The organism is Mycolicibacterium xanthum, from assembly GCF_019710635.1.
Classification (GTDB): domain Bacteria; phylum Actinomycetota; class Actinomycetes; order Mycobacteriales; family Mycobacteriaceae; genus Mycobacterium; species Mycobacterium xanthum.
On the sequence record NZ_JAIFZS010000047.1, the window covers coordinates 57,672 to 105,456 of the forward strand.

The following is a 47,785-nucleotide window of genomic DNA, read 5'->3' on the forward strand; positions in this document are numbered from 1 at the left end:
GGCGGCCATCACGGCTTTGACGAATCGCGGGAACCTGGGCGTGCTGCTGGTCGAACAGCACATCGGCTTCGCCCTGGAGTCCTCGCAGCGCTACTACATCCTGGAGTCCGGTCGCGTCACGTCCAGCGGGACCGGCGGCTCGTCCTCGGAGGCCGACGTCCGCGCCGCGATGGCGATCTAGTCTTCTGCGCGAGCGCGCGGGTCTGTGCGCCGACACGCCGGAAGTGCCGTACGCACACGCGCGCCGGCGACGAGCGCACGCTCGTGCTACGGGCCGCGCCGGCGGCATGCCAATCCGACTAGGAGAGCCGCGGTGGAAGTTTCTTCGGGAACGGCGGGAATGGCGTCAGGTCCGGCTTGGGTAACCACATCGGCGACATCGACTGGGCCGGGCCCCGCAGCTCATAGATGTGTTCTTGCTGCTCCTCGAAGCTTGCCGTACGGGTGCAGATGATGTGCTGGGTGTCCGCGGTCTCTGAGACGTAACCGGCGCTCGGCCACATCCCGCTCGGCGCGCCGGTGGCCGTGGTGAGGTCGCGGTGCTGCCAGCGGGTGTTGTCCCGCCACAGCTGGTGGATGTGGTCGTCGTTGCCCGCTCCGCGATAAACGACGTACCGGATTCCGTGGGCGTTGGCCGCGTAGCCAACCGGGGTGCCGTTTGCGGCCGCATCGGGCGCATTGGCCAGGGCCGTCAGGTCGTCGTGTCGCCAGCCATTGGTGTCCCACCGCAGCTCGTGAAGCTGATGGCCGGCAACGAAGAGGACATGCTGGGTGGCTTTCGCGTCGAATGGATACGCCCGCACGAAGGGCCACGTCGAGACCGGCGCTCCGGTCGCAGCGGTGAGGTCGCTGTGCTGCCAGCCGCCGGCGTCCCACCACAATTCGTGGATGTGGTTGTCTGTGCTGCTCGAATAGAAGATGTGTTGGGTGTAGCTGCCCTCGAACGCATAGCCGACGGCGTTGCCGGTCGGGGCTCCGGTGGCGGCGGTCAGATCATTGTGATGCCAGCCGTTCGTATCCCACCACAGCTCGTGGATGTGGCGGGTCGGGGCGTCATCGATGTAGATGACATGCCCAGTGCGCTGGGCTTCGAACGCGTACCCCGTCATCGGTACGCCGACCGGGGCGCCGGTATCGACGGTCAGGTCACTGTGATACCAACCGCCGGGGTCGCCGCGCAGTTCGTGGATATGAGAGTTCATGTCGAAGCACACGAGGTGCCTGGTGCCATAGAAGTCGAACGCGTAGCCTGCCGCCGGAGTCACCAGCGGGAGTCCCAACGCCGCGGTCAGGTCGGTGTGATGCCAGCCGTGGCTACCCCGCCACAATTCGTGCACTGAAGCGTCGATATCGACCACGGCGCCTTGAACTTTGACCAACTGGCCGGCGAGGTAGTAGACGTGCTGGGAACCTTGGACGCCGAGCGAATATGCGACCGGAGGCCAGCCGACGCTCAGTAGACTCGGCGCGCCGGTGCCCGCGGTGATGTTGACGAATTGCCAGGGAATCATGGCCCGGCCTTTCTCGCGCTGCGACCCAATGCGTTTCGCCCCGCGATGAGACCTCCCGACCCGCGCGGCGTCACACCCGCGATCGGCCCCGGCTGGCGAGGATCACGATCGACCATACCGGACAGTACGGCAGCCGCGGATACATCGCCACGATCGACGACGACGCCATGACGGTTGGCGTCATGCCGGCCCGCAGTCCGCCGAAGGAGCAATCGGGAACCCACCATCCCGCCGGCGCCGACGGTGCCCATTCGTTACCGAATCGACGACGGACTTGCCGCCAGCCCGGCAAACCCTCAGCGCGGGACGCGCGCTTACTGGAGGCGAGCGCGCGCTGTTGCACGCGACACGCGGAGCGCGCGCGTGCAAACACGCGCGCCCGCGGAGCAGTCAGAGGCGGGAAAGCACTTCGGCGACAACGTCATCCACGGCCACATCGACCTGCTCACCGGTGGCCAGGCTCTTCATCCCGACCGTGCCGGCCTCCAGGTCGCGGTCCCCGGCCACCAGTGCGATGACCGCGCCGGACCGGTCGGCGGCCCGCATCGCACCCTTGAGCCCGCGATCGCCGTAGGCCATGTCCACCCGCACCCCGGCGGCGCGCAGCGCGGCGGCCAGCACCGCCAACCGCACCTTCGCGTCCGAGCCCAGCGGCACCGCGTAGACATCGACCCGTGCAGCCTCGCCGGCCGTCCTGCCCTCGGCGCGCAGCGCCAGCAGGGTGCGGTCCACCCCGAGGCCGAACCCGATTCCGGACAGGTCCCGCCCGCCGAGCTGGTGCATCAACCCGTCGTAGCGGCCACCGCCACCGATCCCGGACTGGGCGCCGAGGCCGTCGTGGACGAACTCGAACGTCGTCTTGGTGTAGTAGTCCAGCCCGCGCACCATCCGCGGGTTGAGGACGTACGGCACCGCCAGCGCGTCCAAGTGCGCCAGCACGGTGTCGAAGTGCTGCTTGGCCGCATCAGAGAGGTGGTCGAGCATCAACGGCGCCTGAGCGGTCATCTCCCGCACGTGCGGCCGCTTGTCGTCGAGCACCCGCAGCGGGTTCAGCTGCGCGCGTCGCCGCGTTTCGTCGTCGAGGTCGAGCTTGAACAGGAACTCCTGCAGCAGCTCCCGATACTGCGGGCGGCAGCTGTCGTCGCCCAGCGAGGTGATCTCCAGCCGGAAGCCGGTCAGGCCCAGTGCGCGGAAACCGGCGTCGGCCACCGCGATGACCTCGGCGTCCAACGCCGGGTCGTCGACCCCGATCGCTTCCACGCCCACCTGCTGCAGCTGGCGGTAGCGGCCGGCCTGCGGCCGCTCGTACCGGAAGAACGGGCCCGAGTAGCACAGTTTGACCGGCAGCTGCCCGCGGTCCAGGCCGTGCTCGATCACCGCCCGCATCACCCCGGCGGTGCCCTCCGGGCGCAGCGTGACCGATCGCTCACCCCGGTCGGCGAAGGTGTACATCTCCTTGGACACCACGTCGGTGGACTCCCCCACGCCGCGGGCGAACAGCGCGGTCTCCTCGAAGATGGGCAGCTCGATGTCGCCGTAGCCGGCGCGACGGGCGGCCTCGAGCAGCCCCGATCGCACCGCGACGAACTCTGCGGAGTCCGGCGGGAAATAGTCGGGAACGCCCTTGGGGGCGTGAAACTCAGTCACGGGGTCAGACCTTCGAGAAACGGGTTGGTGTGGCGTTCGAGACCAATGGTGGTGCGCTCGCCGTGCCCCGGTAGCACCAGGGTGTCGTCGTCGAGCACCAGCAGTTTAGTGACGATCGATTCCAGCAAGTCGCGGCCGCTGGCGCCGAGCAGATCGGTGCGGCCCACCGACTGGCGGAAAAGCGTGTCACCGGTGAACACCACCGAGTCGGGGTTGCCGCGATCGGCGTCGGCGCGGAACACCACCGAGCCGGGCGTGTGTCCCGGTGTGTGGTCCACCGCGACCGTGATGCCGCCGAGCTCAATCTTGTCGCCGTCGCGGTCGAGTTCGACGACCTGGCGGGGTTCGCGGAACATCGCACCGACCGCGACCTGCGCCAGTCTCGGCCCGAAGCCCTTGATCGGATCGGTGAGCATGGGCCGGTCCGCCGGGTGGATGTACACCGCGCAACCGTAGGTGTCGGCGACCTTCTGCGCCGACCACATGTGGTCGAGGTGGCCGTGGGTGAGCAGCACGGCCGCCGGGGTGAGCCGGTTCTCGTCCAGGATCCGCCGCAGCGGACCCATGGCCCGCTGCCCGGGGTCGACGACGATGGCGTCGGCCCCCTGCCGCGGGGCCAGTACGTAGCAGTTGCACGCCAACATGCCGGCCGGGAATCCGGTGATCAACACGCCTTCCAGCTTCCCATGCCCCGGCGGCGGCGCTGTTCACGAGGGTCGCGCCCGGTGCGCTCAGCAACAGCTGGCACACTCGTTGCCGACCTTATCGACTGCGAGGAGGGCCCGGCGGTGCCGACCAACGAACAACGGCGTGCGACAGCCAAGCGCAAGCTGGAGCGTCAGCTCGAGCGCCGCGCCGAGAAGGAGCGCAAGCGCCGCCTGTACACGATCATCGGGTCGGCGGTGGCCGCGATCGTCGTGATCGGGGCCGTGGTGGCGACGATCGTCATCACCAACCGCGGCTCGGACACCCCGACCGCCTCGTCGGAGACCACGTCGACGCCCGAGGACTCGCCGTCGGACGTCCCGGCTCCGACCGACGGGACGCCGCTGCCCGACTTCGCCGCCCCCGCCGGGCTCGGCGAGAACTGCCAGTACGACAAGACCGCCGAGGCCGCCAGCAAGGACAACACCCCGCCGCGCACCGGCAAGGTGCCGACCGACCCGGCCGAGGTCAGCGCCAGCATGGAGACCAACCAGGGCAACATCGGGCTGCAGCTGGACAACGGCAAGTCGCCGTGCACGGTCAACAGCTTCGCCAGCCTGGCCCAGCAGGGCTACTTCAACAACACCCCGTGCCACCGGCTGACCACCAGCGACTCGCTGTCCGTGCTGCAGTGCGGTGACCCGACCGGCGAGGGCACCGGCGGCCCGGGCTACCAGTTCGCCGACGAGTACCCGGCCGACCAGTACCAGCCCGACGATCCCGCGCTGATGCAGCCGGTCGTCTACCCGCGCGGCACGCTGGCCATGGCCAATGCCGGGCCGGGCACCAACGGCAGCCAGTTCTTCCTCGTCTACCGGGACTCGCAGCTGCCCCCGAACTACACGGTGTTCGGCACGATCGACGAGACCGGCCTGGCCACCCTCGACAAGATCGCCGAGGCCGGGACCGCCGACGGCGGTCCGGACGGGCCCCCCAAGCTCGACGTGACGGTGAAGTCGATCCTGCTCGACTAGATTCCGCGGCCATGACCTACCCGCCCCCGTACGGCCATCCCGGCTACCCGGCGGTCGGTCGGCGGCCCACCAACTCGCTGGCGATCGCGTCGCTGGTGTGCGCGTTCCTGTTCGCCCCGCTGGGTGTGGTGTTCGGGCACATGTCGCTGTCGCAGATCCGCAAGACCGGCGAGGAAGGCCGGGGGCTGGCGATCGCCGGGCTGGTGATCGGCTACGTGATCATGGTGGCGACGGTCGTCGTGGTGATCGTCAGCATCGTGGCCGTCGTGCTGCTGGCACGCAGCCTGGAGAGTTTCGACGCCGAGAACTTCGGTGGCGGCGGTGTGGACCGGATTCCGCACTCCGCCCCGCCGTTGCCGCCGTTCGATCCGCCGGCCACATTGGGCGCCAACTGCCAGTACCTGGCCACCACCGAGCCGCCGAGCAGGCCGGTCACGCCGCCCGAGGTGGGACGGGCATCGACCACCCCGGCAGCGATACCGGCCGTCCTGGTCACCGACGTCGGCGACATCGGACTGACGCTGGACAACGCCAAGGCCCCGTGCGCGGTGCGCAACTTCACCAGCCTGGCCGGCCAGCACTTCTTCGACGACACCCGCTGCCACCGGCTCAGCCTCGATGCCGACCTGCGGGCCCTGCAGTGCGGCGACCCGTCCGGCACCGGCACCGGCGGACCCGGCTACCGCTTCCCCGGCGAGTACCCGGGCAACCAGTTCCGGTTGTCCGACCCGGCGCTGAGGACACCCATGGTCTACCCGCGCGGCACGTTGGCGATGGCGAACATAGGACCCGGCACCAACGGCAGCCAGTTCTTCCTGATCTACGACGACTCGCTGCTACCGCCGACGTATCCGGTGTTCGGCAGGATCGACGCCGCGGGCCTGGCCGTGCTGGACACCATCGCCGCCGCCGGCGTTTCCGGCGGCGGTCAAAGCGGCCGGCCGGCGCATGGGGTGACGATCGAGTCGGTCCGGATCGGCTGACCTACCCCGTGACGAGCACCATCGGTTTCTCGCAGCAGATCTCCTTGTGCTCCATCTCGGGTGGGCACGGACATTCCTTCTCGTAGACCAGCCGGGCTCCGCACTGCTTGCATTCGTACCGATCGCCGGCGTTGCGTGCCATCGCTGTTCTCCTGTCGAGACTCGGGACGCCGGAATCGACCGGCGCCATTGCCGGTACCCAGCCTAGTGGCATCGGCAAAGGGCGCGGTACGGCCGAAAGTCCTCTCACGCAGCAGAAGTCGGATCGCGGCTCACGCAGCAGAAGTCGGATCGCGGCTCACGCAGCTTCCGCCTCATCGCGGCTCACGCCGCTTCCGCCTCATCGCGGCTCACGCCGCAGAGGTCACCCGGTAGACGTCGTACACGCCCTCCACGCTGCGCACCACGTTGAGAACGTGGCCGAGGTGCTTGGGGTCGCCCATCTCGAAGGTGAACCGGCTGATCGCCACCCGGTCGTTGGAGGTCGTCACCGACGCCGAGAGGATGTTGACCTTCTCGTCGGCCAGCACCCGCGTCACGTCCGAGAGCAACCGGTGCCGGTCCAGCGCCTCGACCTGGATGGCCACCAGGAACACCGACGACGGCGACGGGGCCCACTGCACGTCGATGATGCGTTCCGCCTGTTCCTGCAGTGACGCCGCGTTCGTGCAGTCCGTGCGGTGCACGCTGACCCCGCCGCCGCGGGTCACGAATCCCATGATGTTGTCGCCGGGCACCGGTGTGCAGCACTTGGCGAGCTTGGTCAGCACTCCCGGCGCGCCGGGCACCGCGACACCGACGTCGTCGCTGGTGCGCTGCCGCACCGGCATCTGCATCGTCGCCGGCGTGGAGCGTTCCGCGAGCTCGTCGGCGGCGTCGTCGTCGCCGCCGATCTGGGCCACCAGACGCTGCACGACATGCCGCGCGGACACATGGCCCTCACCGACGGCGGTGTAGAGCGCCGAAACGTCCTGATACCGCAGGTCGCGGGCCAGCGCCGCAATCGACTCGGCATTCATCAAGCGCTGCAACGGAAGTCCGCCGCGGCGCACCTCGCGCGCAATGGCGTCCTTGCCGGATTCCAGCGCCTCCTCGCGACGCTCCTTGGCGAACCACTGCCGGATCTTGGCCTTCGCCCGCGGCGACACCACGAACGACTGCCAGTCGCGCGACGGCCCGGCGTTCGGCGCCTTAGACGTGAAGACCTCGACCACTTCGCCGTTCTCCAGCTTGCGCTCGAGGGCGACCAGGCGCCCGTTGACCCGGGCGCCGATGCAGCGGTGGCCGACCTCGGTGTGCACGGCGTAGGCGAAGTCCACCGGTGTCGAACCGGTCGGCAGCGTGATCACGTCCCCCTTGGGGGTGAACACGAAGATCTCCTGAACGGCCAGGTCGTAACGCAACGACTCGAGGAACTCCCCGGGGTCGGCCGCCTCCCGCTGCCAGTCGAGCAGCTGACGCATCCACGCCATGTCGTCGATCTCGCCGGCGGCATGGCTGGGTGGGGCACCGTTACGACCCTTGGCCTCCTTGTAGCGCCAGTGTGCGGCGATGCCGTATTCGGCGGTCTTGTGCATGTCGAAGGTGCGGATCTGCACCTCCAACGGCTTGCCCTCCGGCCCCACGACCGTGGTGTGCAGGGATTGGTACACACCGAAGCGCGGCTGGGCGATGTAGTCCTTGAAGCGCCCGGCGATCGGCTGCCACAGCGAGTGCACCACACCCACCGCGGCGTAACAGTCACGCACCTCGTCGCAGAGGATCCGCACGCCGACCAGATCGTGGATGTCGTCGAAGTCGCGGCCCTTGACGATCATCTTCTGGTAGATCGACCAATAATGTTTGGGCCTGCCCTCGACGAGGGCGCTGATCTTCGACGACCCCAGTGTCGCGTTGATCTCGGCGCGAACCTTGGCCAGGTAGGTGTCCCTCGACGGCGCCCGGTCGGCGACCAACCGGACGATCTCCTCGTACTTCTTGGGATGCAGGATCGCGAACGACAAGTCCTCGAGTTCCCACTTCACGGTCGCCATTCCAAGCCGATGCGCAAGCGGCGCAATGACTTCCAGCGTCTCGCGAGCTTTGCGGGCCTGCTTCTCGGGCGGCAGGAAGCGCATGGTGCGCATGTTGTGCAGCCGGTCGGCGACCTTGATCACCAGGACCCGGGGATCGCGGGCCATCGCGATGATCATCTTGCGGATCGTCTCGCCCTCGGCCGCGGTGCCCAGCGCCACCTTGTCCAGCTTGGTCACCCCGTCGACCAGGTGTCCCACCTCTGGACCGAACTCGTCGGTCAGTTCCTCCAACGTGTAGCCGGTGTCCTCGACGGTGTCGTGCAGCAGCGCGGCGACCAGGGTGGTGGTGTCCATCCCCAACTCGGCGAGGATGTTGGCGACCGCCAGCGGGTGGGTGATGTACGGGTCGCCGGAGCGGCGCAGCTGGTCGGCATGGCGCTGTTCGGCGACGTCGTAGGCGCGCTGCAACAGCGCCAGGTCCGCCTTGGGATAGATCTCCCGGTGCACCGCGACCAGCGGCTCGAGCACCGGGTTGACGGCGCTGCGCTGCGCGGTCATCCGCCGGGCGAGCCGGGCCCGGACCCGCCGCGACGCGCTGGTCGGCACTTTCGGTGTATCGACCCGTGGAATCTCCATCGGCTGGGTCGGCGGACCGGGTGACACCGGCGGGGGCGGTGTGGGCACGGTTCGGCTCGCGCGGGGATCCGTGTTGACCTCGCCGGCCATGCCCACCTCCCGTGACTGTGCTCTAAGGATATCCGGTCATACGGTGTACAAACTGGTGACCTCGAGCGGAGCCAGCGCCGCACGCCCTCCGAGCGCGCCGAGCTCGAGCATCACCACCGCGCCGGTCACCGTCGCACCGGCCGCGGTCAACAACTGGTTCGTGGCGGCCAGCGTGCCCCCGGTGGCCAGCACGTCGTCGATCACCACGATCGAGCGGCCGGCCAGCTCGACGCCCTCGGCCGGCACCTCCAGCGTGGCGGTGCCGTACTCGAGACTGTAGGTCTCGCTGAGCACCGGGGGCGGAAGCTTTCCGCCCTTGCGGACCGCCAGCACGCCGACGCCGAGCATCGTGGCAACGGCTCCGCCGAGCAGAAAACCGCGGGCATCCACCCCGGCCACCAGATCGGCGCCCCGGGCCACCTCGGCGATGGCCGCGCTGACCACGGCCAGGCCGTGGGCATCGGCCAGCACCGGGGTCAGGTCCTTGAACTGGATGCCCGGCTCGGGAAAGTCGGGAACTTCCCGCAACAGCGAGGCGATGACGTCGGCCACCTGCGGTGTCGCCGACCCGTCGGCCCCGGTGCCCTGCCCGCTCACTCGCTCAGCTTCCAACGGTCCATGTTCCACCCCGCACCCCACCGCGTCGGATTGCCGCTCACCGCATACATCTTCGTCGACGCGAGCAGGGTGCGCTGTTGACGATACAGCGGCAGCGTCGGCATGTCGGCCCACAGGATCGGCCCCGCCTCGCCGAGCAAGCGTGCCAGCTCCTTGGGGTCGGCGGTCACCGCGATGGTCGAGATGATCCCGTCGATGCGCCCGTTGGAGTAGCGCGACAGATTGTTTCCGTTGCCGCTGTGCAGCGTGTAGGCGTCGACGGCCGAGGAGCCCGAGGACCCGGCGCCGGCCGCTCCCCCGGTGCTCGCGATCAGCACGTCGATCCGGTTGTCGCGCAACGCCTGCGGGCCGGTATCCGGGCCCGCCGCGTCCTGCACCGTGATGCCCGCGGGGGCGCACGACTTCGCCATCGCACCCACCGTCGCGGCCAGCCGGGCGTTGGGGCTCTGGTATCCGACCCGCACCGTCAGCGGCCGGTTGCCGAGGGCCGCACGGGCCGCGTCGGGGTTGGCGACGGCGAACTCACCGGCCTCCGGGGTCGCCTCGGCCGACCCGTAGGCGTCCTCGGTCGCGGTGTTGAGCCGCAGATCCACCACCGGCAGCTCGGCGTTGCGGGCGATCACGTCGCGCGGAGTGCACAGTGCCAGCGCCCGTCGGGCCGGCACCTCCGCCAGCAGCCCGGCCGGGGCGAAGATCAGCTGCTCGACGCCCGCGGAGGCGAAATCGGTGCGCACGTAGTCGTCGGGCAGGTTGAGGATGCCCGACGATCCGGCGGCGATGTCGACGACGTCGTAGGCGCCTTCGTTGACACGGTCCTGCAACTCCGCACTGCGGGGGTAGACGGTCACCCTGCCGGTGACCGGCGGAGTGCCCCACCACTTGTCGTTGGCCACCAGGACCACCGCGCCGTCGTCGGAGACCGAGTCCAGTTTGTAGGGCCCCGAGGACGGGAACCGCTTGAGGTCCAGATCCGGGGTCAGGTTCCAGGTGGTGTTCCACACCCGCGCGATGCCCTCGAGGGCCGGGCCGTCGTTGTCCAGCACCGCCCTGGTCACCCCGCCCTCGCCGAGGCCCAGTTCGTCGGCGATCACATGCGACGGCATCATCGAGGTCGCGTCGAACAGCTGCCCGTAGTCGATGAACGCCCGGTCCTGGGCGAAGGACACCCGGGCCCGCTTCTGCCCCGGCGTGCAGTCGACGGTGGCGATGTCGGTGTAGCCGGCGCGGCTGGCGGCGTCGAACAACGGGAATCGACCGGACTGCGCCGCCCACGTCAGCACCATGTCATCGCAGGTCACAGGTTTGCCGTCGGAGTACACCGCCTCGGGTTTGATCTCGTAGTCCACCACCAGCGGGGTGCGGCCCACCACCGAGACCATGCCGAAGTCATGGTCGCTGACCACCTGGCCGTCCGGGCCGTGGTAGTTGAAGCCGGTCAGGACGCGGGCGAACGCCTGCGGTCCGCCGGATGCGGCACCGACCACGGTGTTGGTGTTGTAGGTGACCAGCACGCCGTCGATGGCGAAGGCCACCGAATCGGCCGCCTCGTCCGCACACGACGTGAGACCAAGCGCCCCGATCAGGCCCAGCGTCGCCGCGACCGCGGTCATGCGTCGCGTGTTGCGGTGGGTGCGGGGCTTCGCAGAACCTCGCAGGGTCCGACGGTCAGCCATCGGACCTACCGCTTCCGGGGGCTTCGCTTACCCGACGGTCGCCCGGTCCTGCTGCTGGTCGGCCGCACCGGACGCGCACCGGGTGCCGGCTTGTCCGGCGGCAGGGCGGCGGTGCCGCTGGAGGACGCCGCGGGGGCCGAGACCGGTTCGGGCTCGATTTCGTCTTCGACGTCGTCCGAGACGGCGGTGCCGGCGGCCTTGGCCGCCGCGGTGGAGCGACGGTTGAGCACCCTGCGGGTGTGCTTGCTCACCAGTTCGGTGCGCTCCCGCATGCTGACGACCAGCGGCGTGGCGAAGAAGATCGACGAGTACGTCCCGACGATGACGCCGACGAGCTGCACGAGCGCCAGATCCATCAGGGTGCCGACGCCGAGCAGCCAGACCGCGATGACCATCAGCGAGAGGATGGGCAGCACGGAGATGAGGCTGGTGTTGATCGAACGCATGAAGGTCTGGTTCACCGCGAGGTTGGCCTGCTCGGCGAACGTGCGCCGGGTGGTGTGCTCGAAGCCTTCGGTGTTCTCCTCGACCTTGTCGAACACGATGACCGTGTCGTAGAGCGAGAAGCCCAGGATGGTGAGCAGGCCGATCACCGTGGCCGGGGTGACCTCGAAGCCGACCACCGCGTACACCCCCGCGGTGACCACCAGGTCGAACGCCAGCGCCGCCAGCGCGGCGATCGCCATGTAGCGCTCGTAGCGCACGGTGATGTAGATCGCGGCCAGCACCAGGAACACCACCAGCGCGATGAGCGCCTTCTTGGTGATCTGGCCGCCCCAGGTCTCCGACACCGCGGAGTCACTGATCGCCTGCTTGCTCGGCTCGCCGTCCGACCCCACCGGGTGGAACGCCTCGAACAGTGCCGTGCGCAGCTGCTCGGTCTGCTCGTTGGTCAGCGTCTCCGACCGGACCTGGAAGGTCGCCGAGTCGCCGCTGCCGACGATGACCACCGATTCCGGCGGCTTGCCGATCGTGTCCCCGAAGACCGTCTCGACCTGCTGGGTGGTGACCTCTCCGCCACCACGCGGGAACGACACCTTGGTGCCGCCCTCGAAGTCGATGCCGAAGGTGAAGCCGCGCAGCACGATCGCGCCCACCGCAATGGCGACGATGACGCCGCTGATCGTGTACCACAGCTTGCGCTTGCCGACGACCTCGAAGGCTCCGGTGCCGGTGTAGAGCCGGACGAAGAAGTTGTGCCGCGGCGTCTCGGCGGCGGATTCCAGGTCCGGCGCCTCCACGGCGGTCGATTCGGTGTCGTCCGTGCGGTTCCGTGCCGCCATGGTCTATCCCCGTCCCGCCGCGTGTGCGGCCGCTCGGCGTTCCCGTGCGATCTGCTGGACGGACCCCAGCCCGTTGAGCGACGGTTTGGCCATGGTCGGCGACTTCGACGCCAGGTACAGCAGCGGCCAGGTCACCAGGAACACCACGACGATGTCGAGGATCGTGGTCAGGCCCAGGGTGAAGGCGAATCCCTTGACCTGGCCGACGGCCAGGAAGTACAGCACGGCCGCGGCCAGGAACGTGACGGCGTTGCCGGACAGGATGGTCTTGCGGGCCCGGGACCAGCCTCGTGGCACCGCCGACCGGAACGACCGGCCCTCGCGTATCTCGTCCTTGATGCGTTCGAAGAACACCACGAAGGAGTCGGCCGTGGTGCCGATACCGATGATCAGACCCGCGATGCCCGCGAGGTCCAGCGTGTAGTTGATGTACCGGCCCAGCAGCACCAGGATGGCGAACACCATGGCACCGGAGGCGACCAGGGACAGCGCGACCAGCAGGCCCAGCACCCGGTAGTACAGCAACGAGTACAGCAGCACCGCCACCAGGCCGACCGCCCCCGCGATCAGGCCGGCGCGCAGCGACGACAGACCCAGCGTCGCGGAGACGGTCTCGGCCTCGGAGGACTCGAAGGACAGCGGCAGCGAGCCGTACTTGAGCACGTTGGCCAGTTCGCGCGCCGAGTCGGCGGTGAACTGTCCGGTGATCTGGGTGCGCCCGCCCGGGATGGCCTCCTGGATCTGCGGGGCGCTGACCACCTTGGAGTCCAGCACGAACGCGGTCTGGGTGCCGACGTTGGCGGCGGTGAACTCCGCCCAGGTCTTGGCGGCGTCGTCCTTGAACTCGACGTCGACGACGTACTCGCCGCGCTGCTGGTCCAGCCCGGAACTGGCGTTGGCGATCTGCTCACCGCTGATGATCGACTTGTCCAGCAGGTAGACCTCTTTGCCGTCCTGTGAGCACGTCACCAGCGGCAGGTTCGGGTCGTCGTTGCCGGCCAGCACGTCGTCCTGGTCACAGCGGGTGGCCTGGAACTGCAGCGCCAGGATCTGGATCGCCTGCTCGGTGCTCTGCCGCAGCTTCTTCTCGTCCTGAATACGGGTGGCCAGAGGCACATCCTGGTCACCCGGCTGGGGAGCCGCCGAGGTACTCGGTGCCGGCGGCGTGCCGGGCGTCGGGCTGGGGCTCGGCGACGGGCCGGGGCTCGGCGACGGGGTCGGCGCGGGCTGCTGCGGGAACGGGCGCGGCTGCGGGGCCGCCGGCTGCTCGCCCGGCGTCGTGGGCACAGCGCCCGGGGCGCCACCGGGGACGATTGCACCGGGCACCGCCCCAGGCGGCAAACCGGGCACCCCACCGGGCGGCAAACCGGGCACCCCACCGGGCGGCAAACCGGGCACCCCACCGGGCGGCAAACCGGGCACCCCACCGGGCGGCAGGCCGGCCGGCCCTTCCTCCGACCCCGGAGGTGCGGCCTCCTGGGCCGGGATCGCGTGGATCACCGGCCGGATGTACAGCCGGGCGGTCTGGCCGAGATTGCGCGCCTCGCTGCTGTCGTTACCGGGGACGGTGATGACGAGGTTGTTGCCGTCGATGATCACCTCGGAACCGGACACGCCCAGGCCGTTCACGCGGGCGCTGATGATCTGTTGCGCCTGATTCAGCGCATCCCGGGTCGGCGGTGAGCCGTCGGGGGTCCGCGCGGTCAGGGTGACGCGGGTGCCGCCCTGCAGGTCGATGCCGAGCTTGGGGTCGGCCTGTTTGTCTCCGGTGAGGAACACCAGCAGGTAGGCGCCGATGAGCAGCACCAGGAACAGCACCAGGTAGCGGGCAGGGTGCACCGGCGTCGAAGGCGATGCCACGTGTCAGGGTCTCCTCGAGATCAGTTCGTCAGCACGGCAAAGGGTACGTGCTTCTCCTGGGACCTCGGCTGTCAGTCTTTGGAGTTGGGTCGATCGGTGATCTCGGTGGCCGTCGACCGCGGCTCGAAGTCGTCTGTGGAGTCCTCGTGGTCATCGTCGAAATCGTCGTCGACGTCGTCGACGACGCGGTCCCGGATCGCGAGCTTCATCCACGTCGTGACCACCCCGGGTGCGATCTCCAGGTCGACGTTGTCGTCGGTGATGCCGGTGATCGTCGCCTGCAGCCCCGAGGTGGTGTGCACCCGGTCACCGATCTGCAACGAGTTGTGCAGGTCGATGGTGGCCTGCATCGCCTTCTTTTGGCGCCGGGACGCGAAGAACATGAACGCACCCATGATGAGCAGCAGGGGCAGGAAGACGACCAGATCCATGGCGGCAATTGTCTTTCGTATCGGTCTTGTGTCGGGACTCCCGGACCGTGCGGCCGGGGGCTCCTCGTAGAGGAATTCGTTGACCAGTGTGCCATTGACGGTGACCTCGGCCTTCCCCCCGGTCGGCTGTGGCGCGCCGCGCGCCGGCCGCGGGTGTCTCAACGCCCGGCGGCCACGCGGAATCGTCTCCCGCTCGCAACGAATTTCGTAGCTCGGCCACCGGAGCGCCACCGATACCGCCACAAGATGGTCCGGTCTGCGACGGATCAATGCATCGACCGATAGGCTCAGACGGTAACGCGGCAGTCGTCGAAATCTTCGTTCCCGCTCCGGACACGGGGTCATTCAAGGAGGTCATCAGTTGAGCACCGTCGCGCAGAGCCGCCACCTGGTCACCGAGATCCCCGGTCCCCGGTCCGTCGAGCTGATGGCACGCAAGTCCGCCGCGGTTTCGCGTGGTGTCGGCAACACCATGCCGGTCTACGCCGCACAGGCCTCCGGCGGGATCGTCGAGGATGTGGACGGCAACCGGTTGATCGACCTCGGTTCGGGCATCGCGGTCACCACGATCGGCAACTCGTCACCGCGGGTCGTCGACGCGGTGTGCGAGCAGGTCGCCAAGTTCACCCACACCTGCTTCATGGTCACCCCCTACGAGGGCTACGTCGCGGTCGCCGAGCAACTCAACCGGCTCACCCCGGGCACCGGCGACAAACGCTCGGCGCTGTTCAACTCCGGCTCCGAGGCCGTCGAGAACGCCATCAAGATCGCCAGGACCTACACCCACAAACACGCTGTGGTGGCCTTCGACCACGCCTACCACGGCCGGACGAACCTGACGATGGCCCTGACCGCGAAGTCGATGCCCTACAAGCACGGCTTCGGCCCGTTCGCCCCGGAGGTCTACCGCGCGCCGCTGTCCTACCCGTTCCGGGACGCCGAGTTCGGCAAGGAGATGGCCACCGACGGCGAGCTCGCCGCCCGCCGGGCGATCGCCGTGATCGACAAGCAGGTCGGAGCCGACAACCTGGCGGCGGTGATCATCGAGCCGATCCAGGGCGAGGGCGGATTCATCGTGCCCGCCGAAGGCTTCCTGCCGGCGCTGCTGGACTGGTGCCACGACAACAACGTCGTGTTCATCGCCGACGAAGTGCAGACCGGCTTCGCCCGCACCGGCGCGATGTTCGCCTGCGAGCACGAGGGGATCGTCCCGGACCTGATCGTCACCGCCAAGGGCATCGCCGACGGCATGCCGCTGTCGGCGGTCACCGGGCAGGCCGAGATCATGGACGCCCCGCACGTCAGCGGCCTCGGCGGCACCTACGGCGGCAACCCGGTGGCCTGTGCCGCGGCGCTGGCCACCATCGACACCATCGAGGCCGACAAGCTGGTGGCTCGCGCCGGGCACATCGAGGCACTGATGAAGGACAAGCTGGGCCGGATGCAGGCCGAGGACGACCGCATCGGCGACGTGCGCGGCCGCGGCGCGATGATCGCCGTGGAGCTCGTCAAGTCGGGCACGATCGAACCGGACCCCGACCTGACCAAGGCGCTGTGCTCGGCCGCCCACCAGGCCGGGGTCATCGTGCTGTCCTGCGGCACGTTCGGCAACGTGCTGCGGTTCCTGCCCCCGCTGACGATCAGTGACGAGTTGCTGCTCGAGGGACTCGACGTGCTCGATTTGCTCCTCGCCGACCTCTGACGAAGGATCTGCCGGAACCCGCATCAAGCAGGTGAAGGCCCACCCCTGCTAGGCGCGCCGGAATGCCCGCCGTACACGTTTGCAGAAGGATTGGGCACCGGGATCGGATCGCCCTCTGGAAAGTTGCTGTGTCGACGGGCATCCCGGCCGACCGGCGGCGCCGCGCCGCTTGCTGCGGGCCGGATCTCCGGCGCTGGATTCCGGGAATGGGCACGAGTGACAGCAGGTCGGTGTGGCATTCTTCGGGGGTGTCAGCTGATCCGGCGGCACTGCCTTCGGGGGTGCTGACGTTTCTGTTCACCGACGTGGAGGGCTCGACCCGTCGGTGGGAGACCGATGCCGAAGCGATGCGGGCGGCGCTGGCCGCCCATGACGAGGTGCTGCGTTCGGCGATCGAGACGCATGGCGGCTGGTTGTTCAAGCGCACCGGCGACGGGGTGTGCGCGGCGTTCGTTTCGCCGCGGTGCGCGGTGGATGCCGCGGTGGCCGCGCAGCGCGCGCTTCAGTTGCCGGTACGGATGGGAATCGTGACCGGCGAAGCCGAGCTGCGCGACGGTGACTACTTCGGGGCCGTGCTCAATCGGGCTGCGCGGGTGATGGCGGCCGGACACGGCGGCCAGATCCTGCTGACCGAATCGACGGCCGCAGTGCTCAGCGGAGTGGACCTCGCCGATCTGGGACCACGGCGGTTACGCGATCTGCCGAGCGCCGTCGAGGTGTTTCAGGTGCGCGCGCCGGGTCTGCGCACCGAGTTCCCGCCGCTGCGAACACTCGATACCGCGCCGGGCAACCTGCGGCCGGCGGTCACAAGCTTCATCGGCCGCCGGTCTGAGGTCGGCGAGGTGACCGCCGCGCTGCGGACGCATCGGCTCGTGACGCTGACCGGGGTGGGCGGGGTCGGCAAGACCCGCCTGGTACTCGAAGTTGCAGCACGGTTGGCGGACGAGTTCCCGGACGGGGTCTGGTTTTTCGAGTTGGCGGCGGTCACCGATCCGGCGGCGGTACCCGCTGCGGTGGCCGCGGTACTGGGCATCACCCAACAACCCGGCAAGAGCGTGGGTGAGTCGGTGGCCGCAGTGTTGGAGGGCCGGGTGCGGCTACTGGTGTTCGAAAACTGCGAGCACGTCGTCGAGGCCGCGGCTGATCTGATCGCGGCGATCCTCGCCGCCTCGCCGACCGTGACGGTGTTGGCCACCAGCCGGGAGGCGCTGGGGATCGGCGACGAGTTGGTGTGGCCGGTGCCGGCGCTGGACGTCGAACAGGGGGTCGAGTCGGCGGCGGTGAACTTGTTCGTGGCACGCGCCCGCAGCGTGGCCCCGCACTTCTCGCTGACCGAGCCCGAGGATGCGAACGCGGTGGTGGAGATCTGTCGCCGCCTCGACGGGATTCCGTTGGCGATCGAGCTGGCAGCCTCGCGGATGGCCGCCATGAGTCCCAGTGAGGTGCGCGATCGTCTGGATGAGCGGTTTCGGCTGCTGGTCGGCTCCCGACGCGGCCTGGAACGCCACCAGACGCTGCGCCACGCGGTGGCATGGTCCTACGGCCTGCTCGGCGATGCGGAAAAGTCGCTGTTGACCAGGTGTTCGGTATTCGCCGGCGGGTTCGATCTGGAGAGCGCGTGCGCTGTGGCGAAACCCGACGGCGTCGAGGACTTCGCCACGCCGGACCTGCTGGAGGCCCTGGTGTGCACGTCGTTACTGGTGGCCGACGGGTCGGCCGGACGGACGCGGTTTTCGATGTCGGAAACCATCCGCCAGTTCGCCGAGGAGCAACTCGTGGCCGGCGGGGTGGCCACCGGGGTCCGGGCGGCGCATGCCCGCTACTTCGCCAGACGCGAAGCCGACATCCTGTCCCGCTGGGACAGCCCCCGCCAACCCGAGGTGTACGCGTGGTTCACCGCCGAGCTGGCCAACCTGCGCACCGCGTTCCGGTGGGCGGCTGACGACAGCGATCTCGACGTCGCCGCCACCATCGCGACCTTCGCAGCGTTTCTCGGCCTGTGGGTCGATCAGTACGAACCCATTTCCTGGGCCGAAGAACTCATCGAGCCCGCCCGCACCGCCGGCCACCCCCGGCTCGCATTCCTGTATGTGATGGCGTCACAGTGCTACCTCGCCGGACGGCCCGCGACCGCCGTCGGCTACAGCGACGCCGCCCAGGCGGTGTTCGGCGATGACTGCGGCGACGTGCCGTACGGCATCCAGGGCCTGCTGGGCGCTGCCTACCTGGTCGTCGGCCAGCCCGAACGGTCGGTCCAGTGGTGCCGCACCCAACTCGCGCGCGGTCGCGACACCCATACCTTCACCTGGTCGGCCCTGGTCTCCACGTTGGCGATCGCCGGTCGCGCTGACGAGGCAAGGGACGCCGCGACCGGTCTGATAGAGGCTGCCGAGGCCACCGGCAACCCGTGTGCGCTCTCGTTCTCGCTGATGGCCTATGGGCACGCTGTCGGCGACACCGATCCCGGCCGGGCCCGTGCCGCCCTGCGTCGGGGCCTGCTGATCGCCGCCGACAGCGGCAACCGCGACACCGAGACGCACCTGGCGGCCACCCTGGCCCGACTCGAAACGCACTCCGGTGAGCCGCTGGCGGCGCTCGAATACTCCGCTGTAGCCATCGGCAACTACCACGATGCGGGTAACACCGCCAACATGCGTGCCGCGCTGGCCTCCCTCGCCATTTGTCTGGATCAGCTCGGATGTTACGAGCCGGCGGCCACTGTCGCCGGTTTCGCGTTGGATCCCATCACCGCGGCGTGGGTGCCCAAGATCAACACCGCGATCGCTCATCTGCGCGATGTCCTCGGTGACTCGACCTACGAAACGCTCGCCCACAGGGGCGAGGCGATGACCGCCGCCGCGATGGCGACCTACGCCTACGACCAGATCGCCCGGGCCCGAACAGATCTCGAACCCGTGGGCTGACGGACAAACCCGCTCTCGGTCGATGAGAAATCCGACGCGGGGCGGAGCCCGCTTGATCATCGGCACCGGGGCTCACGGCGCTTCGCCGATCATGCCCGAGGCGGCGGCGAAGGCCGCGCACTGCGACCGCGGGACGCCGGGTGGCGGTCGGGGTCATCGTGGCGGTGTGACCTGTTGTTCGAGTTCGAGGATCTGGCCGGTGGTTTTCACCACCGTGTCGGGGTTCAGGCTCATCGAGTCGATCCCCAGCCGCACCAGGAACTCGGCCATGTCGGGGTAGTCCGAAGGCGCCTGCCCGCACAGGCCGGAGTGGATTCCGTTGCGGCGGCAGCCTTCCACCGCCATCCGGATCATCGTCTTGACGCCTTCGTCGCGTTCGTCGAAGTCGAACGCCACGATCTCGCTGTCGCGGTCGACCCCCAGCGTGAGCTGGGTGAGGTCGTTGGAGCCGATGGAGAACCCGTCGAATCGCTTCGCGAACTCGTTGATCATGATCACGTTGTTCGGGATCTCGCACATCGCGTACACCTGAAGCCCGTTCTCGCCCCGCCGCAGACCGTGTTTGGCCATCTCCTCCAGTACGAGGTCGGCTTCGGTCACCCGGCGCACGAACGGGATCATCAGCACCACGTTCGTCAGGCCCATCTCGTCGCGCACGCGTTTCATCGCCTGACACTCCAGCGCGAAACCCTCGGCGTACGCCGGATGTGCGTAGCGTGACGCCCCCCGGAACCCGATCATCGGGTTCTCTTCGTGCGGCTCGAAGGCCGCTCCGCCGACCAGGCTGGCGTATTCGTTGGACTTGAAGTCCGACATCCGCACCACGACCGGCTTGGGCCAGAAGGCGGCTCCGATGGTGCCGACCCCTTCGGACAGCCGCTCCACGAAGAAGGACCCGCCGTCGGAGTAGGCATAGGTCAGCCGGTCGATGGTGCGCCGGGCCTCGAGATCATCGACCTTGTCCGGATGCAGCAGGGCCAGCGGGTGGACCTTGATGTACTCGTTGATGATGAACTCCAGCCGGGCGAGCCCGACGCCGTCGTTCGGCAGGAACGACGTCTTAAAGGCCAGGTCCGGGTTTCCGAGGTTGAGCATGATCTCGGTTCGGGGCCGCGCCATCTCGGTCAGCTCGGTCTGATCGACGTGGAAGGGCACCTCGCCCTCGTACACGCGACCCGTCTCGCCCTCGGCGCACGACACCGTCACCACCGCACCATCGGGCACACTGGTCGTCCCGTCGCCGGTGCCCACCACGGCAGGAATGCCCAGTTCGCGGGCGATGATCGCGGCATGACAGGTCCGCCCGCCGCGATTGGTGACGATCGCCGCCGCCATCTTCATCACCGGCTCCCAGTCCGGTGTGGTGGTGTCGGACACCAGCACCTCACCCGGTTTGAAGTCGGACAGGTGGGTGAGATTGTCGATCCGTCGCACCGTCCCCGAGGCGATCTTCTCGCCCACCGAACGCCCCTCGACCAGGACCTCACCCCCACCGTCGAGGGTGAACGTCTCCAGCGTCGTGCCGCTGCGCTGGGAGGCCACCGTCTCCGGACGCGCCTGGACGATGTACATCTTGCCGTCGATCCCGTCCTTGGCCCATTCCATGTCCATCGGCCGCCCGTAGTGGGCCTCGATCGCACACGCGTACCCGGCCAGTTCCAGCACGTCCTCGTCGGTGAGACAGAACCGGGCACGGTCGGCCTTTGGGGTGGGAATGTTGCGGGTCGTCTCCTTGGTCCCACCCTCGACGTAAACCATCTTGACCGCCTTGTCGCCGATCAGGCGGCGCAACACCGCACGGTGCCCGGCCAGGTATGTCGGCTTGTGAACGTAGAACTCGTCGGGGTCGACAGCGCCCTGAACCACGTTCTCGCCCAGGCCGTAGGCACCGGTGATGAAGACCGCGTCGGGGAAGCCCGATTCGGTCTCGATGGAGAACATCACGCCGGACGAGGCGAGGTCGGAGCGCACCATCTTCATCACACCGATCGACAGCGACACCCCGAAGTGGTCGAAGCCCTGGTCGATGCGGTAGTGGATGGCGCGATCGGTGAACAGGCTGGCGAAACACCGGCGGCACGTGTCGAGGAGACTCTCTTCACCCTTGACGTTGAGATAGGTGTCCTGCTGGCCGGCGAAGCTCGCCGTCGGTAGGTCTTCGGCGGTCGCCGAACTCCGTACCGCCAGGCTGACGTCCTCGCCGTACTCGTCCTGGAGTTTGCGGTAGGCGTCGAGAATTTCTGTGGCCAGGTCGTCCGGGAGCCCGGCCCCGTAGACGAGCTCCCGGGCCCGTTTGCCCTTGCGCGCCAGCGCGGTCACATCGACCGGGTCGATGTCGTCGAGTTCGGCGTGCAGCGGGTCCCAGGCGCCCGCGCTGTCCAGCATGTAGCGGTAGGCATCGGCCGTGATCGCGAACCCGTTGGGGATGCGCACACCCTGTTCCGACAGCTTCTGGAACATCTCACCCAGCGAGGCGTTCTTACCGCCGACCAGCGGGACGTCGTCGATCCCGACCTCGTCGAAGAAACGCACGTACTGACTCATAAATTGTCCTCCCTAATGTGCTTGCCGATGTCGGTCAGTCGCTTGCGGCCTGTCTCGTTGGGCTCTGGCGTCGCCACCCCAGCGCTGCGCGCGTTTCTGCGTCGCATGCACCGCAGCGTAGTGATCAGTCCAACCGCCCATACCCGAAATCCGGCGATGGGGTCCCCGGGGGCAGACCGGCCTCCGCGATCAGGGGTGGGAGAAACTGTCGCAGAGGGTGTTTCGATCTCCCAGCGGCTCGCCCCGACCGGCCGGGGCAGTTTGGGCCGGCTGACAACCGATTCGGCCGCACCTGTTCGACAAACCAGCGGTGAGTGGCCGGCTGACGTAGGGTTCGCTTCGTGAGGCCTCCGATCAAGCGGATCGCGCTGAGCACCGGCGGTGGTGACGCGCCGGGACTCAACGCCGTCATCCGCGCGGCCACCCTGGCGGCCCGGAACCGCGACTGGGACGTTGTCGGGATCCGCGACGGCTACAACGGGTTGCTTTTCCCCGACGAGTATCCCGACGGCGGGTTGATCGAGCTGACGCGGGACAGCGTCCGCGGCATCATCCACCAGGGCGGCACGATCATCGGCACCACCAATCGTGGCAACCCGACCGCCTATCCCATGCGGCAGCCTGACGGCACCTGGAAAGAGGTGGACCGAACCCAGGAACTGCTCGCCCGCTTCGACGAGCACGGTATCGATGCGTTGATCACGATCGGCGGCGACGGATCGCTGACGATAGGCCGCCATCTGCACGAGGCCGGGCTGCGCCTGGTCGGCGTGCCCAAGACGATCGACAACGATCTGGAAAAGACGACCTCGACGTTCGGCTTCGACACCGCCGTCGACTTCGCCTCGGAGTGCATCGACAGGCTGTTCTCCACTGCAACGTCGCACGGCCGGGTCATCGTGGTCGAGGTGATGGGCCGCTACGCCGGGTGGATCGCCCTGAACGCCGGCATGGCGTCGGGGGCGCACGCGATCCTCATCCCCGAGATCCCGTTCGACCTCGAGCACGTGGCGGCCTTGATCACCCACCGCGAGCAGCACGGGGCGAAGTTCTCCATCATCTGCGTCGCCGAGGGAGCCGTGCCGGCCGGTGGAGAGCTGTCGATCGTGGGCAGGGCGGTGGGACAGGCCGAACGGCTCGGGGGTGTCGGCGCCAAAGTCGCCAACCAGCTCGAGGCGATCACCGGACGGGAGACCCGCACGGTCGTGCTCGGTCACCTGCTGCGGGGTGGCTCACCCACGTCGTTCGACCGGCTGCTCGGGCTGCGCTTCGGCGCTGCCGCGGTGCGCGCACTCGACGAGGGACACACCGGCGTCATGGTGGCGCTGAATCCACCGACGGTGGACTACATACCCCTCGAAGAGGCCATCAGCCGACAGAAGACCGTCCCGCTGGACTGCGACTCGATAGCGACCGCCCGCGACCTGGGGATCAACTTCGGCGACGAACCGCCGCGGCACAGCGCGATCGGGCGGTGATCCGGATCTAGCCGGACACGCGCCAGGGCCCACTTAGATCGTTCCCTTTACGATCAATCCGGTCAGGACCTCTCGGATCTCGTCGGCGGTCAGTCCCCGGCCATCCACCTCGTGAGCGATCAGTCCGGAGATCAGGTCGCCGCCTGGACGGTGGCAACGATCGGCGATCAGCACGTCGACGTATGAACCGACGGCATCCCACGTCCGGAAGTCGTCGGCATGGTCGACCCACCGAGATATCTGGTGCCAGTCGCGGACCGGCGCTCCCAGGGCAGCGCAGAGCCCGCCCAGGCGCGGTCCCAGGATGACCCAGGCGACGTCGTCCTCGGATGGCGACGTGCGCCGCGCCGACAGCAGCTCCGACGGGTCGGGTGTCGAGTCCATGCTCAGCTCCCGGTGTTGGTGGACCACGTCGATCCTGACACCCAGCTGACCGGCCAACATCGGCACACACGCGCATTTCGATGGATGCCGAGGCGCAGACCACAAGGCCCGGGGCGCACCAGGAACGGGACCCGGAGCTGTCCTCGCCTCGGCTCTCGGCCGGCCCCGCCAGGGCCGAGACCGCGGGATTTACGCCCTTGAGCGGATGTTCCGCCCCGTGCATCCGCGGACGCTGACTAGCATGAGCGCGACTGCCTGGAGTGACACTGACATGGCCGACCTGCTTCCGTCCGGAACGGTGACGCTGCTGCTCGCCGACGTCGAGGGATCGACGCGGCTGTGGGAGCGACAACCCGGGGCGATGTCCGCGGCCATCGCCCGACTCAACAGCGCGGCCGACCAGTCCGTCGCGGTACACCAGGGTGTTCGGCCGCTCGAGCAGGGTGAGGGCGACAGCTTCGTCGCAGCTTTTGCGCGGGCCAGCGACGCACTCGCCTGCGCGCTCGAATTGCAGCGCATGGACTTGGCGCCGATCCGCCTTCGGATCGGCGTGCACACCGGCGAAGTGCTGCTGCGCGACGAGTCCAACTACGCCGGCACGACTGTCAACAAGACCGCTCGTCTGCGGGACCTGGCCCACGGCGGGCAGACGGTGGTGTCCGGGGCCACCGAGGAAGTCGTCGAGGACCGAATCCCGGACGGCGCGTGGCTGACCGAACTGGGCAACCACGTGTTGCGTGATGTGCCACGCCGGGTACGCGTCCTCCAACTCTGCCATCCCGATCTGCGCGCCGACTTCCCGCCGCTGCGCACGGCCGATAGCGTCGCCAGTCACAACCTTCCCGCTCAGCTGACGACCTTCGTCGGGCGCCGCGACCAGATCGCGGAGGTCCGGGCGACGGTGGCCGGCAACCGGCTGACGACCCTGACCGGCGCGGGCGGCGCCGGCAAGACGCGACTGTCCGTCGAGGTGGCCTCCCGGCTCGCCGACGAATTTCCCGCCGGCATCTGGTACACAGACCTCGCCCCGGTCATGTACGCCGAGGTAGTCCCACTCGCCGTGGCCCGCGCTCTGGGCCTGCCGGATCAACCCGGCCGCTCGATCACCGAGACGGTGATGCGCTACGTAGGCGAACGCCGGATCCTGCTGGTGCTGGACAACTGCGAGCACCTCCTGGAACCGTGCGCTGCCCTCACCAGTGAGTTGCTGGGCAGCTGCGCCAATGCCGCGATCCTGGCGACCAGCCGGGAACCCCTCATGGTGCCCGGTGAGGTCATCTGGCAGGTGCCCTCGCTGTCTGTGACCGACGAGGCCGTCGAATTGTTCGCCGATCGCGCCCGGCGGGCCCGTCCCGACTTCGCGGTGACCGCCGCCAATGCCGCGGCGGTGACCGAGATATGCCGCCGCCTCGACGGCATGCCCTTGGCCATCGAACTCGCGGCGGCGCGCATCCGGGCGCTATCGCTCGACGAGATCGTGGGTGGCCTGCACGACCGCTTCCGGCTCCTCACCGGCGGCGCCCGCACCGCAGTGCGGCGCCAGCAGACCCTACGCGCGTCCGTCGACTGGTCGCACGCACTGCTGACCGAAGCCGAGCGCGTCTTGTTCCGCCGACTGTCGGTGTTCATGGGCGGCTTCGATCTCGGCGCGGCCCACGCGGTGGCGGGCGCCACGGAGATGGAGGCCTATCAGGTGCTGGACCAGCTGGGCTTGCTGGTCGACAAGTCTCTGGTGGTCGCCGACAACTCAAGCGGTTCAACACGTTATCGGCTGCTGGAAACGGTTCGCCAGTATGCGCTGGAGAAACTGGGCGAATCCGGAGAAGCCGACCGGATCCGCGTCCGGCACCGCGATCACTTCGCGTCGCTGGCCCGCAGACTGGATTCGCCGGCCCGCAACGACTACGAGCAGCTCATCGAACAGGCAGAGACCGAGTTGGACAACCTGCGGGCGGCATTCTCCTGGAGCCACGAAAACGGCGACGCCGCTGCGGCACTCGATCTCGCGTCGTCACTGCAATCGCTGTGGCTGGCGCGGGGCAGGCTGGTCGAAGGGCTGGCCTGGCTCACGGCGGCGCTCGACACCGCTGGAGCACAACCCGACGTGCCCCGCGCGCGGGCACTCGCCGATGAGGCGGTCCTGAACTCGTGGGTCGATGTCACCGCCAGTCGCCAGCACGCCATGGAGGCACTCGCCATCGCTCGGGATGCGGACGACGTGCCCCTGCTGACCCGGGCGCTGACCGCTTGCGCGTGTATCACCGCACACGACCCCGAGATCGCGCAACCGTACTTCGACGAGGCGATCGGTATGGCAAGGGAATTGGACGATTCCTGGCGGCTGAGCCTGATTCTCGGCCGACAGGCGTACGGCGCCTTCATGGCAGGCGATTTGGCCGCTGCGGAGCGAATCGGCCGTGAAGGACTGGGCCTGGCCGACGCGATCGGCGACCATTTCAACTCGCGGCAGTGCCGCTGGGTGATCATCGACGTCATGAGCCTGTGCGGTGAGTTGACAGCCGCGTTGGCGCAGACCCCCGAGTTCGTCGCCGAAGCCACCGCCGGGCACGACGCGATGAACAGGACGATCGGCCAGATGATCGAGGCGACCCTGCTGGCCTGGAGCGGCGAAGGCGAGAAGGCCTGCGCCGCTGCTCGATTGTGTATCGAATCGGGCGCAGAGATGGCCGGGCTGTTCGACCAGGGCGCCTATTCGATGCTGGGCATCGCGTGCCTGGCGGCCGGCGATCTCGCCGGAGCACGGCAGGCCTTGCAGGATACGCGGGAAGCCCACATCAATCTTCCCGCCGAACGGACGAACCTGGTCATCATCGGCGAGTTGGCGTTGGCCTGCGGCGATCTCGCCGACGCCAGGCAGTGGCTGGATGAGGCGGTCGTCTCGGTGCAGGGCTGGTGGCAGTGCTCGGCACTGTCGGTGCGTGCCAGGGTCCATCTGGCGGCACACGATCTCGACCGGGCGGCCGCCGACGCCTACCGGGCGTTGTCGCTGGCCGCCGAGAGCGGCGGATACATCACCGTCCCCGAGATCCTGGAATCCATCGCGGAATTGGCGTGCCATCACGACAGCCCCAGCGAAGCCGCCCGGCTCTACGGCGCAGCAGAGGCGGCCCGATCGCGGATCGGCGTGGTCAGGTTCCCGGTCTACGATGGCCGGCACCGGGCTTCGCTGACCGCACTGCATACTTCCCTGGGCGACAAGGATTTCGACGCCGCGTGGGCCGAAGGCAGCGCACTGTCGACCGAAGAAGCAGTTGCCTACGCGATGCGGGGCCGTGGCGAGCGCAAGCGCCCGGCCACCGGGTGGGCATCGCTGACGCCAGCCGAGCTCGACGTCGTCCGCCTGGTCGCCGAGGGCATCCCGAACAAGGACATCGCCGTACGCCTTTTCATCTCGCCACGCACCGTGCAGTCGCACCTGCGGCACGTCTACCACAAACTCGGACTGTCCTCACGGGTGCAGCTCGCCAACGAGGTGGCCACCCAACTCGGGAGTCAGGCAGGCCGGGACCGGCTGGCACCGAACCCGGCGAGCAGCTGAGCGATGCACTCGTGGTCGAGGGTCAGCGGTGCGCCAGCTTGTGCCGCCCACTGCCGCTGAACAGGTCGCGCCAGCCGCGGCGCCGTGACTCGCCGGTCTCGTTCACATCGGTGGCGGAGGCGGCCGACGCGGAGGCGGCCGACTCGGTGTCGCGCTGATCGTCGGTGCGAGTCGGCTCGGCGATCACCGAGCGCTGCGCCCACTGGATGTCGCGCGCCGTGCGCACCGACAGACGGCCCAGCGCGAGCGCGGCCAGGAAGATGATCAGCGCGCCCAGCCCATAGAAGTACGTCAACTCCAACCACACGCGCTTGGCATCGGTGGATGCCACCGGCGTGCCGACCTCACCCAGGCCCAGCGGGCCGGCCAGCGCGCGCCCGATCACGAACCAGGCGCCCGCGACCACCGCGATCCAGCTGCCGAGCAGGGCGGTTGCGCGGTTGCGCGAGGCGAACATCAGCAGCCCGCCGAGCGCCGCGACGGCGCCGGGCAGCACCTCGAGCCAACCGCGCGCCACGGTCCACACCCACGGTTGGTCGGGGGTGAACGCGAAGTCGAAGTACGGACCGATGAACGGCGCCAGCGCGCCCCACAGGCCCAGGAACATCACCAGCAGCCCACTGGCCGCGCCCCGGCTTCGCGGGATCTGCAGCCTGCCGGGCGTCCGCTCAGAAGTGTCAACCATTGTTCTGCCTTCCTCGAGTCTGCCCAGCGGGTACCCGCCGGCAGCAGATGCCAACCCCGCGGCCGACAGCACTCTCAGAAGATCAGACCCACCACCAGCAGCAACACTGCGACCAACGGCAGGGCGCCCTGCGTCACCGCAGCGCGGGCCTTGTCCGGCGCGGCCGCGATCAGCACCACGGCGGCCGCCAGCATCGACCCGATGCCCGCGAACACCAGCGCCGCACCCACGGCGCGCGCACCGAGGAGCACCGCGATGATGCCGCACGCCGTGACGATCGCCAGGAACAGGTTGTAGAACCCCTGGTTGAACGCCAGCAACCGGGTGGTCTCGGCCTCTTCCGCCGTGGTGCCGAAGACGGCCCGGGTCCGCGGTGACGTCCAGGTGAAGGACTCCATCACGAAGATGTAGACGTGCAGCAGCGCCGCCAGCCCAGCAACGATCAACCCCGCGATCACCATCGTGGACACCTCCATCTGTCAATCTAGAATCTATCAAGTTGTCTATAATCGCGATATGGCGTTGAGCATCAAAGATCCCGAGGCCGATCGCCTTGCCAGGGAACTCGCGGCGCGCACCGGGGAGACCCTGACCGAGGTGGTCGTGGTCGCACTGCGGGAGCGACTGGCGCGCGAGACGGGACGCGCCCACGCCATTCCGTTGCGCGACGAGTTGGCGGCGATCAGGCGGCGATGTGCGGCACTGCCCGTGATCGACGATCGCTCCGCCGAGCAGATTCTCGGCTATGACCAGCACGGACTGCCCGCCTGATGGTGATCGACACCTCTGCGCTCGTGGCGATGCTCACCGGTGAACCAGAGGCCGAGCAGTTCGAAGAGGCAGTGGTGGCCAGCCCCGTCCGGCTGATGTCGGCCGCCTCCTACCTCGAGACCGCGATCGTCGTCGAATCACGGTTCGGTGAGCCCGGCGGACGGGAATTGGACCTGTGGCTGCACCGGGCGGCGGTCGACCTGGTCGCGGTCGACGGCAACCAGGCAGACGTCGCCCGCGCGGCCTACCGAGCCTTCGGCAGGGGGCGGCATCGCGCGGGCCTCAACTACGGTGATTGCTTCTCCTATGCACTGGCAAAGGTCAGCGGAGAGCCGCTGCTGTTCAAAGGTGAAGGCTTCACACAGACAGATGTCACTGCTGCGACGGCTGTCTAATCGAACAGTCCGGCCTGACCCAGACCGGTAGCCCCGCCGGCGGGCTCATTCCCAGATGGGTCCACGCCAGCGAGGTGGCCACCCGGCCGCGCGGCGTGCGCGCGATCATGCCCGCCCGGACCAGGAACGGCTCGCACACCTCCTCGACCGTGGCCGCTTCCTCGCCCACCGCCACCGCGAGCGTCGACACGCCGACCGGTCCCCCGCCGAAGCTGCGCGTCAGCGCCGTCAGCACCGCCCGGTCGAGCCGGTCGAGCCCCAGTTCGTCGACGTCGTAGACGGCCAGCGCGTACTTCGCGACGTCGCGGGTGATCACCCCGTCGGCCCGCACCTCGGCGTAGTCGCGAACCCGGCGCAGCAGCCGGTTGGCGATGCGCGGTGTGCCCCGGGAGCGGCGCGCGATCTCGGCGGCCGCCTCGCCACCCAGCTCGATGCCGAGGATGCCCGCCGAGCGGGCCAGCACCCGCTCGAGTTCGGCGGGCTCGTAGAAGTCCATGTGTGCGGTGAAACCGAACCGGTCACGCAACGGTCCCGTCAGGGCTCCCGATCGGGTGGTGGCACCGACCAGCGTGAACGGCGCGACCTCCAGCGGAATCGACGTCGCACCAGGGCCTTTGCCGACCACGACGTCGACCCGGAAGTCCTCCATCGCCAGGTAGAGCATCTCCTCGGCGGGGCGGGCGATGCGGTGGATCTCGTCGATGAACAACACGTCGTGCTCGACCAGGTTGGACAGCATCGCCGCCAGGTCGCCGGCCCGCTCCAGCGCGGGCCCCGAGGTGACGCGCAACGAGGATCCCAGCTCGGCGGCGATGATCATCGCCAGCGACGTCTTGCCCAGCCCGGGAGGCCCGGACAGCAGGATGTGATCCGGGGTGCCGCCGCGGTTCTTGGCCCCCTCGATCACCAACTGCAACTGCTCACGGACCCGGGGCTGGCCGATGAACTCACCGAGCGAGCGGGGCCGCAGGCTGGCGTCGATGTCCCCCTCGCCCACGGTCAGCGCCGGGGAGACCTCCCGCGCGTCGGCGTCGTCGTGCTGCTGATCGTCGAAGCGGCCCATCTACTTCTTCCCCAGCATCGACAACGCGGCCCGCAGGGCGTCCGACTGGCTGGCCTCCGGGTTGTTCGCCAGCACCTTGTCGGTGGCCTCCTCCGCCTGTTTCTGCGCGAAGCCCAGCCCGACCAGCGCCTCCACCACCGGACCGCGCACGGTGAAGCCACCGGTCGACAGGGTGCCACCGGATGCCACCGCACCGACCTTGTCCCGCAGCGTGAGCACGAGCAGTTCGGCGGTCTTCTTGCCCACCTTGGGAATTCGGGTCAGCGCGGTGACGTCGCCCTCGCCGATCGCCTGCCGCAGCGTCGGACCGTCGTACATCGCCAGCGCACCCAGCGCGATGCTCGGCCCGATACCGGACACGCCGAGCAGCGTGAGGAACAGATCGCGCGCGTCGCTGTCGGCGAAGCCGTACAGCGTCATCGCGTCCTCGCGCACGATCATCGCGGTGATCAACCGGGCCTCGGCGCCGCGCCGCAGGCTGGCCAGCGTCGCGGGGGTGGCCATCACCTTGTAGCCGACGCCCGCGGCGTCGATCACGGCGTGATCTAGCGCGATGTCGAGCACCTCGCCACGGACCGCGGCGATCACGGCGCGCTCCGCGCGGTCTTCGGGGTGTGCGCCTTGAGGGTGGCCCGGTACTTGCGGCGTTGTTCGGCCGCCATCGCCTCGGCAGCCGCCATCCGGGCGATCATCGGGGCGCGGAACGAGTGACAGATCGCCAGCGCCAACGCGTCGGCGGCATCGGCCGGTGTCGGTTTCTGTTGCAGCTCCAGGATTCTGGTGACCATCTCGGTGACCTGGGACTTGCTGGCCCGGCCGTTGCCGGTGACGGCGGCCTTCACCTCGCTGGGGGTGTGGAAGTGAACGTCGATGCCCCGCCGGGCGGCTGCCAGCGCGATCACCCCGCTGGCCTGCGCGGTACCCATCGCGGTGTTGGCGTTCTGATTGGAGAACACCCGCTCGATCGCGACCACGTCGGGCACGTGGGTGTCCATCCAGTGGTCGACGGTGTCGCTGATGGCCAGCAGCCGTTCCGAGAGCGGGTGCTCGGCCGGTGTGCGCACCACGTCGACGTCGAGTGCGCTGACGTGGCGGCCGCGGCCACTCTGGACGACCGACAACCCGCACCGGGTGAGCCCGGGGTCAACGCCCATCACCCGCACGGCACACCCCTCGCTGAGAACATTTGTTCGAGAGCTTAGCCCGGGCTACCGACGAGCGGGGGTAGGGACACGCCCGTCGGCCCGGGCGAGTGGGATGCCACGGAACCGCGGGGCCAGCGCGCGCCCGGCGGCGCGCAGCGGTTCGGTGTCGCGCAACGCCCGAGCCAGCAGAAACCCACCCTCCAGGCCACCGATCAGGGCGACCGCCACCTCCCGGGCGGTGGCGTCGTCGACACCACGCGCCGCGAAGTAGGCCGTCCCGCCCTCGATCCAGCCGGTGAAGATGTCCGCGGTCGCCCGCCGGAGTTCGTCGACCGAGTCGGCGATCTCCGCCGAGACGCTGGCGACCGGGCACATGTTGGCGAATCGGGTCTGCGCCATGTCGTCGGCCGCCTGCCGGAAGACCCCCTCGACCGCCGCGCCGAGGTCGTCGTAGTCGTCCACCACGGTCGGGATCAGCATCCCGTAGGCGATGCCGGCGTTGACCAGCGCCTCGCGCGCGATCTGCACCTTTCCGCCGCGGAAGTGGTGATACAGCGATCCGATCGGGGCGCCCGACGCGGCCGCGATCTCCTTCATGCCCACCGCGGCATAACCCTTGCTCCGCATCAGCTCGGCGGTCGCGGTGAGGATCGCCTCCCGGGTTGACCTTGCCATCGTCACCTCCTGGCGTCATGCTAGAGCATACGTTCTAGAACGATCATTCTAATGAGGTGCGCAATGCCGTCCGTTGACATCGATGCCGGAACCCTGGAGTACCGCGAGGAAGGCGACCCGACGGGCCCCGCCGTGGTCCTGCTGCACGGGCTGCTGATGAACCCCGCGCAGTGGGACACCGCGCTGCCGTGGCTGCCGCCGGGCTATCGCTACCTGCTCCCGGTGCTGCCCATCGGCGGTCACCGCATGCCGATGAGCGAGGGCGCCGACCTGACCCTGCCGGGCATGGTCGGGATCGTCGCCGACTTCCTCGACGCGCTCGACCTGGCCGACGTCACGCTCGTCGTGACCGACTGGGGCGGCCCGTTGTTCCTGACCGACCTCGGCCGGGACAAGCGGGTCGGCAAGCTGGTGATCTGCCCGTCGGAGGCGTTCGACAACTTTCCGCCCGGGCTGCCCGGCAAGGTGGCCTGGCTGGCCGCCCGAACGACCGGCACCGTGTGGCTGGCGATGCGCCAGCTGCGGGTCGGCTGGCTGCGCAGGCAGCGCGTGATATTCGGCATGATGGCCAAAAAGCCTGTCCCCCAACAGGTTGTCGACGACTGGACGGCCGCCGGGCTGGCCGGTAAGGCGGTACGCCGGGACCTGGTCAAGTACTGTCGCAGCCGGTTCGACGGCGCCGACCTTATCCGCGCCACCAACCGGCTCGCCGAGTTCGACCGCCCGGCGCTGGTGCTCTGGAGCGACAACCCGGTGATGCCGGCCGAGCACGGGCGCCGGCTGGCCGAACTGCTGCCCCGCGGCCGGCTGCAGATCGTCGACGACGCCTATGTGCTGGTGATGCTCGATCAACCCGAGCGCACCGCGCGTGCGATCGGGGATTTCCTGGCCGCCGACTGAGACCCCGAGCGGTCAGTCGGCGTCGAGCGCGGCGGCGACGTCGTCGGGGATGTCGATGTTGGTGTACACGTCCTGCACGTCGTCGCTGTCCTCGAGCGCGTCGACGAGCTTGAGCACCTTGCGCGCCGCTTCCAGATCCACCGGTACCGTCACCGACGGCTGGAAGCTGGCCTCCGCCGAGTCGTAGTCGATCCCGGCGTCCTGCAGGGCGGTGCGCACGCTGACCAGATCGGTGGGCTCGGAGATGACCTCGAAACTCTCACCCAGGTCGTTGACGTCCTCGGCGCCCGCGTCGAGGACCGCGGCGAGCACGTCGTCCTCGCTGAGGCCGTTCTTCTCCAGCGTCACCACGCCCTTGCGGGAGAACAGGTAGGCCACCGATCCCGGGTCGGCCATGCTGCCGCCGTTGCGGGTCATGGCGACCCGGACCTCACCGGCGGCGCGGTTGCGGTTGTCGGTCAGGCACTCGACGAGCACCGCGACACCATTGGGTCCGTAGCCCTCATAGGTGATGGTCTGCCAATCGGCGCCACCGGCCTCTTCGCCCGCGCCCCGCTTGCGGGCGCGCTCGATGTTGTCGTTGGGCACCGAGCTCTTCTTGGCCTTCTGGATGGCGTCGTACAGGGTCGGGTTGCCGGCCGGATCACCACCACCGGTTCTCGCCGCCACCTCGATGTTCTTGATCAGCTTCGCGAAGTTCTTGCCGCGACGCGCGTCGATCACGGCCTTCTTGTGCTTGGTGGTCGCCCACTTGGAATGGCCGCTCATGCAGGTACTACCTTCTTCTCTTCTGGCTTCTTCTCTTCTGGATCAGCTGAGTTCGAGAGTCCGATCGTCAAGTCTACGTCGGCGCCCGCGCGACTCCGAAACCCGTCGGGCGCCTGTCACCCACCTGGTGTTGCCTCGGCCATACCCCGGGGATGGTTGAACTTACTTCAAAGTAAGAATCAGTGCCCATGACGTTCTCCCTGGAGCTGTCCCCCGACCTGATCCACATCCGGGATTGGGTGCACGAGTTCGCCGCCGACGTGATCCGCCCCGCCGCGGCCGAGTGGGACGAGCGCGAAGAGACGCCCTGGTCGATCATCCAGGAGGCGGCCAAGGTCGGCCTGTACTCGATGGAGATGTTCGCCGAGCAGGCCGCCGAACCCTCCGGGCTGGGCATGACCGTCGTCCTCGAGGAGATGTTCTGGGGCGACGCCGGAATCGCGCTGTCGATCCTGGGCACCGGCCTGGCCGCGGCCTCGCTGGCCGCCAACGGCACCCCCGAACAGTTGGGCGAATGGCTGCCGCAGATGTTCGGCACCGTCAACGAGCCCCGGGTCGCCGCCTTCTGCTCGTCGGAGCCGGGTGCTGGATCCGACGTCGGGGCGATCCTGAGCAGGGCCCGCTACGACGAGTCCACCGACGAATGGGTGCTCAACGGCACCAAGAACTGGGCCACCAACGGCGGAATCGCCAACGTCCACATCGTCGTCGCCTCGGTGCACCCGGAGCTGGGCAGCCGCGGTCAGGCGTCGTTCATCATCCCGCCCGGCGCCAAGGGGCTGCGGCAGGGCCAGAGATTCCGCAAGCACGGCATCCGCGCGTCGCACACCGCCGAGATCGTGCTCGACGACGTCCGCATCCCGAGCGGCCTCATCGTCGGCGGCGAGGAGAAGTTCGACGCCCGCATCGCGAAGGTGCGCGAGGGCAAGAAGGCGGCCGGACAGGCTGCGATGGCCACCTTCGAGCGGACCCGCCCGACCGTCGGCGCGATGGCTGTCGGCGTGGCCCGGGCCGCCTACGAGTACGCCCGCGACTACGCCTGCGAGCGTGAGCAGTTCGGCCGCAAGATCGGCGAGTTCCAGGGGGTCGCCTTCAAGCTGGCCGACATGAAGGCGCGTATCGACGCCGCGCGCCTGCTGGTCTACCGCGCGGCGTGGATGGCCCGCAACGGCAAGACTTTCGAGTCCGCAGAGGGCTCGATGGCCAAGCTGGTGGCCAGCGAGACCGCCGTCTACGTCACCGACGAGGCCATCCAGATCCTCGGCGGCAACGGCTACACCCGCGACTACCCGGTGGAGCGGATGCATCGCGACGCCAAGATCTTCACGATCTTCGAGGGCACCAGCGAGATCCAGCGTCTGGTGATGGCGCGCGCGATCACCGGCCTGCCGATTCCTGAGCGATTTCGGTGTACTTCGTCACGCTGAGGGTGACGAAGTACACCGAAATCACGCGTGGCCGGTGACCATGTCGACGAACAGCGCGTGCACACGGCGGTCCCCGGTCATCTCCGGATGAAAGGCCGTCGCCAGGGTGCGGCCCTGCCGGACCGCGACGATGTGGCCGCCCGCCCGGGCGAGCACCTCCACCGCCGGGCCCACCCGCTCGACCCACGGTGCCCGGATGAACACGGCGTGCACCGCGGAACCCAGCCCGTCGAAGGCGATGTCGTCTTCGAACGAGTCGACCTGTCGACCGAAGGCGTTGCGCCGCACTGTCATATCGATCGCATTCAGCGGCACGGCCGCGCGCCCGGCGGCTCCGGCATCGAGGATCTCGGTGGCCAGCAGGATCATCCCTGCGCACGAACCGTAGGCCGGCATGCCGTCGGCCAGCCGGGCCCGCAACGGCTCGAGCAGCTCGAACTCGCGCAGCAGATGGCTCATCGCGGTGGACTCCCCACCCGGGATCACCAGCGCGTCGATCGAATCCAGCTCAGCGCGGCGGCGAACCGTCAGCGCGTCTGCCCCGGCGGCGCGCAGCGCCTGGAGATGCTCGCGGGTATCGCCCTGCAACGCGAGAACGCCGACGCGGACGCTCACGCGTTTTCGGGGGTGTAGCCGCGGATGTAGCGGGTGAGCCCCTCCTGCATCACCGCGGCGACCATCTCGCCGTATCGGTTGAAGATCTTGCCCTGCGTCAGCGAGCGCCCGCCGCACGAGGAGGGCGACGACTGGTCGTAGAGCAACCACTCGTCGGCGCGGAACGGACGCATGAACCACATCGCGTGGTCCAACGAGGCCACCATCAGATGCGTGCGCTCCTCGATGTGATTGACCTGGGCCGAACCGAGCAGCGTCAGATCGCTCATGTAGGCCAGCGCACAGATGTGCAGCACGTGATCGTCGGGCAGCGGATCGCGGTGACGGAACCAGACCTGCTGCTGGGAAGCCTTGCCGGGCAACAGGGTGAGCTGGTCGCGCGGAACGAGCCGCACATCCCATTCGTCGAACTGCCGGAAGCTGGCGTCGTCGAACACCCTGCTGGCGGCCTTGAAGTCCGGAATGTCGTCCGGCGGTGGCGCCGGCGGCATCGCGTCCTGGTGTTCGATGCCACTCTGGTCGGTCTGGAACGACGCCGCCATCGAGAAGATCGTCTTGCCGTGCTGGATCGCGGTGACGCGGCGCGTGCAGAACGAGCCGCCGTCACGGATCCGCTCGACGGTGTAGACCGACGGAGCGCGGGCGTCGCCGGCCCGCAGGAAGTACCCGTGCAGCGAATGCACCTGGAACTCCGGTTCGACGGTTCGCACCGCAGAGACCAGTGACTGGCCGGCCACGTGGCCACCGAACGTGCGTTGCAGGTAGCCCGACTCCGGGCTGAACACGCCGCCGCGATAGATGTCGACCTCGATCTGTTCGAGATCGAGGATCTCTTCGATCGCCATCAGATGTCGCTCTTCGCGCAAGCGCTCATCCCGATGTCGCTCTTCGCGCACGCGCTCATCCCGATGTCGCTCTTCGCGCACGCGCTCATCCCGATGTCGCTCTTCGCGCACGCGCTCATCCCGATGTCGCTCTTCGCGCACGCGCTCATCCCGATGTCGCTCTTCGCGCAAGCGCTCATCCCGATGTCGCTCTTCGCGCAAGCGCTCATCGGCGGCTTACCAGCCGCGCTCGGCGAGGCGGTGTGGCACCGGGATGTCGTCGACGTTGATGCCGACCATGGCCTCTCCCAGTCCACGCGACACCTTCGCCAGCACATCCGGATCGTCGTAGAAGGTGGTGGCCTTGACGATCGCGGCCGCCCGTTCGGCCGGATTGCCCGATTTGAAGATTCCCGAGCCCACGAACACACCCTCGGCGCCCAGCTGCATCATCATCGCCGCATCGGCCGGGGTGGCGATGCCGCCCGCGGTGAACAGCGTCACCGGCAGCTTGCCGGCCCGGGCCACCTCCACCACCAGTTCGTAGGGGGCCTGCAGTTCCTTTGCGGCGACGAACAACTCGTCCTCGGCCAACGACGTCAGGCGGCGAATCTCACCGCCGATCTTGCGCATGTGGGTGGTGGCGTTGGACACGTCGCCGGTGCCGGCCTCACCCTTGGAGCGGATCATCGCCGCGCCCTCGGTGATGCGCCGCAGCGCCTCACCGAGATTGGTCGCGCCGCACACGAACGGAACGGTGAACTTCCACTTGTCGATGTGGTTGGCGTAGTCGGCAGGGGTCAGCACCTCCGACTCGTCGACATAGTCCACCCCCAGGCTCTGCAGGATCTGGGCCTCCACGAAGTGGCCGATGCGTGCCTTGGCCATCACCGGGATGGTGACCGCGTCGATGATGCCCTCGATCATGTCCGGGTCGCTCATCCGCGAGACGCCGCCCTGGGCCCGGATGTCGGCCGGTACCCGCTCCAACGCCATCACCGCCACCGCACCCGCGCCCTCGGCGATGCGGGCCTGTTCGGGGGTGACGACGTCCATGATCACGCCGCCCTTGAGCATCTCGGCCATACCGCGCTTGACCCGCGCGGTCCCGCGAGTGGCCAGCCCCCCGGCCTGCGCGGCGAACACCCCCGAACCTTCGGTTTCCACTGCTCTCTCCTTCACATTGCTGCCGATCCAGTCTAATTGCGACGGCAAATGCAATCGATCCGCAGGCGCGCTGTGAGACGGCGCACAGCCAGCGTCATCGGATCGACTGAACCGGCCTGTCGGGATCGACACCCGGTGCGTCGGCCAGCACGTTCGCCTCATCGAGCAGCGCAGCCAACTGCTTCGGGTAGACGCGCTCGCCGCCGGCGACCAGTTCGTCGATCATTGTCGCATCGCACCAGCGGTGGCCGTGGATGTAGGTGCGCTCCAGGCCCGACCGCCCGGCATCGGAGGGCTCGAAGCGGCGGGTGCGGTGCACGAAGTACATCTCCTCGCTGCGCAGCACCGACCCGTTGAACTCGATGACGGCGTCGCGGCGCCACACCGGCCCGACCATGTCGGCGGGCGCCACCCGCAGCCCGGTCTCCTCCTCGAGTTCGCGCACCGCGGTCTGCTCCAGCGACTCCCCCACCTGCGCCGCGCCGCCGATGGTGAACCACCAGTTGGGTGACGGCGTCTGCGTGCTGGCCGGGTCGGAACCGCGCAGCAGCAGCACCGCACCGGACTCGTCGAGCAGCACCACCCGCGCCGAGGTTCGCCGGCTCGGCGGGGCCGCCTCTCTGGTCGACGCGTCACCACCCTCGGCGATCTCGAAATATCTCGGCAACGCGGCGGTGCCACCCAACCGCAGCGCCCGTACCAACGGGCGCTCCCGCAGCGCGAGCGTGTCGCGCACCGCGTCGTTGTGGAAGCGGCGCGCCAGCAGTACCCGGGCCTCGGCGTCGGCCAGCTCGGCGACCAGCGCCAGCGGCAGGGCCACCGGATCGACCCGCGCCAGCGCCGCGGACAGCTCGTTCTCGGCGGCTTCGCGGCCGGACCGGCCGGACCGCTCCGCGGCATCGGCCAGCATGGCCAACCGCCTGGCGTCCGGCCCGACCCCGTAGGCGTCGACGGCCACCGCGCGGGCGACCACCGCGCGCCGCGCCAGGGCACCGTCCAACGCCTGCCAGGACAGGTCGTAGCGCACGTGCAGGCGGTCGAGCCGGTTGGCCGTCTGATAGGCCCAGCCCGCGATCAGCAGAAGCACCACGACGAGCACCGCGACGACGGTCGCGGTCACCCACGCGATCACAGCAACGCCCCGCCAGCCACCTGCACCTTGACCCCGGCACCGGCCACCGTCTCGTACACCCGCAGGATCTGGGCTGCCACCACCGACCAGTCGTATCGGCGCACCGCCTCGGCGGCGCGCTCGACATAGGCAGCCCGCGCGGCATCGTCGTCGAGCACCTCGATCAGCCCGGCCGCCAGCGCATCCGGGTCGTCGACGGCCACCAGCCGCCCGGCACGCCCGTCGCAGAGCACCCGGCGAAACGCATCCAGATCGCTGGCGACCACCGCGGTGCCCGCCGCCATCGCCTCGACGAGGACGATCCCGAAGCTCTCCCCGCCGGTGTGGGGCGCGCAGTAGACATCGGCGCCACGCATCGCGGAAGCCTTCTGTGCATCGTCGACCTGGCCGAGGAAGCGCAGATGGCCGGCCAATGCGCCCGCCTGCTCGCGTAGCGCATCCTCGTCGCCCCGACCCACGACCAGAATCTCGATGTCGGGGAAACGCTCGACCAGCGCGGGGAGCGCACCCAGCAGAACCGCCATGCCCTTGCGCGGTTCGTCGAAGCGGCCGAGGAACAGCACCGACCTACCGGGCCGTGGGTAACCCTGCAGGGGTTCGGCGGTCGCGAACGACGCGACGTCGACCCCGTTGGGGATCTCGACGGCGTCGCTGCCCAGCGCCTCCATCTGCCAGCGCCGGGCAAGGTCGGACACCGCGATGCGCCCGACGATCTTTTCGTGCATCGGCCGCAGGATGGGTTCGAACACCGACAACGTCAGCGATTTCGTCGTCGAGGTGTGGAACGTCGCGACGATCGGCCCCTCGGCGATGTTCAGCGCCAGCATCGACAGGCTGGGTGCATTCGGCTCGTGCAGGTGCAGCACGTCGAACTCACCGCGCATGAGCCACTTCTTCACCCTGCGGTGGGTCGCCGGGCCGAACCGCAGCCGGGCCACCGAGCCGTTGTACGGGATCGGGACGGCCTTTCCGCCGGAGACCACGTAGTCCGGCAGCGCGTCGTGGGCGTCGGGTGACGCCGGGGCGAGCACGCTGACCTCGTGGCCCAACCCGTGCATCACCTCGGCGAGTTGCAGCACGTGGGACTGCACCCCACCGGGCACATCGAACGAATAGGGACACACCATGCCGATCCGCATCAGGCCGACCTCATCCGGCCCCCGGGCCGCCGCGCTCTCCCCCGCCGAGTAGACGGGCCCGGCGCTCGTCGGACAGGTCTGCCAGCCACTGCGGCTGCAGCATGTGCCAGTCCTCGGGATGATCGGCGATGTTGGCCGCGAATCGGTTTGCCAGCGCCTGGGTGATCGCCGTGACGTCGCCGGAGGAGACGTCGAGTTCGGGGTAGACCCGCATGCCCCAGCCGTCGGGCTCGAACCAGCAGTGCACCGGGAACAACGCCGCACCCGTCTCCACCGCGAGTCTGGCCGGGCCGGCAGGCAGCCGGGTGGGCTCGCCGAAGAAGTCGACCTGTACGCCGGTGCGGGTGAGGTCCCGGTCGGCCATCAGGCAGACCACGCCGTTGTCGCGCAGCCGGTCGGCGAGCACCTCGAACGGTGGGCGCTCGCCACCCGACAGCGGCACCACCTCGAAGCCGAGGCTCTCGCGGTAGGCGAGGAAACGCCGGTACAGCGATTCGGGTTTGAGCCTTTCGGCGACCGTGGAGAGGGAGCCGTGGTGCTGCACCAGCCACACGCCGGCCATGTCCCAGTTCCCGCTGTGCGGCAGGGCCAGCACCGCGCCGCGGCCCTGCTCCAGCGCGCCCCACAGTAGGTCGACGTCATCGACGTGCAGCCGCTCACCGATCTTCACGTGATTCATCGACGGCAACCGGAACGCCTCCCGCCAATACCGGGCATAGGAGTCCAGCGAAGCACGGATCAGGTCGTCGGGCACGTCCTCGGGGCTCTTGCCGATCACCCGGGCCAGGTTCTTGCGCAGCTGTTCGGGTCCGCCGCCGCGCGCGGCATACCAGGCTCCGGCGCCGAAGACGCTGCGCGCGACGAACTCCGGTGCGGCGCGCACCAGGCGCCACCCCGCCGCATAGCCCAGATCGCTGGCGTGGTCACGCAATGCGAACGGGTCGGGCAGCTGGCGTGTGCGCGCGGTCATCGACCAGCCCGGGTACGGTCTCATTGCTCGGTGGTCTCGGGTTTCTCGCCGCGCTCTGCCGCCGCCAGCGGATCCATCGCACCCGGCGAGACACGCACACTGTGCAGGCGCTGCCCCACCGTCACGACGCTGGCAACAGCCAGGAGCCACATCGCGGCGTCGAGCAGCCAGGGCATCGGGAAGAACGGCAGGTCGGACAGCCCCGCCCCGGCCAGGACGATGACCAGCCGCTCGGGTCGCTCGATCAGTCCGCCGTCGGCGGACAGCCCGCTGGCCTCCGCCCTGGCCTTGGTGTAGGAGATGACCTGCGAGGACACCAGACAGATCATCGTCGCGACGACCAGTTCGGCGTTCTGCACCCCGAACGCCGACCACCACAGCAAGCCGCAGAAGACGGCGCCGTCGCTGATCCGGTCGCAGGTGGCATCGAGCACCGCGCCGAAACGGGTGCCGCCGCCGCGTTCGCGGGCCATCGCGCCGTCGAGCATGTCGGCCAGCACGAAGAACGCGACGGCGACCGCACCCCACCACAGCTGGCCGATCGGGAACAAAGTAAGCGCCGCCAGCACGGTTCCCGCGGTACCCAGGATGGTGACGCTGTCGGGCGTGAGCCCCAGCCTCAGCGCACCCCTGGCCACCGGCCGGGACAGCTTGGTGTACGCCGCGCGGGTCATCAGGTAGAAGTCGCTCACGGCTGGTTGTCCCACTCGGTGGCCAGCAGCTTGCGGGTGTCCCGCAGCAACTGCGGGATCACCTTGGCATCCCCGACGACGGTGATGAAATTGGCGTCGCCGCCCCACCGCGGGACCACATGCATGTGCAGGTGCTCCGAGAGCGAACCACCCGCCGAAGTGCCCAGGTTCAGGCCGACGTTGAAGCCGTGCGGCCGAGACACCGCCTTCATCACCCGAATGGCCTTCTGGACGAACGCCATCAGTTCGGCGCTCTCCGCCTCGGTGAGGTTCTCCAGTTCGGCCACCCGGCGGTAGGGCACCACCATCAGGTGACCCGGGTTGTACGGGTACAGGTTGAGAACCACGTAGACCAACTCGCCGCGGGCCACCACGAGCCCGTCCTCGTCCGACATGTTCGGAATGTCGGTGAACGGTTCGGACGAGGCCGACGCGCCCGACTTGACGGCCTCGGCGATGTAGGTCATCCGGTGGGGCGTCCACAGACGCTGCAGACGGTCGGGGTCGCCGACACCGCGATCTACGATCGTGTCCTCCGGATCCACGTCACCCCTTGTCCGCGGCGGTGCCGACAGTGACCAGTTCCGCGGTGGGGGTGGCGTTCTCCCGCCGTCGCACCCAGTCGACGATGGCGTCGACCGCCTGCTCCCGCGGAACCCCGTTGATCTGCGTCCGGTCCCCGAACCGGAAGCTGACGGCGTCGGCCTCCACGTCGCGGTCGCCGGCCAGCAACATGAACGGCACCTTGGCGTTGGTGTGGTTGACGATCTTCTTGGCCATCCGGTCATCGGTGGTGTCGACCTCGGCGCGGATACCGAGCGTCTTCAGTTGGCTCACCAGGCCGTCCAGATAAGGGATGTGCCCGTCGGCCACCGGGATGCCCACCACCTGCACCGGCGCCAGCCAGGCCGGGAACGCGCCCGCGTAGTGCTCGGTGAGGATGCCGAAGAACCGTTCGATCGATCCGAACAGGGCCCGGTGGATCAGCACCGGGCGCTGCCGGCTCCCGTCGGCCGCGGTGTACTCCAGTTCGAAGCGGTCGGGCATGTTGAAGTCGAGCTGGATCGTCGACATCTGCCAGCTGCGGCCCAGGGCGTCCCGGACCTGCACCGAGATCTTCGGCCCGTAGAACGCCGCACCGCCCGGATCGGGCACCAGCTCCAGCCCCGAAGCCTCCGCGACCTCGCGCAGCGTCTCGGTGGCCTCCTCCCAAGCCTCGTCGGAGCCGACGTACTTGTCCGGGTCCTTGGTGGACAGCTCCAGGAAGAAGTCGTTCAGACCGTAGTCGGCCAGCAGGTCGAGCACGAACCGCAGCAGCGAGGCCAGCTCGTCACGCATCTGCTCGCGGGTGGTGTAGATGTGGGAGTCGTCCTGCGTCATGCCCCGCACCCGGGTCAGCCCGTGCACCACCCCGGACTTCTCGTATCGGTAGACACTGCCGAATTCGAAGAGCCGCAAAGGAAGTTCGCGATAGGACCGTCCCCGGGACCGGTAGATCAGGTGGTGCATGGGGCAGTTCATCGGTTTGAGGTAGTAGTTCTGCCCCGGCTTGCGGACCGTGCCGTCGGCGTCGAACTCGGCATCGATGTGCATCGGCGGGAACATGCCGTCGGCGTACCACTCCAGGTGCCCGGAGGTGACGTAGAGCTGCTCCTTGGTGATGTGGGGGGTGTTCACGAATTCGTAGCCGGCCTCGATGTGCTTACGCCGCGAATACTCCTCCATCTCCCGGCGCACCACACCACCCTTGGGGTGGAACACCGGCAGACCGGAGCCCAATTCGTCGGGAAAGCTGAACAGGTCGAGTTCGACGCCGAGCTTGCGGTGGTCGCGGCGTTGCGCCTCCTCGATCAGCTCGAGATGCCGGTCGAGCGACTCCTGCGTCTCCCAGGCGGTGCCGTAGATGCGCTGCAGGCTGGCGTTGTTCTGGTCACCGCGCCAGTAGGCCGCCGAGCTGCGGGTCAACTTGAACGCGGGGATGTAGCGGGTGGTGGGGATGTGCGGCCCTCGGCACAGATCACCCCACTCCCGTTCCCGGGTGCGCGGGTTGAGGTTGTCGTAGGCGGTCAGCTCGTCTCCACCGACCTCCATCACGTCGGGATCGCCGGACTTGTCGTCGATCAGCTCCAGCTTGTAAGGCTCGTCGGCCAGCTCCTCGCGCGCCTCGTCCGTGGAGGCGAAAACCCGGCGGGAGAACAGCTGCCCCTGCTTGACGATCTGGCGCATCCGCTTCTCGAGCGCCTCGAGGTCCTCGGGCGTGAACGGCTGGGCGACCTCGAAGTCGTAGTAGAACCCGTCGGTGATCGGCGGGCCGATACCGAGCTTGGCGTCGGGGAACATGCCCTGCACGGCCTGGGCCAGCACATGGGCGGCCGAGTGCCGGATCACGCTGCGCCCGTCTTCGGTGTTCGCGGCGACCGGGGTGACCTCGACATCGGCATCGGGCACCCAGGACAGGTCACGCAACCGTCCGTCGCCGTCGCGCACGACGACGACGGCGTCGGGCTCACCCCGGCTCGGCAGTCCGGCGTCGCGGACCGCCTGCCCTGCGGTCGTCCCGGCAGTGACCCGGATCGGGGCTGCCAGGGCGGGGCTGACGGGGGCGCTCATCGCGGGCTCTCCAAACTCTCGGCGTGCATGGGTACAGGGCCGGGGCTACGACCGCGACCATGCTATCCGGGTGGCCCGTCAGGCCCCGATACCAATGGGGCTATCCAGCCATGCCGGTTCGAAGTTCACCAGCCCGCCGGCGAAATCCAGGAAGCCCAACAGCCACAGCGTGGCCAGCACGACCGCGGCGGTGAACGCGACCCCGAGCGCCTTCACCCACCAGCCCTGTTGCTTGAACCAGGCCATCGCGGCGTCGTACCGCCGACGCGCGTAGGCCAGCAACCGGCGTGCCCAATCGAATTCCGTCGCCAGGATGGCCAGCCCGACGAACACGATCGCCCAGCCGGGACCCGGGTACGGGATGGCTACGATGCCCACCGCGAGAACCAGCACGCCGAGCACGGCGACGCCGGCCCGGTATCCGGCGTCGATGAAGGGCCGCTCCCGCAGCCCGTCGCGCCACCGGGCCCAGCGCCGAACGAACCCGGCGCGTTGGCCGTTGCTCACGGCTGGCCCGGTTTCAACTTGAGGAACAGCGCGTGGGCCTCGGCCAGCACCACATCACCGTCGAGGACGCGCCCCGATACGAACACCTTGCGGTCCTCGGTCGAGTCGATTCCGGCATCGACCCGCACCGGCGTGTCGATCGGGACGATCTTGCGATAGTCGACATGCAGGAAGGCGGTGCGCTGCGCGGCCCGTCCGCTGAGTCGGAAGGCGGTGAAACCGAGCAGCGAGTCGAAAAGATGAGCGACCGCACCGCCGTGCACCGCGCCGTTGCGCCCGAGGTGGAATCGCCGGAACAATGCCTGACCACCGATGCGGCCGGCCTCGGTCACGTGCAGCTCCGAGGGAACCCCCAGGATGTTGCCCCGGTTGGGCAGGTCCATCCGCCGCCCCGACGGCGAACACCACTCGTCGGCGTCATAGGGCGCCAGCAGCAGGTTGACCTGGGCGATCAGATCGGCGGCCGCGGTGATCACCTCATCGGGTGCATCGGCGGCGCGGGCGTGATCCTGCAGCCCGCGGACCTCCTCGATGAAGCGTCCGTAGTCCGGGCCGCCGGCGGTGGTGGGCTCCGGTGGGTTGAAACCCCCGCCCGCGTGCGGCTCGCCAGGTGCGTGGATGCTCACCAGCTCACCGTATTGGGTCTCGCGACGGTGAGCCGACCCCGGTGGTGATCCGTTGCCGACTCGGCGGCGGACACCGTCGCGGCGCCGGAGCGGTGATGCCAAGCTGGCAGCTGTGAAGCTGACCGACCTGGCCGGGGCACCGCTGACCTATCGGGAGGCCGGCGCGACCGCGGGACCGATGCCCGCCGGCTACCAGCACCTGCGCACAACCTCGGTGATCGGGCGCGGGCGGGAGCGCTTCGAGGAGGCCGCGGCGACGGGCATGCGCTGGGGCATGTTGCGAGGCGCCGGCCTTCGCGTCCAGGCCAGCACCGAGGTGGCGGAGGTCGGTTCGGAGGTGCTGGTTCATCTGGGGCCAATGGTGGCGCCGTGCCGAGTGGTCTACGTCGTCGACGAACCCGACCGCCGCGGATTCGCGTACGGGACACTGCCCGGCCATGCCGTGTCGGGTGAGGAGCTGTTCCTGGTGCGCTACGACCCGGTCAGCACCGAGGTGTGGGCCGAGGTGGCGGCATTCTCCCGGCATGCGACCTGGTGGGCACGGCTGGCGTCACCGGTCACCTCGCTGATGCAGCGGCTGATCGCTCAACGGTATGTGCGGGCGCTGTGAGGCGTCCTCGCCGCCGGCGACATCATCTATGCGCAGATGATCAGCGGTGTTCGGCGGTAGCCTGAAACACCCTATCGACGTTCGAGTTCGGATGGTGAAGGTGAGTGTTCCAGCGGACATGCAGGCCGCACATCTGCGCGTGGCCGAGCTGGTGCAGGGCCTGCACAACAGGCCCGATACCGATTCCGACACCGTGGTCGCCGAGTTGGCCGAGCACGCCGCGGTCGAGATCCCTGGCGCCCAGTACGCCGGCATCACGCTGACACGCAACGCCAAGCACATCGACACCCCGGCAGCCACCCACCACTGGCCGGTGTTGCTGGACAAGATCCAGCAGCGCTACCGCGAGGGTCCGTGCCTGACCGCAGCCTGGGAAGAGAAGACCATCCACGTTCCCGACCTCGAGACCGAGCCGCGGTTCCCGAACTACCGGCGCGATGCGCTGACCGAGACGCCGATCCGGTCGATCATGGCCTTCCAGATGTTCATCGCGGGCGAGACCGTGGGTGCGCTGAACGTCTACTCGGATCACCCCGCCGCGTTCAGCGCGGAGTCGCGCACCCTCGGTCTGATCTTCGCGGCGCATTCGTCGGTGGCGTGGAATTCAGCGCGCCGCGACGAGCAGTTCCGCCGTGCGCTGTCCAGCCGGGACGTCATCGGCCAGGCCAAGGGCATGATCATGGAGCGCTACGGCGTGGACGCCGTTCAGGCCTTCGCGGTACTGCGCAAGCTGTCGCAGGACTCGAATGTGCCGTTGATCCAGGTCGCCACCGAGTTGGTGACCAAACCGGAAGGCCGGGACGGCTGAGCACGCAGGCCACCGCGTCCTCAGCCGCCGGCCAGGGCGGGACCGGCTCCTAATCCCCCCACCGGTGGCGATGGTCCCCAACGGGCGCTCCGGTGACCAAGGCCTGCGGAATGTCCACGTTGACTCCGGGGCCGGACGCACCGTCCGCCCTGGAGGCCGACCAGTCCGCGCACAGCGACTCCGTCGGCAGGGAGATCTCGCTGGGCAGCGGGACCGGCAGTCCCGGAATCGATGTGACGGGCAGCGACTGAGGGGACACCAGGTTCGAGATGCCCGTCGCCACCAGCGGCGTGAACTGATCCGCGGGTCCCGGGACAGCGACCGAGGCGGCCCCGGGTGCGCCCGGCACCCCGGGGGCGGGCGGGGGAAGCGCGCTGGCCGCGGACGACACCCCGTTCTGCACGGTCCGCATCATGCCCAACGGCGTGAGCAGATCGGAGACGGCCACCGAGCTACCGGGAGTGCCCGGAATCGGCGACGAGGGCGTGGCGGCACCGGCACCACCCGCTCCGGGGGGCGTCGGCGGAACCCAAGGGGCGACGGACTCCACCGAGCTCGCTGCGGACGTCGCGGGCGCGGGCGGCACCGGCGGCGTCACCACACCGGCGTCACCCACGATCGGAGCACCCGGCACCGGCGGCACCGGGGGCGTCACAACCCCGGCCGGCACAGCAGCCACTCCTCCGGGAGCCGGCGGCACCGGCGGCGTCACCACACCCGCCTCACCCACGATCGGAGCACCCGGCACCGGCGGCACCGGCGGCGTCGCAGCGGGTACGCCCGCCGCGACGGGTGCGCCAGGCGCGGGCGGGGCAACCTGTGCGGCGGCAGCCTCGACCGGAGCACCTGCACCCGCGGCCGGACCACCTGCACCCGCGGCCGGACCACCACCGGCACCGACAGCACCCGCGGCACCCTCGACCGGGGCACCCGCGCCAGGCAGGCCCGCTGGCGCGGCCACGCCGGCGTCACCGAAGACCGGGGCGGCCGGGACTGCCGGACCACCGGCGCCGACGTCCGCGGCGGCCGCCTCGATCGGAGCACCGGTCGCCGGCGGCGCGGGTGGTGCCACTGCGCCCGCATCACCGAGGATCGGAGCAGCGGGGGCCGGCGGAGAGCCGGCGCCGACGTCGGCGGCGGCCGCCTCGATCGGAGCACCAGGACCACCCGGCACCGGCGGCGTCACCACCTCAGCAGGCACCGCACCCACACCACCAGGACCACCCGGCACCGGCGGCG

General features: G+C 69.0%; 43 protein-coding genes and 2 pseudogenes (1 of these 45 running past the window's edge). 13 read left to right on the forward strand and 32 right to left on the reverse strand.

Annotation, left to right across the window (positions count from 1 at the left end):
- Positions 1-181 carry the 3' end of an urea ABC transporter ATP-binding subunit UrtE gene (urtE, locus tag JDV09_RS18355; RefSeq protein ID WP_221370576.1) on the forward strand. Its footprint begins 512 nt before the window's first position, so only the last 181 of its 693 coding nucleotides appear in the window; its start codon lies off the left edge, out of view; it ends in the stop codon at positions 179-181.
- Between the two features lie 118 nt (positions 182-299).
- On the opposite strand, the gene JDV09_RS18360 is transcribed toward urtE, so the two are convergent.
- The 3 genes from JDV09_RS18360 to JDV09_RS18370 all read right to left on the reverse strand — a co-directional run bounded on the left by JDV09_RS18360 (position 300) and on the right by JDV09_RS18370 (position 3,829).
- Positions 300-1,511: a hypothetical protein gene (locus tag JDV09_RS18360; protein WP_221370577.1), complete on the reverse strand. Its 1,212-nt coding sequence runs from the start codon at positions 1,509-1,511 to the stop codon at positions 300-302.
- Positions 1,512-1,901: 390 nt separating this feature from the next.
- Entirely contained in the window at positions 1,902-3,158 is a 1,257-nt protein-coding gene (gene hisS / locus JDV09_RS18365) for a histidine--tRNA ligase (protein WP_221370578.1), read from the reverse strand.
- Positions 3,155-3,829: an MBL fold metallo-hydrolase gene (locus JDV09_RS18370; protein ID WP_221370579.1), complete on the reverse strand. Its 675-nt coding sequence runs from the start codon at positions 3,827-3,829 to the stop codon at positions 3,155-3,157. The genes hisS and JDV09_RS18370 overlap by 4 nt, the downstream gene beginning before the upstream one ends.
- A 117-nt stretch (positions 3,830-3,946) precedes the next feature.
- Here JDV09_RS18370 and JDV09_RS18375 point away from each other — a divergent pair, with 117 nt between their 5' ends.
- Together JDV09_RS18375 and JDV09_RS18380 are read left to right on the forward strand one after the other, a co-directional pair.
- Complete coding sequence (locus tag JDV09_RS18375; protein WP_221370580.1) at positions 3,947-4,837, forward strand: peptidylprolyl isomerase; 891 nt, start codon at positions 3,947-3,949, stop codon at positions 4,835-4,837.
- A gap of 11 nt (positions 4,838-4,848) precedes the next feature.
- Positions 4,849-5,820, forward strand: a complete 972-nt coding sequence (locus JDV09_RS18380) for a peptidylprolyl isomerase (RefSeq protein WP_221370581.1) — start codon at positions 4,849-4,851, stop codon at positions 5,818-5,820.
- A 1-nt stretch (position 5,821) separates the two neighbouring features.
- Here the strand turns inward: JDV09_RS18380 and JDV09_RS18385 are convergent, their stop codons facing one another.
- From JDV09_RS18385 to yajC, 7 genes are all read right to left on the reverse strand, one after another.
- A complete protein-coding gene (locus JDV09_RS18385) occupies positions 5,822-5,962 on the reverse strand; it encodes a hypothetical protein (protein ID WP_221370582.1) in 141 nt (46 codons plus the stop codon).
- A gap of 208 nt (positions 5,963-6,170) precedes the next feature.
- Positions 6,171-8,561, reverse strand: coding sequence for a RelA/SpoT family protein (locus tag JDV09_RS18390; protein ID WP_221370583.1), 2,391 nt, complete (start codon positions 8,559-8,561; stop codon positions 6,171-6,173).
- A 36-nt stretch (positions 8,562-8,597) separates the two neighbouring features.
- Positions 8,598-9,113 carry an adenine phosphoribosyltransferase gene (locus JDV09_RS18395; protein WP_221370621.1) on the reverse strand — a complete coding sequence of 172 codons (516 nt, stop codon included), beginning with the start codon at positions 9,111-9,113 and terminating at the stop codon, positions 8,598-8,600.
- A gap of 41 nt (positions 9,114-9,154) precedes the next feature.
- Complete coding sequence (locus tag JDV09_RS18400) at positions 9,155-10,789, reverse strand: ABC transporter substrate-binding protein (RefSeq protein ID WP_221370584.1); 1,635 nt, start codon at positions 10,787-10,789, stop codon at positions 9,155-9,157.
- A 68-nt stretch (positions 10,790-10,857) separates the two neighbouring features.
- The gene (secF, locus tag JDV09_RS18405; protein ID WP_221370585.1) at positions 10,858-12,135 is read right to left on the reverse strand and encodes a protein translocase subunit SecF; all 1,278 of its coding nucleotides are present in this window, start codon (positions 12,133-12,135) and stop codon (positions 10,858-10,860) included.
- Between the two features lie 3 nt (positions 12,136-12,138).
- Positions 12,139-13,995 (reverse strand): protein translocase subunit SecD, encoded by a 1,857-nt coding sequence (gene secD / locus JDV09_RS18410; protein WP_221370586.1) that lies wholly within the window; start codon positions 13,993-13,995, stop codon positions 12,139-12,141.
- 71 nt (positions 13,996-14,066) lie between these two features.
- A complete protein-coding gene (gene yajC / locus JDV09_RS18415; RefSeq protein ID WP_221370587.1) occupies positions 14,067-14,426 on the reverse strand; it encodes a preprotein translocase subunit YajC in 360 nt (119 codons plus the stop codon).
- A 361-nt stretch (positions 14,427-14,787) separates the two neighbouring features.
- Here yajC and gabT point away from each other — a divergent pair, with 361 nt between their 5' ends.
- Together gabT and JDV09_RS18425 are read left to right on the forward strand one after the other, a co-directional pair.
- Positions 14,788-16,128 carry a 4-aminobutyrate--2-oxoglutarate transaminase gene (gene gabT / locus JDV09_RS18420; RefSeq protein WP_221370588.1) on the forward strand — a complete coding sequence of 447 codons (1,341 nt, stop codon included), beginning with the start codon at positions 14,788-14,790 and terminating at the stop codon, positions 16,126-16,128.
- Positions 16,129-16,376: 248 nt separating this feature from the next.
- Positions 16,377-19,052, forward strand: a complete 2,676-nt coding sequence (locus tag JDV09_RS18425; protein WP_372452959.1) for an ATP-binding protein — start codon at positions 16,377-16,379, stop codon at positions 19,050-19,052.
- Positions 19,053-19,205: 153 nt separating this feature from the next.
- Here JDV09_RS18425 and ppsA read toward each other — a convergent pair whose 3' ends face one another.
- The gene (gene ppsA, locus JDV09_RS18430) at positions 19,206-21,596 is read right to left on the reverse strand and encodes a phosphoenolpyruvate synthase (RefSeq protein WP_221370590.1); all 2,391 of its coding nucleotides are present in this window, start codon (positions 21,594-21,596) and stop codon (positions 19,206-19,208) included.
- 341 nt (positions 21,597-21,937) lie between these two features.
- Here ppsA and JDV09_RS18435 point away from each other — a divergent pair, with 341 nt between their 5' ends.
- The gene (locus tag JDV09_RS18435; RefSeq protein WP_221370591.1) at positions 21,938-23,074 is read left to right on the forward strand and encodes a 6-phosphofructokinase; all 1,137 of its coding nucleotides are present in this window, start codon (positions 21,938-21,940) and stop codon (positions 23,072-23,074) included.
- Between the two features lie 33 nt (positions 23,075-23,107).
- Here JDV09_RS18435 and JDV09_RS18440 read toward each other — a convergent pair whose 3' ends face one another.
- Entirely contained in the window at positions 23,108-23,518 is a 411-nt protein-coding gene (locus JDV09_RS18440) for a cytochrome P450 family protein (RefSeq protein ID WP_255605609.1), read from the reverse strand.
- A gap of 181 nt (positions 23,519-23,699) precedes the next feature.
- On the opposite strand from JDV09_RS18440, the gene JDV09_RS18445 reads away from it, so the two are divergent.
- Positions 23,700-27,017, forward strand: coding sequence for a helix-turn-helix transcriptional regulator (locus tag JDV09_RS18445; RefSeq protein ID WP_255605582.1), 3,318 nt, complete (start codon positions 23,700-23,702; stop codon positions 27,015-27,017).
- A gap of 22 nt (positions 27,018-27,039) precedes the next feature.
- On the opposite strand, the gene JDV09_RS18450 is transcribed toward JDV09_RS18445, so the two are convergent.
- Entirely contained in the window at positions 27,040-27,702 is a 663-nt protein-coding gene (locus JDV09_RS18450; RefSeq protein ID WP_221370592.1) for a hypothetical protein, read from the reverse strand.
- Between the two features lie 74 nt (positions 27,703-27,776).
- Complete coding sequence (locus JDV09_RS18455; protein WP_221370624.1) at positions 27,777-28,163, reverse strand: DUF1304 domain-containing protein; 387 nt, start codon at positions 28,161-28,163, stop codon at positions 27,777-27,779.
- Positions 28,164-28,218: 55 nt separating this feature from the next.
- Between JDV09_RS18455 and JDV09_RS18460 the strand changes: the two genes are divergently transcribed.
- Together JDV09_RS18460 and JDV09_RS18465 are read left to right on the forward strand one after the other, a co-directional pair.
- Entirely contained in the window at positions 28,219-28,473 is a 255-nt protein-coding gene (locus JDV09_RS18460; protein ID WP_221370593.1) for a type II toxin-antitoxin system VapB family antitoxin, read from the forward strand.
- Entirely contained in the window at positions 28,473-28,868 is a 396-nt protein-coding gene (locus tag JDV09_RS18465; RefSeq protein ID WP_221370594.1) for a type II toxin-antitoxin system VapC family toxin, read from the forward strand. The genes JDV09_RS18460 and JDV09_RS18465 overlap by 1 nt, the downstream gene beginning before the upstream one ends.
- Here JDV09_RS18465 and ruvB read toward each other — a convergent pair.
- The 4 genes and pseudogenes from ruvB to JDV09_RS18485 all read right to left on the reverse strand — a co-directional run bounded on the left by ruvB (position 28,865) and on the right by JDV09_RS18485 (position 31,751).
- Positions 28,865-29,931 (reverse strand): annotated as a pseudogene (ruvB, locus tag JDV09_RS18470) (Holliday junction branch migration DNA helicase RuvB). The gene JDV09_RS18465 and the pseudogene ruvB overlap by 4 nt on opposite strands.
- The gene (ruvA, locus tag JDV09_RS18475; RefSeq protein WP_221370596.1) at positions 29,932-30,519 is read right to left on the reverse strand and encodes a Holliday junction branch migration protein RuvA; all 588 of its coding nucleotides are present in this window, start codon (positions 30,517-30,519) and stop codon (positions 29,932-29,934) included.
- Positions 30,516-31,094 (reverse strand): crossover junction endodeoxyribonuclease RuvC, encoded by a 579-nt coding sequence (ruvC, locus tag JDV09_RS18480; protein ID WP_221370597.1) that lies wholly within the window; start codon positions 31,092-31,094, stop codon positions 30,516-30,518. The genes ruvA and ruvC overlap by 4 nt, the downstream gene beginning before the upstream one ends.
- Positions 31,095-31,139: 45 nt before the next feature.
- Complete coding sequence (locus tag JDV09_RS18485; RefSeq protein WP_221370598.1) at positions 31,140-31,751, reverse strand: TetR/AcrR family transcriptional regulator; 612 nt, start codon at positions 31,749-31,751, stop codon at positions 31,140-31,142.
- Positions 31,752-31,814: 63 nt separating this feature from the next.
- Between JDV09_RS18485 and JDV09_RS18490 the strand changes: the two genes are divergently transcribed.
- Positions 31,815-32,651, forward strand: coding sequence for an alpha/beta fold hydrolase (locus tag JDV09_RS18490; protein WP_221370599.1), 837 nt, complete (start codon positions 31,815-31,817; stop codon positions 32,649-32,651).
- A 12-nt stretch (positions 32,652-32,663) separates the two neighbouring features.
- On the opposite strand, the gene JDV09_RS18495 is transcribed toward JDV09_RS18490, so the two are convergent.
- Complete coding sequence (locus tag JDV09_RS18495) at positions 32,664-33,419, reverse strand: YebC/PmpR family DNA-binding transcriptional regulator (protein ID WP_221370600.1); 756 nt, start codon at positions 33,417-33,419, stop codon at positions 32,664-32,666.
- A gap of 188 nt (positions 33,420-33,607) precedes the next feature.
- Here JDV09_RS18495 and JDV09_RS18500 point away from each other — a divergent pair, with 188 nt between their 5' ends.
- Positions 33,608-34,846, forward strand: coding sequence for an acyl-CoA dehydrogenase family protein (locus tag JDV09_RS18500; protein ID WP_221370601.1), 1,239 nt, complete (start codon positions 33,608-33,610; stop codon positions 34,844-34,846).
- A gap of 21 nt (positions 34,847-34,867) precedes the next feature.
- Here JDV09_RS18500 and pdxT read toward each other — a convergent pair whose 3' ends face one another.
- From pdxT to JDV09_RS18560, 12 genes are all read right to left on the reverse strand, one after another.
- Complete coding sequence (pdxT, locus tag JDV09_RS18505; protein ID WP_221370602.1) at positions 34,868-35,461, reverse strand: pyridoxal 5'-phosphate synthase glutaminase subunit PdxT; 594 nt, start codon at positions 35,459-35,461, stop codon at positions 34,868-34,870.
- Positions 35,458-36,306 (reverse strand): acyl-CoA thioesterase II, encoded by an 849-nt coding sequence (gene tesB, locus JDV09_RS18510; protein ID WP_221370603.1) that lies wholly within the window; start codon positions 36,304-36,306, stop codon positions 35,458-35,460. The genes pdxT and tesB overlap by 4 nt, the downstream gene beginning before the upstream one ends.
- A complete protein-coding gene (locus JDV09_RS18515) occupies positions 36,306-36,515 on the reverse strand; it encodes a hypothetical protein (RefSeq protein ID WP_221370604.1) in 210 nt (69 codons plus the stop codon). The genes tesB and JDV09_RS18515 overlap by 1 nt, the downstream gene beginning before the upstream one ends.
- Positions 36,516-36,522: 7 nt before the next feature.
- Complete coding sequence (gene pdxS, locus JDV09_RS18520; RefSeq protein WP_308124165.1) at positions 36,523-37,431, reverse strand: pyridoxal 5'-phosphate synthase lyase subunit PdxS; 909 nt, start codon at positions 37,429-37,431, stop codon at positions 36,523-36,525.
- A 115-nt stretch (positions 37,432-37,546) separates the two neighbouring features.
- Positions 37,547-38,584: an NUDIX hydrolase gene (locus JDV09_RS18525; protein WP_221370605.1), complete on the reverse strand. Its 1,038-nt coding sequence runs from the start codon at positions 38,582-38,584 to the stop codon at positions 37,547-37,549.
- Entirely contained in the window at positions 38,581-39,723 is a 1,143-nt protein-coding gene (locus JDV09_RS18530; protein ID WP_221370606.1) for a glycosyltransferase family 4 protein, read from the reverse strand. Before JDV09_RS18530 ends, JDV09_RS18525 begins: the two co-directional genes overlap by 4 nt.
- Positions 39,724-39,733: 10 nt before the next feature.
- On the reverse strand, positions 39,734-40,693 hold the full coding sequence (locus tag JDV09_RS18535) for a phosphatidylinositol mannoside acyltransferase (RefSeq protein WP_221370607.1): 960 nt from the start codon (positions 40,691-40,693) through the stop codon (positions 39,734-39,736).
- Positions 40,694-40,713: 20 nt separating this feature from the next.
- Positions 40,714-41,385, reverse strand: coding sequence for a phosphatidylinositol phosphate synthase (gene pgsA / locus JDV09_RS18540; RefSeq protein WP_308124164.1), 672 nt, complete (start codon positions 41,383-41,385; stop codon positions 40,714-40,716).
- Positions 41,382-41,930, reverse strand: coding sequence for an ATP adenylyltransferase (locus JDV09_RS18545; RefSeq protein ID WP_221370608.1), 549 nt, complete (start codon positions 41,928-41,930; stop codon positions 41,382-41,384). Before JDV09_RS18545 ends, pgsA begins: the two co-directional genes overlap by 4 nt.
- Before the next feature lies 1 nt (position 41,931).
- Positions 41,932-43,995 carry a threonine--tRNA ligase gene (gene thrS, locus JDV09_RS18550; protein ID WP_221370609.1) on the reverse strand — a complete coding sequence of 688 codons (2,064 nt, stop codon included), beginning with the start codon at positions 43,993-43,995 and terminating at the stop codon, positions 41,932-41,934.
- Positions 43,996-44,073: 78 nt separating this feature from the next.
- On the reverse strand, positions 44,074-44,502 hold the full coding sequence (locus tag JDV09_RS18555; RefSeq protein ID WP_221370610.1) for a TIGR02611 family protein: 429 nt from the start codon (positions 44,500-44,502) through the stop codon (positions 44,074-44,076).
- Positions 44,499-45,128: a PaaI family thioesterase gene (locus JDV09_RS18560; RefSeq protein ID WP_221370611.1), complete on the reverse strand. Its 630-nt coding sequence runs from the start codon at positions 45,126-45,128 to the stop codon at positions 44,499-44,501. Before JDV09_RS18560 ends, JDV09_RS18555 begins: the two co-directional genes overlap by 4 nt.
- Positions 45,129-45,240: 112 nt before the next feature.
- Between JDV09_RS18560 and JDV09_RS18565 the strand changes: the two genes are divergently transcribed.
- Both JDV09_RS18565 and JDV09_RS18570 read left to right on the forward strand, forming a co-directional pair.
- Positions 45,241-45,738, forward strand: a complete 498-nt coding sequence (locus tag JDV09_RS18565) for a DUF1990 domain-containing protein (RefSeq protein ID WP_221370612.1) — start codon at positions 45,241-45,243, stop codon at positions 45,736-45,738.
- Between the two features lie 91 nt (positions 45,739-45,829).
- Positions 45,830-46,546 carry a GAF and ANTAR domain-containing protein gene (locus tag JDV09_RS18570; protein WP_255605585.1) on the forward strand — a complete coding sequence of 239 codons (717 nt, stop codon included), beginning with the start codon at positions 45,830-45,832 and terminating at the stop codon, positions 46,544-46,546.
- A gap of 49 nt (positions 46,547-46,595) precedes the next feature.
- Here the strand turns inward: JDV09_RS18570 and JDV09_RS18575 are convergent.
- Positions 46,596-47,785: pseudogene (locus tag JDV09_RS18575) on the reverse strand (hypothetical protein); the annotation flags it as partial.

Bases quoted from the DNA above. Each gene is read 5' to 3' on its own strand.
- JDV09_RS18360 (WP_221370577.1), bottom strand. From the start codon at position 1,511: ATGATTCCCTGGCAATTCGTCAACATCACCGCGGGCACCGGCGCGCCG.
- JDV09_RS18380 (WP_221370581.1), top strand. From the start codon at position 4,849: ATGACCTACCCGCCCCCGTACGGCCATCCCGGCTACCCGGCGGTCGGT.
- JDV09_RS18385 (WP_221370582.1), bottom strand. From the start codon at position 5,962: ATGGCACGCAACGCCGGCGATCGGTACGAATGCAAGCAGTGCGGAGCC.
- JDV09_RS18390 (WP_221370583.1), bottom strand. From the start codon at position 8,561: ATGGCCGGCGAGGTCAACACGGATCCCCGCGCGAGCCGAACCGTGCCC.
- JDV09_RS18400 (WP_221370584.1), bottom strand. From the start codon at position 10,789: ATGACCGCGGTCGCGGCGACGCTGGGCCTGATCGGGGCGCTTGGTCTC.
- secF (WP_221370585.1), bottom strand. From the start codon at position 12,135: ATGGCGGCACGGAACCGCACGGACGACACCGAATCGACCGCCGTGGAG.
- yajC (WP_221370587.1), bottom strand. From the start codon at position 14,426: ATGGATCTGGTCGTCTTCCTGCCCCTGCTGCTCATCATGGGTGCGTTC.
- ppsA (WP_221370590.1), bottom strand. From the start codon at position 21,596: ATGAGTCAGTACGTGCGTTTCTTCGACGAGGTCGGGATCGACGACGTC.
- JDV09_RS18440 (WP_255605609.1), bottom strand. From the start codon at position 23,518: ATGTTGGCCGGTCAGCTGGGTGTCAGGATCGACGTGGTCCACCAACAC.
- JDV09_RS18445 (WP_255605582.1), top strand. From the start codon at position 23,700: ATGAGCGCGACTGCCTGGAGTGACACTGACATGGCCGACCTGCTTCCG.
- JDV09_RS18450 (WP_221370592.1), bottom strand. From the start codon at position 27,702: ATGGTTGACACTTCTGAGCGGACGCCCGGCAGGCTGCAGATCCCGCGA.
- JDV09_RS18455 (WP_221370624.1), bottom strand. From the start codon at position 28,163: ATGGTGATCGCGGGGTTGATCGTTGCTGGGCTGGCGGCGCTGCTGCAC.
- JDV09_RS18460 (WP_221370593.1), top strand. From the start codon at position 28,219: ATGGCGTTGAGCATCAAAGATCCCGAGGCCGATCGCCTTGCCAGGGAA.
- JDV09_RS18465 (WP_221370594.1), top strand. From the start codon at position 28,473: ATGGTGATCGACACCTCTGCGCTCGTGGCGATGCTCACCGGTGAACCA.
- JDV09_RS18485 (WP_221370598.1), bottom strand. From the start codon at position 31,751: ATGGCAAGGTCAACCCGGGAGGCGATCCTCACCGCGACCGCCGAGCTG.
- JDV09_RS18490 (WP_221370599.1), top strand. From the start codon at position 31,815: ATGCCGTCCGTTGACATCGATGCCGGAACCCTGGAGTACCGCGAGGAA.
- JDV09_RS18495 (WP_221370600.1), bottom strand. From the start codon at position 33,419: ATGAGCGGCCATTCCAAGTGGGCGACCACCAAGCACAAGAAGGCCGTG.
- JDV09_RS18500 (WP_221370601.1), top strand. From the start codon at position 33,608: ATGACGTTCTCCCTGGAGCTGTCCCCCGACCTGATCCACATCCGGGAT.
- tesB (WP_221370603.1), bottom strand. From the start codon at position 36,306: ATGGCGATCGAAGAGATCCTCGATCTCGAACAGATCGAGGTCGACATC.
- JDV09_RS18515 (WP_221370604.1), bottom strand. From the start codon at position 36,515: ATGAGCGCTTGCGCGAAGAGCGACATCGGGATGAGCGCTTGCGCGAAG.
- JDV09_RS18530 (WP_221370606.1), bottom strand. From the start codon at position 39,723: ATGCGGATCGGCATGGTGTGTCCCTATTCGTTCGATGTGCCCGGTGGG.
- JDV09_RS18535 (WP_221370607.1), bottom strand. From the start codon at position 40,693: ATGACCGCGCGCACACGCCAGCTGCCCGACCCGTTCGCATTGCGTGAC.
- thrS (WP_221370609.1), bottom strand. From the start codon at position 43,995: ATGAGCGCCCCCGTCAGCCCCGCCCTGGCAGCCCCGATCCGGGTCACT.
- JDV09_RS18570 (WP_255605585.1), top strand. From the start codon at position 45,830: ATGGTGAAGGTGAGTGTTCCAGCGGACATGCAGGCCGCACATCTGCGC.